Origin of the sequence: Psychrobacter sp. LFX-11D (assembly GCF_904846475.1) — a bacterium.
Lineage (GTDB): Bacteria > Pseudomonadota > Gammaproteobacteria > Pseudomonadales > Moraxellaceae > Psychrobacter > Psychrobacter cryohalolentis.
Window position 1 is genome coordinate 115343 of record NZ_CAJHAV010000007.1, and the last position, 57671, is coordinate 173013.

Below are 57671 nucleotides of genomic sequence, written 5' to 3' on the forward strand. Positions count from 1 at the left end.
CCCAAACTTTTCATTATTGCCCGCCTTCCGACTAGCATCGCCCATACCCAATACATAGACAATGGGAAACTCAAGCCCTTTGGACTTGTGGATGGTCATAAGCTGCACGCCAGACTCTGTCGGTAGCGGGTATTGCTTAGCCCAATCGCTATTGGGAGCAGCATCTATATTTTGTCTAAACCAAACCAATAGTTCGTGCTCACTCATGCCGATACCATACTGCGCCAAGACATCCATCATATGACGCAAATCCATAATGTGACGATCGCCTTCTGGATGAGTTGCCAGAGCTTGCCAAACGCCTTGCGGCTGCACGGGGTTTTTATCTAATAAGTAATGTAATGCTGACAAAACACCAAAGTGCTGCCAGTTTTGAGCCGCTTGTTTTAGGTAGGTAATAAAGTCTTGATAGCTTTTTTTATTGTTAACTGCTTTCGTACTAGCGCTACTTAAGTGACTACCCTCTGTTACTCCTGACTCATGGTCAGTCATCATGGCTTTGACTTCTTTGATACTCAGGCCATACAGATGGCTAGTCAGCACCCGATTGATCATGTCATGACGATACGGATATAGCATGGCACTCAGCAATGCTGCCACATCTTCTGCCATAATCGTCTCAAAGATACTGACGTCACTGGTGGTCAAGGTCGGCACATTAAGTTTTACCAGCTCATCCTCAACCCGTTTTAAGTCTTTTTTGGTACGTGCCAGCACACCGATATCACTAGGCTGAATCGGTTTGCCTTTTAAGGTCTGACCACTAATGAGCAAGGTCGCTATATGACGGGCGGTGATTTCAAACTCATCATACTCAAGCTCTTTATCTTTATCATAAGGTAGATGCAACAAGCTCACTGGTTGAGCAGAAAGCACTTCTGTCACTAAAGCACTGTTTTGAGTAGTTGGCTCATTAAACCAAGACAGTTGGTTTTCTGGTTTAGAAGCTTTGATATGCTGATAATAAATACTGCTACCTAGCTGTGCTAATTTATTCTCAGCAGTCGTTATCGTTGGCATGCCAAACCAGCAATTTAGTGCATCAATTACACCAGCATTTGAGCGGCGGTTAATATCGAGCGTCCAAAGGCTACTTTTCTCAAACTGGGCTTTCATATAGTTGTAGTTGGCCACATCACCGCCACGAAACCCGTAAATGGCCTGCTTTGGATCACCCACTAATAACAGAAACTCATGACTGGCTTTATCACTAACGGAGTGTTTAAGTTTTCTTTTCGGCAGATAGATACTTTCAATCATAATGGCTTGCTCGCCGTTGATATCTTGCGACTCATCAATCAGAGCAACCGGATAATGATGACGAATATAACGTGCTAGCTTCTCTCCTTGCCGACCCGTTAACGCTTGATTTAAGCGCACCATTTGTAAACTAAAGGTCGTCTCACCGCGCTCTTCTAAGATAACTGGTAGCCTGTCACGTACCGCAAGCACGATATAGCGATTAAGGTTGGCTAAGATAGCCGTGACATACTCATCTAGCTTTCTACTTTCTTCGATATACCGTTTAAAATCACGAACGACCTGCAACTCGTTAAATATTAAATTAACTCTTTCACCATCTTTTGGCTTATAGAACTGCTTGCCTATATCATCCGTTTTCTGAAAAGCCTCAATCAACTTTCCTGTATAAGTTTTGGAGTCTGATATAGACTTATAAGCAGTTGGGCCAGAATCTTCTAATGTTTGGATGATTTTTGGCCAAGAGTCTCTGTTGTTTAATAATTGACCTTTCGGAACTTCATAATACTCGCCATCAGGCTTAAAAAAAACATCAAGCTCATCGCTGCGCTCAATGATAGTATTTATAAGCCGCTCATAGCCCTCAAAAGAAAAACTCTTTACTACAACGTCATCAATCGGCGCTGAAATAAAGTTAAGCGAACGAGTCACATATTTTTTATGATCGCTAACTGCAGTCAGCTTACCTTGCTGATCCATTAGCGCATATAGTTTAGGCTCCTCGTGATACAGTCTGCTTTGGAACTGCCTCAGCTCATCATGAATAATACTGTCAGTAACCTGCTCAATACTACTGTCTTCAATAATAGCCATACCTTGCTGATGACCGGTCTCGCTACTGTATTCAATCAACCACTTTTGCGCCAAACTGTCGAGTGTGCCTACAAACAGCTTATCCAACGTGGTTAGTACTAGCGCAGTGCGTCGAATGGCCTCCGCCATTGGATAGCTGTGGACATGATCAAGTAAAAACCCAGTCAAATGCAGATTAATGGGATCGTCCATAATGGCGTCTAAGCGTGCATATTTAGCCTGATTAACTAGCCAGTTTTCACGATCTTTTCTTACTTGTTTACGTTTCTCAGCCGCCGCTTGCTTATCAGCAGCAATGTCTTGATTGAACTCATCCGTCCCTGTCCCACCATTTGAATCAACGCTTGAACCTTTACCTGCTTGTTTATCCTTATTACTTTCAGGTGTTACCTGTAGTACATCAGGATATAAAGCATCCTTGTTATTGGGTTCAGCACTTAAACTATTCACCCACTGTAATAATTGATAAAAATCTATCAAACGATCATGAATGCGCTGACGCATCTCAGCGGCAGCGGCTCGAGTAAAGGTAGTGGCAATGATCTGCTCTGGCGCACGGCGCGCTTCAATGAGCAGTCGTAGCATAATGCCTGTGAGTGTCCAAGTCTTGCCTGTACCAGCTGAGGCTTCAATAAGATGCCGACCCATCAATGCAACATCTACCGCCGGTATCACATCCACCTTCTGCTCATTTATAACTCCACTCATAGCGTCATTCTCAGGCGTATCGAATCGGTTACGTGACTCATCTAGGTACTCATTGGATAAGTAAGGCTGTATAGATATATCAGCTATATCGCTTATATCGGTAAAATTAGTCATAGGAGCCTATACTTTTTATTATTATCAATTAAACCAAAGGGCAAAAACCAACCATTCGGAATAGCTAGCCATCTAGACTATCTAGTGCAGCAAACATTGGCTCATATAGCGGCTTCGCTAAGGTAGTTAACGCTGCTGATAGCGCTTTAAACGCATCTTGGTCACGCAGTACGTACTGCCAAATGGCGTGCTGCGAGCAAGTATCATATATCGTATCTGTGTGATAGCTAGGTCTTAACCAATCCGAGAAGTCTGCTCGTTTTGGCCAATAGCTACCGTTCTCACTCTCTTCAGATTTTAGGCACTTATCAAGATAACTGAGTGCATGTTCTGGCAAGAGTGTAATAGGTACTTGACCTGATAGCTTGGCAAAAATTGCCCATTTTATCAGCTCGGCCGCCGCATCTTCATACACAATCGGGCTTAGTTTAAATGCCATTACTTTGTCATATTTTTTGACTTGCGAATTAGGCTTATTAAAGCGCCAAATGCTCACACCATCATCTAATACCACTTGTTCGGTAGTGGTGCGTCTGGCTACTTGCCAATACAAATGCGACAACCAAAATTTGAGTAAATGCCTAGGACTGGCAGAATTGGGCAATATATTTAACCACTGTTTGGGAGATTGCTCGGCGTAGGACTTACCTGTCTGTAGATAAGAGCGACTATTATGAGCACCTATCGGCACTGATATTGATGCTAATATTGGCACTAATATTGGTACTGAGCCTTTTATTTTAATAATTTTAGGTAGCAACTTAAGCAGTGACTCATTATCAGCGCAATTTAATACAGCTGCTAGCTCTATCTGAATGGGGTGCTCAGAGGTTTGAGTCAGTAACTCTAAACCACCTGCGCTATCCTCTCCAACCTCATCAAAGCCATTAGCAACTAACTGCTCTTTGAACTCTAGACATTGCTGTTGCAGTTTTTGTTGTTGATTGGGCAACGTGGTTTGACGAGCCACACCTGCTGGCATGATTTTTTGATACATCAAGATTTGACTGTCTTGTTTAGCCTTCCCATCACTATTCTTATTGGTGGCATTATTGGTCAATTCATTTATCAAATGATCTTTGATTTGATAGGTAGTCAGACTGTCCAAGAATAGCGGCTCTTGTTGCGACAGTGCTTCTTCACCTTGCACTACATGCACTTTTTGAGTACGCAAAAAAGCCTTGGCAGGATGACGCACTTGATAGACCAATATTCCCTCAACGTCTATCTCTCCAATGTTAAATATAGTATCAAATAGGGTCTTGATGAGTGCCTCATTCATATCACTACTATCACTGGCATCAGCAGTATTATCTAGCGCTAGCATCTCAATTAATGCAGAGAATGTTTGATTATCTACTTGTCCCATCTGACCCAAACCTTGACCGAGAATCTGAGCAATAGATTCATATTGCCCTTTTGTAGGTAATCCTACTAGCTGTGGATGCTCGCTAGATACTCGACCCTTCAAGGTATCAAACACAGCTTGCCAAAGCGGTGCAGGCGGAAACTGTTTTTTCTGAGCCAGTTTGGTTTTGCGCATGGCTGTATTTAATAAATTATCCAGCTCGTCAATCATATCGACAGGGCTGGTATCCTGAGCATTGATATTAACGTTGGCATTAGCATTGCCATCAATATCAGGAGATGCTTGCTCAAAAACATCAGTGCCTTCAATTTCTGTCTCAAACAGACTCTCATGAAAAGGTAGTGCAGGATGCTCAGTCACTAACCACTGCTTAATTAATTTAGGCAAATAGCGCTTGAGACTCTCGGTAGTGGGATCAATATTCTCAGGTAATGTCTCAAGCGAGTTTACCTGCCATTGCACCTCACCTTGCAAGAACTGCAATAGCTCACTCACTGGGTTGGCTGGCAAATGCTCATGAGTATCCGTCAAGCTTTGGCCATTGTAGAACATCCAACATGCACTGCGCGCGCACAGTAGCGCATCTAAAAATGCGCCGTTGTCATCATCTTCACTGACTCTGTCACCGCGGCGTGCATTGGTCGCTTTCATCAAATCATAGCGGTTGTCACGATCACGCCCAGGAAACTCAGAGAGATCCATATTGAGCATCACCACTAACTCAAACGGCACGTTTCTTAGTGCACCAAATCGACCAAAGGTAATTACCCCAGTTGGCTCCGCACTGACCTGCTGACTTTCAAGCTCATTTTCGATACTGTCTAGCATAAAGCTCAGCTTGAGCGGCAACTGCTCCACACCTGACAGCCTCTGCTCCACTTCTCTGTTGTCGATATCACCACTAGCGTACTGCCTATAGTGACGATTGGCTCGCAGGCTTGACTTAAAGCCATTCATTGCATTATAGATGGCGCGCATGGTACGTGTTTGATCGACATCGCCAAAGTAACGATGAATGACTTGTGTCTCAATCTGATCGAGCCAATCTTCCGCTTTCATCTTTTGTGTATGATCATCACGTCGTGCGACCAAACCTGCATAAATACGGCAAAGCGCTTCAACAATCAACGCATCATTTAGGCTCACTTGTGGTAACGGTAATGTCATTTCTGGCAACGCAGTACTTGGCCATTCATCGTCATTCAGAGTATATAAACAATTGCTTAGCTCAGCCTCTGGCATCACTAGACCTAAAGTTAATCTATCTAATGCCTGTGCAAAGCTAAAGCGATAGTCGTAATCGTTACTGTCCAAAGTTTGCTTAAGATGTTGCTCATCAAAACCACGGATAAAGCCCGCCTCTACCAACAAGTCACAACCACGGCTCATCTGCTCATGAGTCAGCCCAAAGCTTTCAAATAAAGGAGGCAACATGAGCCAATCTAAGACTTCAGCCGCTTCAAAACGGGCGCTATGGCTACCCAATAGTTTATAAAAACCAATAATGGCTTCCCATAACTGGCGAATGTCTGCATCGACAACACCAGTCACCTTAGCAGGCAGAGTCAAACCATCCTGACCTTTGCCATTAACAAAAATAGAGCTGATCAGCGCATGATGCCGCTCAACATCAGGTAGCAGCACAACAATGTCAGAGATATGGCGCTTTTTCTCACCAGTTTTGATGGGTTCATTCAGCCAGCGCCCAATCATGATACGTAGTACTTCAAGCTGGCGCTGTAAACTGTGGCACGAATGGATGCTTAGGCTATTATCTTGCGCAGACATTGCCCAAAAGCGGTCTTTTTCAAAGCGCTTATTCTCTAACGCCTCATCTTCATACCATGGTGTTTGATGCGGCTCTTGATCAAAGCCCAGCTCTATTTGCTTACTCATCTCCTGCGAAACTTTTGCAGCCGTCGCTTGCTGGGTCGATTGCTCATCAAGCATCAACACATCGTTTTGCAAACGTCTAAGTAAGCTTGGACTGTTTTGCGCAGTTTGAAAACTGCCGCTTACATCAGCATCATAGACGCTATCATCAAAGCCGAATTCATCATACAAGTCATCATCGCCGTTTTCGCCAATACTAAAGCTATCTTGCCATTCTACAAGCGCATCTTGGTATTGCTCATTACCTGACAAGTTGGCAAGCATGGCAAAGGTATCGCGCGATTGTTTACCCAAACGAGACAGCAGACTGTGTCCATAGTCACGCAAGAACACGCTTTCAGGATTAATAATCTGTTGGCGCTGTAACCACGACTTATCAACAATGTCCGCCCAAAAAAGCTTCGATGGATTGTAATGCAACAGTGTGATATCCATGTATTGCGATAAGCGCTGCAAAAAGTCCAGCTCAGTCTGTGGCAACTGCTGGATGGTAAAAATACGCAGCACTTTGGGTAACTGACTTTGCTCGCCAGCCTTATTTGACTTTAGTGCTTGCCAAAACACCTCTTCCAGTACAACACGGTGCTGATGCACATCGGCAAATAAATGCGACCATAAGAAGCGTTGAGCAATTTCTAACTCAACATAATGCTCGACCAACCACTCAGGCGTGCCACGCGCATATTTATCAAAGCGCAGGGATAAGGCATCTTTATCCGCTATCAACTCATTCACATTCAGCGGTTTATTATGCGACCATAATGCCAACCAATCCTCACGATGGGTCAAATAGCGATTAAACACCCTCGCCAGATCATTTGACAGCTGCCAAATACGCGCATCTTGCTGCGACTTATCTTGTCGTACATTGTCTTGCTCAACCCCTTCTTGTAGCTCATCAATCAAAGACGCCAGCAGCGGATTCACCGGATGTTTTTCATCTTTAATAATCGACTCTTGGTAGTAAGTCAGATACCCAAACAATCGCCATTGCATGACCGTTGGTGACAATACTGCCACTTCAGGAACATTCAAGGTTGCTGTATCAGGGTCCCGCTCTAACAGATATGCATTATGGCGGGTTAACACATCCTGCATAAGTGTCCACTGATATTGACCCCAAAACTTAGTACGCACCAAGGTACTAATACCAGCACGGCTAGCAATAGTTTTATCTAACCAATCACCCAATACCATTGAAGGCACAATGACAATAAAAGGCTCAAAAACAGGCTGATTTTTGGACTGATATTGTACAAGAAGCTGATCAACAAGATTTTCGGTACGATGGGATTGTATAATGGTAAACATAGAGGATAGTCTGATTGAGGTAACAGGAGAATAAAGGGATTGATAAAAAATACATGCTCGAGATAGCACGCAAACATTCATAGTAAAATTTTGAGTGTAATAACAACGCTGTAGGCGGCAATACTTGTCAATCCATGTTTAGCAGTCGTCAATGGATGACATTTCTGCTAGCATGACGCTGTTAAATCAAACTGCATTGGTAAACCCTCATGTATATCCGCTTACAGACTCTCTTGTAAGGCGAATAGTAATCTGGCTATTAGTTTGCCATTGTTCGTCAACGTTTACTAGCATATAAACCACTGATAAAAACACACTGCGACAATAGATGTCGCTGCGTTTTACCTCAATTCTTAGTGATGAGACAATTTAATACTATGCCCTTGCGTCCCATTGATGCCATTTTCATTCATCCTAAACGACGTTTATATGTCGTATACTACCGCGGTGAGCTTTGGCAATTGCCACGCATGAAAATAGATGATCAATCTTGGCAAAATAGACAGCCATATAAGGATGACAGTCGTGGACTCTATCTGAGTATTCATCAAGCCATAAGCGACCCTATTTTGGCACAAAAATTACGGACCCTAAATCTACCTATGGCAGTACGTGGAAGCACCTTATCACGCTTCGAGGCATGGTGGGAAACTCACGGCTTTGAATGGCTTAAAGACAAACTAAGTGCAGGACAATCACCATTGGCGGCGCATCAAACCTCCACAAAAATGATTGACAATCAACCCTCTTCCCCTTCAAACTACCTCTCTGCTCTGGCAAGTAGCAATAATACCACTGCTCATAAAAACCCAGAACAAACTGATATTTTTTCGGATATGCTGGCGGATTTAGCAGATGAAGTGCTGCATCAACCGCTCTAAACCACATTTAAACCAACAATAAGAAGATCGGTACCATATGAAAGACTACAAGCTGCTACTGGCTGGGCTCATTTTACTGCTGCTGATTATTTTTATCGCCATCTTTACTTGGTTATGGACCAGCAATCGTAAAAACATGGATCCATTGCCTATTATGTCAAATGAGAGTGGATCCACTGCTTCCGCGGAAGAAGATGGAGAGACGGTTGCCAAAAGCACTTTGCACATACAAGCAGAAGAAAAAATACAAGTGCCTTTAGACGCTGTGATTTCAAGTTTTCAATCTCGTTATCCCAATGTAGAAATCATGACAAGTTATGTCGCCTCTGTTGCACTTTTGACGCTATCGGATAATAAAGTAGCCGATAATGAGCCGTCTTTATTTATTGTTGATACCGATATCATTATTGCTGATGGCAATTTATCGGCAGCGCGCTTAGCACCATTACAAGAAAAATTAAAAATAGCACAAGATGAACAAAACCAGAGCAAGGCAAAAAATGGCATGGTAGAAGATACTATCGATGCAGATAGTAATGCTGATGAAATCGCTGCTAAAGGTGAAGCTGATAATACAAACACTCGAAGTCTTGTATCGTTTAGTTATGCCTTAAAAGACAAGAAAAAAGTAGACGGTGTCATCTTAACTCAAAATCCTATTGCACTTAACTTTCGAAACTTTTTACTCTCAAGTACAGGGCAAGATATATTAAGTAGACACGATTATGAAAATATCGATGGCTATCAAAACGATATGGCAAACCTTTTTAAGTCAAATACGCAAGGCAAAAAAGCAACAGGCGAGTTGACAGTAGATGTCGCTGACGCTATCAGTATTGCTAAATAAATACAAAACCCTCTACTTACTCGGTATTAATTGATTTTATAAGTGCTTTTTTCTACAATAGCATTCTATTATGCGCCTATAGCTCAACAGGATAGAGCAGTTGCCTCCTAAGCGATCGATCGGGGTTCAAGTCCCTGTAGGCGCACCAACAAACATAGCGATATAACACGATAAACCCTTGTAAGCCACTCGCTGCAAGGGTTTTTTATTGTTTAATATACGGTAGTCACCGATTAATAACGGTATCTACCACTTGTACACGGTGAAAATAACGGTATCATAGACGGTATTAACCGATACCGCCAAACACTCAATATCCAAAAAAGTTACACTCTATGGTGATGGCAAAAATCTATATCTTATATAACGTCTGAATGGATATTTATTTTAGCAGATGGCTTTTCGATAGGTCTTTTCTAAAATCTTGGTTTCGATACTAGTGTAATAGAATTGGCTGGGCATTCAGGCTCACACAAGCTGCAATCTATGCAATTATCAGGATCTATCGCTAAAAAGTTAGGACCTTCAAAAAATGCATCCACGGGACATACTGCAACACAGTCCGTGTATATGCATTTAATGCAGTTATCATCAACGATGAACGCCATAAAAATTATCATTTATAATTCAAGATGGCGGATCATTTTCAAACTACAATACAAATCCGTAAATTTACCCTGCGTAAGTAAAATATTTATTCGCTTATTTGTATCAGTACCAGTAAAATGCGAGACTGTTTTCTACACGAGTTTATGAGTAACCAATGATACGTTTAACTGAAATTAAATTGCCATTAAATCATGCACCTGAAGATTTAACGACTGCTATAACGACAAAACTTAAAATTTCTGCTGAGCAGATGGTGTCATTTGTGATGTTTAAACGTGGTTATGATGCTCGTAATAAAAGAAATATCCAATTAATTTATACGCTAGACATCACACTGACCGACTCGGATTTAACCAATGATTTACTGGTTCAATTTGAGTCAGATAACCACGTTAAAGCAACACCAGATACCAGCTACAAATATGTAGGTAAAGCGCCAGAAGATTTAACTGAGCGTCCTGTTGTTATTGGTTTTGGACCTTGTGGTTTATTAGCAGCACTTACTCTTGCCCAAATGGGCTTTAAACCTATTATCATTGAACGCGGTAATGAAGTCAGACAACGCACCAAAGACACCTTTGGCTTTTGGCGTCAGCGTAAATTAAACACTGAATCAAACGTACAATTCGGTGAAGGCGGAGCCGGTACCTTTTCCGATGGTAAATTATATAGCCAAGTGAAAGATCCAAATCATTATGGCCGTAAAGTCATGACTGAATTTGTAAAAGCTGGCGCACCAGATGAGATTTTATTTGTCAGTAAACCGCACATAGGTACTTATAAGTTAGTCACTATGGTAGAAAAAATGCGTGCCGAGATCATAGAACTTGGTGGTGAAGTCCGTTTTGCTACTCGCGTAGATGACTTGCATATAACTGACTCAAAAGTAACTGGCGTGACACTTAATAGTGGCGAAACCTTAAAAACTAACCATGTTGTTTTAGCTGTTGGTCATAGCGCCCGTGATACCTTCCAAATGATCTATGATAAAGGCGTGTATGTTGAAGCAAAACCTTTCTCGATTGGTTTTAGGATTGAACATAAACAGTCAACCATAGACCAAGCACGCTTTGGTGACAATGCTGGAAACGAAATACTTGGCGCTGCGGATTATAAACTGGTTCATCATTGTAAAAATGGTCGTTCTGTTTATAGCTTCTGTATGTGTCCAGGTGGAACTGTTGTTGCCGCAGCATCAGAAGAAGGCCGTGTTGTCACTAACGGCATGAGCCAATATTCAAGGAACGAGCGTAACGCCAACAGTGCTATTGTTGTCGGCATCGACCCAGAGCGAGATTACCCAAACCACCCTCTTGCTGGTATCGACTTACAAAGACAACTAGAAACCTTAGCGTTTGAATTAGGCGGTAAAGACTACAGTGCCCCAGCGCAAACCATTGGCGATTTCTTAAAAGGTAAGCCAGACTCAGAATTGGGCGATGTTAACCCGTCTTATACACCGGGCATTACCTTAACCGACTTAAGCAAAGCTTTACCTGACTTTGCCGTGGATGCCATACGCGAAGCCATTCCAGCGTTTAATAAAAAAATCCAAGGGTTTTCATCTGACGACGGTTTACTCACTGGCGTAGAAACCAGAACATCGTCACCAATCAGTATTAAACGCAATAAAGAATTCCAAAGCATTAATACCAAAGGCTTATTCCCTGCAGGCGAAGGCGCTGGCTACGCAGGTGGCATATTATCAGCAGGGATTGATGGCATTAAAGTGGCCGAAGCTGTGGCGAAATCGATGTTGAAGATAGATTAAGAGCGGCTTTAGGCAATTATTAAAGCAGGTTAAGTTTCAGTCAAACATTATACTAATTCTGATAAACAATATTGCTGATCGTTTATCAGAATTTTTAATGATCAATTTGTGTATGTGAAATAAGCAAGAACTATAGTTAACTACAACCTAAACGATTTGCACGCTCCTACATATAATCGTCAGGATACTATTCGACATCGATTTGTGAGGCTTCATTAGGTATTTTGGTCGGTGCTTTGTGTCTGGTTGTTTTAGGCTCTAAGTCCTGCTGCCAGCTGTAAATGTACTGGTGCTCAGCTGATAAAAGATAGCGGCGCAGGCATGCTATAAATACACACACATGGGTGAACCTGCTACAGGGTCTGTAATCACTTTGGCTTGCACGTCAAATATATCAGCAAGCATTCCCTCCGTCACCACCTCACAAGGGGTGCCCATTATTTGCAGTTCGCCCGACTTTAGCACCACCAATAAATCACAATATCTCGCTGCTTGGTTGAGGTCATGGAGCACAACTATAATGCTTTTGCCGTTGTCTTTTAATTCTCGTATGAGTCGCATCAGCTCTATTTGGTAAGAGATATCTAGATAGGTAGTTGGTTCATCCAGCATGATAATATCCGTATCCTGCGCTAAAACCATCGCGAGCCAAGCGCGCTGCTGTTGACCGCCAGATAAGGCTTCAAGTGATGTCTCAGCTAGAGATTGAATAGACATCTCATTTATAACGCTATCTACTATCTGGTTGTCTGTCGCGCTCAACTTACCCCAATGTGAGACATAGGGCGTTCTGCCATACTCAACCAACTGTCTGACAGTCAAGCCTTCAGGATTGGTCTGTACTTGTGGCAATACCGATATCTGACGAGCAATCTGCCGATTATTCAATTGCGCCATATCTTGTTGTCTAAGTAAGATTCTGCCCGATTGAGGTTGAATCAGCCGGCACAAGCCTTTTAATAGCGTAGATTTTCCGCAACCATTTGGACCAATGAGTCCAATGACTTTATTTTCTGGCAACTCAAGGGACAAGTTTTTGATAACTGTCTGTCCGCCATGATAGCCAAGCTGTAGTTCATTCACTGATAGCATCACCACCCCTTATAGCGCGATAGCAAAAAGATAAAATAAGGCGCACCGATCACTGAGGTTAAGACGCCAGCTGGTAGCTCAATTGGCGCAAATAGACTGCGTGCCAATACATCTGCGGTGACTAAAATGATCGCGCCTATCAGCGCTGACGCTGGCAACAAGATGCGGTGCTGATGCCCAAAGAGCAATCGTGCGATATGCGGCGCGAGTAAACCAATAAAACTGACTGTCCCTGCCACCGACACCGCCAAACTCGCAATCACCACTGCGATAAATAATGTAGTAAATTCTAATGGCTTGACTGACACACCAAGATGATATGCCGTTTCCTCGCCAAGTCCCAATACATCTAAACGCCATGCTAAATACATACTGATGACCATTAATACGGCAAATATTATCGTTAACATGGGAATATGTTGCCAGCTGCGACCCCACAAGCTACCAGTTAACCAAATCATTGCGGTGTTAATTTCAACTGGATAAATGACCAGTAAAAAATTAATCCCACTGGCTAAAAAGGCACTAATGGCGACGCCAATCAATGCCAAACGTGCTGGCGTTGGCTGAGATATCTGTGCCAACAGCATGATAAAACAAAAGGCCAATAATCCGCCAAGTAAAGCTGCGACAGATAGCCACCACGTTGGTGCCGCAGGAAGCATAACCAGCAACAAAGTCGCGCAAAACCCTGCGCCAGCACTGATACCCATCAAGTCAGGTGATGCTAACGGGTTACGAATGACCCCTTGAACCAATGAGCCTGATAAACCGAGACTTGCCCCGACTAAAATTGATAATATCGTGCGTGGCAATCGATGTTGCCAAACAATAAAGTCTTCGTCGCCGCCAAAACCTTGCTGTAAATGCTGCCAGATTTGCACTAGCGTTAATTCACTGGCACCAAAAAAGATGCTGCTAATACTGAGTATCAATAGCAGCACAATAATCAGTACCACCGCCCTACTTGCCGATTTACGAGCAAATAGTGAGTTTGAGCGCGATGAAGAAGCTTTAGTTTGTATCGTCATTCGTTGTTTACTTTTGTTGCTGGATAGGATTTTGAATCGCTTTTAGTTATAGTTAAAATATCTCAAAAACGCTAAAGTACTGCTGGTATAAATTTTTTGCAGCCTCTGTCTGCGTAGGTACAGCAAGCAAGAAAAATTAATATCAGCAGTACTTGATGTATCGATATTACTTTTCCCTGACTATATCGATCAGCTATCGAGTCGTCTTCTACATGCCAGCGCAATAAAAACGGGTGTCCCAATAAGTGCCGTTAGCAAGCCCACTGGTGTCTCTGCCGGATAAGCAACTGCTCGTGACAAGACATCCGCCCACACCATCAATATACTGCCAAGCAGCATAGACAATGGCAAAATCTGCTCATAAGCCATATTCGATACCTGCTTTAACAGGCGCTTGGCAACATGGGGGATAATCAAACCGACAAAGGCAACAGGACCGGTGACCGCCACACTGATAGCCGTCAATATCGTAATCAATGCCCCACATGACCACTGTAATGCCCGCAGGTTCACCCCAAGGCTACTTGCCACATCATCGCCCAGCACCAAGACATTTAATTTAGGTGATAGCCACCAGCCATAACCCAAGGTCAGCAGCGATATAGCCGCTAGCATGGGAATGGACTCCCAGCGCGTATTGGCAATAGAACCTGCCAGCCAATACAGTACCCCATAAGCTTGCTCATCCGTAGTAATCAGCGCCGCTCGTGTCATGCCGACCAGCAGCGCATTGATAGCAACGCCCGATAAGATTAGACGAACAGGATGCACCGGACGCCCAGAAAAATAACCCGCCAATCCTGCAACGAGGGCACAAGAGAGCACTGCCCCAACCATTGCTTGCAAAAAGGTAGAGGTTAAAAAGGTAAATCCTAAACCAATAGAGGATAAAGCAACCACGCACGCTGCCCCTGCATTGATACCCAATACCGCAGGAGATGCCAGTGAGTTACGGGTCATCACCTGCATTAGCAGTCCAGCCACCGCCAAATTGGCACCGACTATAATCGCCACGAGCACGCGCGGCAGGCGAATCTCTATTAATAATTGTGCAGTTAGCGACGCTTGACCATTTTGCTGCGTCAATAAGGAAAGTAAATCCGTCAGCGACAGGGCAAATTTTGAATATGCCGTTAACCCTTGCCAGCAGCCAATCAGTAAAATGACTAATAACCCACACCACAATAGCGCCCGTGTTATCGGGCGCTTTGCAATAGCGGGTTTTGGCAAGACGGAAGATGAGCGGCTAAGTTGCTTATCAACCATAAAAGTCGCCTTGCTTTAAAAAGACAGTAGTGCAAAGTCTCATTAATTTGACTCTTTTACAGAAGGACTTGGACTTTTTTTGCCTTTTTGCTTAGCAATCTCAAGCAGCTCAGCTGTCATATGTTCAGCGGATTGCATACTGCGATTGAGCGCCCAATAATTGGGATCGACTTCGATGACCTGATTCTTTTTGACCGCCGTTAGCTGATTAAATAGCGGTGAGGACTTCCATTCATCATAAATGGTGTGATCGTTATAACGCCCAATCAATAACCAATCTGGATTAGCTGCCAATAATTGCTCCAAACTGGTTGCGATATACGCCTCACCTGTTTGTTCCGGAATAGGGCTTTTGATATTTAGATGATTAAGTAAGCTACCGGCATACGAGCTTGGACCATGCAGCCACATGCCTTTATCACTAATAATAGCAAACTGAACGCTGTGGTTAGCAAGTGGGGTTGTTGCCAATTGCGACTTTAAATCTGCCATCTTTTTTAGATGCGTATTGATGACTTGCGACATTTTTTTATCTTGATGTACGATATGCCCGACCAATTGCGCCGTCTGGATATTCTCTACATAACTCTCGCCGCGACTTTTGAGTACAACCGACGGTGCAATGCGACCAAGCTCATCGGCGATGACGGTATGGCGCTCATCATCGGCAATGATAAGGTCGGGTTTTAAATCAGCGATGGCCTCAAGGCTTGGCTGATATCTTGAACCGACAGAGGTGTAATCCGAGAGTTGTTTGGTAAACTCGGCAATGATACTGTCAGGCTTATTGTCATCTGCAATACCAACTGGCTTCAGACCTAACGCTAACGCATCCCCTAAAAATGAGTATTCCAAAACTACAATACGCTTCGGGTCACTCGGATAGTCGCTTAGATTGGGCAGACGCGCTTTAATTTCTTCATCGGTTAGCAGAAGAACGTTATTTTTATCATTTGACTTAGTAACTGCTGCTGCCGACATGCCGTTATCAGCATTCAATGATGGAGTTGCCGTAGTATTATTTTTTTGATTCATAATAAAAACAATACCGCCAACCACAATCAATACGATGACCAGTAAGGGTAAAATAAGCGTGAGCTTTGGACGTTGATTCATAAATAACTTTTCTTAATATCATTCAATGGGTTGGGCGCTAGGGACATGAAATTTTGGCGTTAAGACGCACTCGTTAAAATTCGTAGTTATACGTCAACAACCATGTTCTAGGCGCACCAAGACCAATTTGGTTTTTGCCCGAGGTGCCATTGGTAGCCCCTAGCGCATATTCTTTATCCAGAGCGTTATTTAGATTCAATTGCAGATTATGTTTGCCCATGCTGTAGGCAGTCATTAAATCTACGGTCGTATAGCCAGCTAGCTCGACTGCCTCTGCGTCTCCAGCGTAGCGGTCACTGATATAATTCACCCCGCCACCAATTCGCCATTGATCAGCAGGTTGATAAGCGGTCCATAACGAGAACGTTTGATTCGGTACGTCGTTTGGCATCAGACCCGTTTTTTTATCTTCAGCATCAAGATAACTATAGCCTGCCGACACATCCCAATTATCACTTAGCTTACCTCGAGCTTCTAACTCTAGACCTTGATGACGAAACTCATCTTTATCCGTCACTTCGCGATTGTCATTGGTTTTTGGGTCTTCTTTATCAATGCGATAGAGAGAAGCATTAAGCATAATATCGTCATTATTTAAATACGTTTTCACCCCAATTTCTTTTAGGTCGGTCTGGTAAAGTGCGCCCAACTTTGGATTGATAAACGTTCCAGAATAAGGCAGCTGCCATGAACGCGCTACGGTGGCATAAGCGGAGGTGGCATCATTAAACTTATAGACGACGCCTGTTCGGTAACTGAATTTGTCGTCGTTAAGCTCACTGTCCTTACCATTAGCGTTTTGACTCAGGCGCATATTGTCATAGCGAACGTTGCCGACAAGTGACCAGTCGCCAATGTGATAGACATCTTGGGCAAAGACACCGATGCTTTGGGTGCTGTTTTTACGAAATGCGGGGAAACCTGGGTTAGGCGTTGGACCAGCGCTCGGGTTAGTTGCAGATGTAGGTGGTACATTTTTGTCAGTCGCAAGGGTCAAATCGATATCAATGTCATTATAATCGGCACCAAATAGCAGCTCATGATTGCCCTTATTCCAAGCAAGCTCAGACTGTAAGGTCTTTGTCGTGCGTGGATCATAACCAAAATTATTGACAGTACGTTCAACCTTATCATTGACCACATCAGCAGATGATTGACGGGTGCCTTTTTGCTCTAAAGTAATGTGGCTGTATGAAGCTCGATTGGTCCATTTAAGATCATCATTTATATCAAACTCATGATTGACATTGGCATGCCAAGTGTCTGAATCTTGGTAATCATTGGTGCCGCCATAAAAGGTATTAGGAGGTACATCAACAGGCTTACCATCTTTGGACGGAACACCGCGATAAGGCACTAGGTGCTGACGCATAAAATCGAGGGAGAAATCCAGCGTTTGCTGGTCAGTCGGCTGCCAACGTACCGTTGGTGCAATAAAGACATCATTTGAATCGACATGATCGATATAGGAGTCACTGCGGCGATACTCGGCATTGATACGGGCATTGACGGTATCTGATAATTTATGCGAGCTATCAATGCGCGCCACGGCTAAGCCATCGCTACCTACTTGTGCTTGCACCTTATCAAAGTCATCGCCTTCTGCTTTTTTACTGACGAGGTTGATAATACCACCTGCACTACCACGCCCATACAGCGCGCCCGCTGGACCTTTTACCACCTCTACGCGCTCTACATTGGCGAGGCTGCGATAGGACTGCAATTTGCCATCATCACGCATACCATCGCTATAGACATCGTTTAAACCATTGAATCCACGCAGCACAAACTCGTCTCGGCTACCTTCGCCAAGCGTGTTATTCAAACCGGCGACGCCTTTCATAGCATCCATCACGCGCACCGCGCCTCTATCCTCTAGCTCCGTTTTAGTTACTACCGATACTGACTGCGGCACATCTAACCACTCGGTCTGCGTCTTGGTCCCTGACGTTGGAGCATAAGCAGCATAGCCTTCATAGGTTTTAGCCATGACCACAATCGGCGCTAGCGTCGTTGATGGCAGTGTTGTTAATGGCTGTATAGCTGTCTCTTGAGCAGCAACCTGTTGACTCACCACCATGGTTAGACCAGTCGTCATCATGGCGAGGAATAATTGAGCACGAACCGCAGTCACTAAGGGTTTAGGTTGATGGTGAGACATAATTAGATCCATAGATGTGTTAAGGAATGAGCGAGGTTGTCAGTGGCTTAGTATCAATAATTATTGAACAGTATTTACTAATACTTAAGCATATAAATGATAATAATTTTGCAAATGATAACTATTACTGTTTATAATTGCAACGTTTTAGTAACACTATTCACCTTTGACTGACATAAACACCTGCTAAATAATTGGAATTGTTATGGTTATTATTTTTAAACGTTCTGCGCTTTGTCTTGCTATGTTTTGCATTTATCAACAAAGTAGCGCTGAGATGACGCCCATTAGTAAGAAAACGAGTGTTGAGGCTCGCTCAGACACTTCCATTACAACTAGCTCCATTAATAATAAAGCAGAAACAAAAGTACTTTCTTTTACTGCCGCGCCAATCATTGTCACTGCAGAGACGTTAGGTGATTCTAGTGCTAATCAGGTAAAAGCATTTGCCGGTAATCGTACGGTGATTGACAACGATTTTATTAAAAAAACCGTGAGTAACTCCATTGACGGGGCGCTACAGTTTATTCCAGGTGTCAAAATTGACGATGAAACAGGCACTGGCGTGTTACCGAATATCTCTGTTCGCGGGTTGAGTGCCAGCCGTAGTGGACAGGCGCAGTTTTTAATGGATGGCATTCCTTTAACCTTAGCACCTTATGGTCATACCGGTCAGTCCATCTTTCCAGCAACCCTTGATAATCTTGAGCGCATCGATGTCGTACGCGGCGGGGCTGCGACCCAATATGGTCCAAATAATGTCGGCGGTGTGATTAACCTCATCACCAAACCTATTACGAAAGAGACTCAAACTGAGATTGGTACCAATTTAACGGTCTTTGAGCAAAATGGTAAGCCATTGACCAGTTTATATGCTCGTCACAGCCGCTGGTTAAATGATGATTTCGGAATACAGCTAGAAGCCAACGGTATTAAGGGTGACAGCTTTAGAGATCACTCAGACACTGAAGTTACTAACCTACAAGCCAAAGCCCTTTGGTATATTGATGACAATCAAGAATTGGAAGGGTTCTTGCAATACTATGATGCTGATACAGAAATGCCGGGTGCGCTCTCGCCTGCTGCCTATGAGCAAGATGTCGAACAGAGTCAACGCCCACTTGAAGCTTATCAAGGTAAATCAACGCGCTGGCATGCTAAGTACAAAAACTACTTAGATATCGGTGATGAAGCAGTATTAGACCTCACTACTTTTGGTCATCATGCCACACGTAATTTTGAGTGGGGATTTAACTCACAAGCGAACAAACAAGGTGTACATTGGGCAGATCCTGCTATTGCAGCAGACAGCCTACGTACCTCACCTCGTGAGTTTACTGTTTATGGCGTAGAGCCGAAGTTTTCTATGAAGATTGGTGATAGCAAAAATATCAAGCACCACCTCATCAGTGGCGTGCGCTACGTCAATGAAGACATCGATTATAAACTGACGCAAACCAAACTTGCTGATGGTACGACGACCATGCCCCGTGATTGGAACCTACAAACGGATGCATGGGCCGCTTATGTTAGCGATGAGATGAGCTTTCTGGATGAGCGTCTAAAAGTTACCCCCGGTATTCGTTATGAAAATGCAAAAATGACGTTTAATGATGCTGGTAATAACACGCAAACAGATAACACCATTACGGAATGGCTGCCTGGGCTGACAACGTCTTATGCATTAACCAAATCTGATGACAAGCTTTGGCTGATTTATGCCAATGCGCAGAAATCTCTAAGAACGCCGCAAATTGCCAATATTCGCGGTAACGGTGAAGAAGGTAGTGAGCTTGCGTGGAATTATGAAATAGGTACACGCTATACCACCGATAGTCTGCAAGCTAATTTGGGATTGTATCGCATAGATTTTAAAGATCAGCTGCAATGGAACAGCGCAGAGCAAAGCTTTGATAATGTGGGTCGTACCCTGCATCAAGGTTTAGAAACTGCGATTACTTATACCCCAAAAACATTCAAAAACCTAGATGTAGGTCTTAGTTACAACTATCTTGATGCCACGCTAAAAGAAGGGGCAGATGAAGGCAATCAACTGCCGTACAGCTCGCCACATCAGTTGGGCTGGCACGCCAGTTATAAGCATCAAGATTACAACGCTACTTTATCTGGCGTTTACTATGACAAAGCTTATGCTGATAATGCCAACACGGTAGCAGAAAGCAAAGACGGCGGCATTGGTGAGACACCTGCTTATCAAGTTTGGAGCTTGAGCCTACAAAAAACATTGCAAGATACCAAAAACGAAAAACTATCTGTTCAATTTGGTATTAATAACTTATTTGATGAACAGTATTATTTCCGCGGTGTCGATACCAGTCCTGTTGGTCGCTATCCTGCACCCGGACGTTCATACAAACTGGGGCTTAACTATCAATTTTAAGGGTTAATAAATTCTAATTCTTGAATACTTCGCAACGATAAAAGCAAATCTGAAATGGATTTGCTTTTATTTCAAAAAAACATTGTAACCTCTTTGTCTCTCTTATCAAATTTCACTGCTTACCTTCGCACTTAAACCCCTCTCTTAAAAAATTTTAGTAGATTTCAGCCATTAATAGAACAATATTTTCATAATTTACTTGTAAATGATTATCATTATCATTATTATTGCGTTCAATAAAAGATTGTACTGCTTGTTTTTATTTATAGCTAATTATGAAAGGAAAACTCTATGACTTATTCTACGGTTCTCATCACTCATGTGGTCAACGATGCAGTTATTGAAGGTTTTATCCCCGCCTTATTGAAATCGAGGCACGTACCTGACAGTCAATTGATTATCATAACCGATGATAAAGAGGCACACATGGATGCGTTAATAACGACGCCTTTAGGGGCGCAAATCAGCATCCTTGAATGCGATGTATTTAACCCTCTAGCGATCATTGATACCTTAAATAATTATCATATCCTGCCCAATCTGGTCTTTAGTAATAGCGACCATCTACAAGCCGCAACCGCTGTGGTCGCTGAATTTTTCCATTTGCCTAGTAAAGACTGGTGTCACTGCTTGGTCTTTAAAGACAAGTACTTAATGAGAACACAGCTGCATTCTGCTCACTTATACCAAGCCGGCTATCAGCTGCTAACCGCCAAAGATTTACACCTTGAGAATCTCAGCATCAGCTTCCCTCTAGTCGCTAAACCCAAGCAAGGCGTCGCTAGCATGGACGTTCAGCTTTGTATGAATAAAAACGAGCTGCTAAGCTATTGCCAAAGTTTTTGGCAGTCAAAAACCCTGCCTATTTTGGTTGAGTCCTATGTGGCTGGGCGCTTAATTACGTTAGAGACACTCGGAGATGGTGAGCGTTTGGTGGCGGTAGGCGGCTTTGAGGTGACATTGACCGAACCGCCACATTTTGTAGAGCTTGATGCAGTTTGGAATACGCCTTTGTGTGTACAGTACCGTGAGCGTTGTTTGGCGATTCTACAAGATATCGGTGTTGGACTTGGCGTCTGTCACAGTGAGTTTATTATTACCCCAACGGGCGAGGTGCATTTGGTTGAAATCAACTATCGCAGCATCGGTGATGGCAGAGAGTTTTTATTACATGATATGGCGCACTACCCATGGTTTGACACCATTGTTAGATTGCATCAAGGGGTCAGCATTGCTGAGTTAGAGGCCGAGTTCGGGTCACTCGCCATCAGTACGCATGCACGCATTCATTACATTGTTGCACCTCAATCTGGCACGATTCGATCTGCTCCTGCCTCATTTAAAAAACAAACCCAACAAAGTGTCATTATCCATCAGCCCCTAAAAAAACAACATCAAACCATTCATATTACCCACTCTAATAAAGACTATCTGAGCCGACTACTGGCTTATTCCGATTGCACAAATACCATGAATGACGTGCTAAGCGATGCCATAGAAAATTTGCAATGGCAGTTTGAATCATAAAATTTTTAGACACACCTTTTACCGATTTAACTTTTAGTTTTTAACTTGTTATATTTTGAGAGCTTATAATGGACAAACAATATATTACCGAACGCTTTATCAACACCTGTATCCGCGAAGACGTCTATGGCTTGCTGTCAGATAGCACCATTATGGAAACAGAATTTGATCTTCCTCATCTGCCAGAGGTGTTAAAACAGCAGAAGTTGTGGCTAAAGATAACTTCGTCCAATCAAACCGACTGGTTGCCGATTGTAGCCAGTGATTATATGCAATATTGGCAACTTGCCAGCCCAATGTGGCTTCAAAAAAACTCAGGCGATTACCTCATCAAGCATGACTATCAGGATTTTGTAGCCATTCTCAAACAGTTGCCAGATGCCTGTGAGACTGCGCTCGACAGCTATCTGCTTGAGCTTGATTGTGCCACCGAACACCGAGCGTTAGCGCGCCAAGGGTTTGAGTCTCAACGCTGCCATCTTGAACGCAATATTACTGGATACCCAAGCTGGTCTGAGCGTTTGCTATACGCCGATCAAGTCGCCTCGTATTTGGATCACCCTTATTATCCGACTGCCCGAGCCAAGCTTGGTCTGGACGCGTCTGATATCGCAGCCTATAGTCCAGAGTTTGCACCAACCTTTAGCCTACATTGGGTTGCTATCTCTAAAGCTCTAAGCACCGTCAGCGCCAAGCTACCTGATGTTTGGCCAAGCTTTACAGACGTCGGTCTCAGTCCGGACCTCCAACAGACGCATCACCTATTTCCAGTACATCCGTTAACCTTGCCGCTGCTGCACCAGCATGTTCTCAAGGATACTTCGCTGCAAATTATATTGGCACCCAAGTCTGCGCTAAGCGTACAACCAACCTTATCTGTGCGCACGGTAGTGTGCTGTGCTGAGCCAAATATTCATATCAAAGTACCGCTCATCGTCCGCACCTTAGGCAATAAAAACGTGCGCTTAATTAAGCCTTCAACCATTTATGATGGTTACTGGTTTCAACGCACCTTACGATTGATTGAAAAAAATGATGCCGCGCTGCAAGGGTGTTACACCCATTGCGATGAAAGCCTAGGTGGTCATATGGGCGATGATAAAACTCTTGCCTTTATCGTCAGGCGCTATGATGATATTAATCTAACCAATAAAACTCCTGTACCGGTAGCGGCGTTTGGCAGCGTCATGCCTGATGGTCGCCCCTTTATCAGCCACTTAATTGCACAGTTTTATGACGGTGATAGTAAGCTTTGGTTAAAAGAGTACATCCACCTGTTATGCCATGTTCATTTAAATTTATGGATCAAATATGGCATTGCGCTAGAAGCCAATCAGCAAAATGCTGTCATTGTATTTGACCACCATAGCCGCACGATGAGTTTACTCATGAAAGACAATGATTCAGCATGCCTTTATCCACCACGATTTAACGCTGGCATGGCACAAGTTGGTTTAGGCGATGTGATAAATAGCAGTGCTATTAATGATATTAAGGACATCAAGGATATTAAAGACCAACGTATCGTCGTTGAAGATGAGTTGGCATTAGCACAGATGTTTTTGACCATCACGCTCCAGCTAGACATCGTTGCCATTATTGAGATGATGAGCGCCCATAACATCATCAACCGTCATGACGCCTATCAAACCTTAATAGACTGTATTGATACGACCTTACACAGCCTCTCTAAACAAGGTTACGACATCCATCTTGCCAAGCAAGTCTTATTAGAGAGCCAGCACTGGTATATCAAATACTTATTGTCTGCTGGTAGTCTGTTGTCAAAAGAGCAGTCTGGCGCGACTGATATCAATAAGTTCTATGGTAAATCAGCGCCCAATACCTTAAAACTTATGCAGCGACACAAACAGGATTCCTAATGAGCTATCGAATGATGGTGGCAATCGTCTTATGTTGTCACTACCTGTCCGCGTTTTCTGCGTTAGGTATGCCTTTGTTTTTACCAATCATGCTCCAAGAGCTAAATGCGCCATTGCAATCAGGCTGGGTTGGTTTGCTGTTTATATTACCGACCCTCATGACTGCCATCGCTGCCAGATACTGGGGAATTTTCGCCGATACATATGGTCGCAAAACATCCTTGTTGCGGGCGGAGTTGGGTTTGGCAGTGGGGTTTTTGATATGCGGATTTTCTCAGTCTTTATGGCAGCTCGTCATAGGGCTGAGCGTTCAGGGGCTGTTTGGTGGGACAATGGCTGCCTCAAACGCATATTTAGCCACCAGTATCACTGATAAAAACGCCTTAAAACAGGTGTTGAATTTCACTCAATTCTCAGCACGACTTGCCCTGATTACCGCCCCGATTGGGCTCGGGTTTTTAGTACACCATTACGAGGTGTTAAGTTTGTATCGCGTGCTTGCCATCCTGCCGCTCTTAGCATTACTACTCAGCTTTTTGTTAAAAAAAGACGTTATCGCAGCAGGCAATATCGGCACAACCGCAAATACTACCGAATTGCCAAAAGCATCTACAAAAACCAAAACCAAAACCAAAACCAACAACAGTAACAGCAACACAGCTAAAAGCGATAAAAAGGAGACTCAGCACTCAGCACAAAGTCTAACGAGCACAGCTTTTTTCGCCAATCCTTATCTGTTTATATCGGTGCTGCAGTTTTTCTTAGCCTTTTGTATGGTAGCGACTTTTCCCTATTTTTTGCCATTTGCCAAAACTTTTGGGCTTAGCACCTCTCAAATAGGACAATTATATGCCATGCCTCATGTCATGTATCTGATCTGTCAGCTGCTCTATGGGCGCATCAGCCAACGCCTGCCAGCAATGTCCTTAAGCCTTGGTTTTACGGTATTAGCGAGTGCGGTTTTGCTGCATTTGACGGATTATCTTCCCTTGATTTGGTTGGCTAGAATGCTATTTGGCGTGGGCATGTTTATGTGTTACCAAAGCCTGCATACGCAGATGGCGGATACTAACCAGTCTAAACATAGCGGCAAAATATTCTCTCGCTATGATGCGCTAGCAAAATGGGGCGGCGTGCTAGCAGGGTTGTCGGTCACTTTATTTGTACCGATGTTTGGTTTGCTCTCTCCTTTTGTTCTCTCAGCAATGATGGCAGTTATCGCGATAATAACCATCAAAATATATCAAGAAAAATACAGCAAGACTGTGTAGAGGGCACTACAGACAACAATCACTCTAAAAACATCTAAAAAAGACATCACTTATGAGACCAAACTATTCCCTATCAAACAACACGATACCAAATTTTCTACCACCGAGTAAAACAGTTGAAAATACCCCTGTGCCAAGCCTGCTTTCGCAGTACCATCAGTATAAGTCTGAGCAGCATGCACTGACGAATATCATCAATTGTTATCTTCGTGAGTTTGCTATCCCCAATCAAGACCTAAGCATTGATGAGTCTGAGGACGACTTACCACTGTGTCTACGTGATAACCGCGCCTGCCTAAGCACGCGCCTATTAACGATTCGATTTCCTGTCGCTAATGAGATCGCTTCTGCAAAAATCGTATTGCCAGTGGCGTATTTTAGTCACTTAGGCAAGTGCCAGCTAAGCGGAGCGCCTTGGCTAAAAGCTCGCGGTCAATCATGGGCGTGCCTCAACATTTATCAATTGGTCGATTATCTGCACAGTTATATTGCTACGCGTTATCAAATCGATATCAACCAAGAGCTAAAATACCAGATTGATAATAGCATCAGCGTGACAACCACTTTTTTGCAGGCCTCTAGCAACCACGCTACTAACTACCATCACGATTTACAGCAAGATAAATCTACCGTTAATGGCTATATAGATAGCGAGCAAGCATTGCTGTGGGGTCATGCGTATCATCCGTCGCCAAAAAGCCGGCAAGGGGTCGACATGACGTCTTTATTGGCGCACTCGCCCGAAACCCAAAGCCAGTTTGCTCTGTTTTGGTTTAAGGTTGATTCCTCCCTCGTCAGCTATATTGGCAAAGACACCAAAACCGTACTGTGCAATATCGCTCGCACGTTACTTGCAGACGCTGGCGACTTACTAGAGTCTATTAATTCAGATACTGATAGCGACACCGATTGGGTTTACTACCCTTGTCATCCGTGGGAAGCCGATGGCATCTTGGCAAATCCGACCATCAAGCGAGCAGTCACATCAGGATACATGATACCGCTTGGTCTGATAGGCAAGGCGGTGTCCCCAACCTCATCGGTGCGCACCTTATATCATCACCAGCTATCACATTTTATCAAATGCTCTATCCATGTTCGTCTGACCAATTGCATTCGCAAAAACGCTTGGTATGAGCTCCACAGTGCCGTGTACTTGAATGCTATTTTAGAAAAAATTGATCACAGCAAGCGTCTGACTGCGCCAGCTTTTAAGCTGATGTTAGAGCCGGGGGCTGCCACCCTTGATATGAGCGCCAAATTCCCCGATGATGATTCCAGCTCGACTCAGTTTATTACCGAGTCCTTTGGCATGTTATTTCGAGAGTCATTTACGACGGATGAAATTAAATATCTTAAGCCACAAGTTGCTGCTGCCTTATTTACAGAGGATAGGTTCGGAGACAGCGTCATCGAACGCCAGCTACAAAAACGCTGCGTACACACTGGTCAACGTGATAACGAGCGTTCATCTTATAACACTCTAGCCTGCTTATGGTTCAGCCGTTATGCCAATACTTTAATTGATGGCACGTTTGATTACTTTTTTAACCATGGCGTTGTGTTCGAGCCGCATTTACAAAATACGGTGATTGGCTTTCATCAAGGGCTACCTACATGCGTCTGGATTCGAGATTTGGAAGGCACCAAGCTGGTTGATAACCTGTGGTCACTTGCTGAAGCAACCAGTTTATCTGAGCGCTGTAAACAATCCATCCGCTACTCTAAAGCGGCAGGATGGTCACGTATTGCTTATTGCATTTTTGTGAACAATCTTAGTGAGACCATTTTTTATTTATGCCGAGGTGCGCAATCAGCGGAGACTTTAGAGGCGCGACTTTGGCAGCATGTCAAAGAGATATTGATGAATTGGCAACTGGTATATGGTACTCAGCCTGAAATTCAGGATTTGTTAGACGGCGGTAGCTTACCCAGCAAGACCAATTATAAAACTCGATTACTCACGCTTGCTGATAAACATTCTGCCTACGTGATGCTTCCTTGCCCGTGGCAGTCCTCTATGCTCAACGCCAATAAAGACAATAAATCTAATATAAAAACTCGTAAATTATCTGAATCAAAGGTTACCTAAAATGATGACAAACGCGACAACAACACACTTAATCGAAACCTCAGATAAGCATTCGCTTCCTCAAAAAATAATTGACTGTATCCATAATTATGGTGCGCAGCCGTCACCGCTTTGTGCTTACATTTATGACTTGGAAGCTCTAGAAGAGCGTATAACAGCTATGAAGCACTGTCTGCCTGATAACACGCAGCTGTTTTATGCCATAAAGGCTAATGCTGAGCCTCAAATACTATCAACCTTAGCAGAGCATGTAGATGGGTTTGAGGCCGCTTCTGCAGGCGAGCTCAATTGGCTACAAACCCACCAACCGAACCACCCTATTATTTTTGGTGGACCGGGCAAGCTGACCTCAGACTTACAGCAAGCCATACAACAGCAAATCGATACCATTCATGTGGAAAGCCTGGTCGAGCTGACTCGAATCCAGACATTAAGTCACTCCTTGCAGCTTCCCGTCCGTATATTTTTAAGGATGAATATTGATATTGGTGATATCGGCAGCAGTAAGCTGGTCATGGGCGGCAAGCCTACCCCCTTTGGGCTGGATGAAACCCATCTCAAGCAAGCGCTAGCTATCATCGACTCAAGCCCGTTTATTGAATTTTGTGGGTTTCACTTTCACTTGATGTCGCATCAATTATCAGTCGAGCGCCATCTGCTATTAATGCAGCGTTATATGGAGATGGTCAAGAAATGGCAACAGAATTATCCGTCGTTGCCCTCAAAACTGATTATCAATGTGGGCGGCGGCATTGGTATTCACTATGATCAGCAGCCGCAGCATTTTGAGTGGGAAGTATTCTGTCAACAGCTTGCCAGCATGTTAACGGCAAATCCGCAGTTTACGGTCAGGTTTGAGATTGGACGTTTTATCACTGCACCCTGTGGTTATTACGTCATGGAGGTACTGGATATCAAAAAAAATCTTGGCGAGACATTTGTGATTGGTCATGGCGGCACGCATCACTTTAGAACGCCCGCCGCGCAGCAGCACAATCATCCTTTTTTCATCGTGCCGCGCCGCATGAGCCACGCAATGGAAAACCAGTTGCTAGAAAATCTGATAGAGCAAGCCGCCATCACTGGCACCAAGGTAACCCTTGTCGGTCAGCTTTGTACGCCCAAAGACATACTGGCAAAAGATCAATGGATTGACGCGCTACATATCGGCGATTACCTTGTTTTTACCTTAGCAGGCGCTTACGCTTGGAACATATCTCATCAAAACTTTCTAATGCATCAGCCACCCAAAATGATTTTTTTATAAAAGGATAAGGCTAATTTAATATATAAAGAAAAATGTGCGTATTTGCTAGGCACCGTTAATAATTAGGAAAGAATGAAGCTGATTTCAGTGTGACAGTTCGGCAGGTAAGGTTGTGGCAAAAATAGAAACTCAAAGTCGTTGAATAAAAACTTATAAATACAAGGAAGCTGATGATGGGCATAAGGCCTATTAAACCTTAACTTTAACCCATCTGCGCTTAAACAATTCTAGACAGGCGATGTCACCTATATTCTTATCAAAGGCGGCTAGTGTTATCTAGCCGTGTTTGGGTTTGTATGCCTGTCGTGTGATGGGATTTGCCATGTCAGACTCGCCTGATAGTATGCTGACCACTATAGACTGACTGTTGATTTTCGTGTGCTCAGAACCTCCTAACCATGACACTCATTTGCATTGATTTATGATCGATGCGCTATACAGGTATCGAACTACTCATTTTAGATATGGATTGCATGATTACGAAATCGATAGCATAGGTTATTATTAAGCAGTATGCTTAAAATCTCCCAAGTTGGTTTCTACCTGGCTTACAGTGCAGGTCACATAGCTGCGTTATGTATAGAAAACCCACTAAGCATCTACTGAGGCGTTTTAGCGTGCTCTTATTAATTTTAGAAATATTAAGGTAGTTTGATTGATATTGAGGTTTGATAGAAGAATCTGAGCTTAGCCAAACTGAAAGGCTGATATCTGAGTCTTCATTACTTGCTGAGAATAGACCTTTTGCCCTCGATCTGTTCCTGCTGCGCCCGCGATAACCATCAGCGGTATCAAATGCTCTTCGCTTCCTAATAGATGAGACTCGATAGCATGGGGCGCTTTAGACCAATCACTAAGGGCTGCAAATCGCGCATCTGCATCGGCTGCAACCGTCTTAGTCAACCAATCATCAAATGCCACTGATGGAGCCGTGAATTTTTTATCGCCATAACCGCGCATATTATGAAAACTCATACCGCTGCCCACAATCAACACCCCTTCATCACGTAATGCCGCAATTGCTTTACCTGCCATTAAATGGGCTTCAGGATCGAGATCCTGACGTAGCGATAACTGCACTACTGGGATATCCGCATTAGGGAACATGAGTTTTAACGGGATGAATACTCCATGATCAAAGCCTCTTGTAGCATCTTGTTTATTGCTTAAACCTGCATCAGTGAGCATATTACCTATCCGTTCAGCCAATACTGGCGCGCCCGCTGCCGGATAAGTCAGCTGATAAGTATGCTCAGGGAACCCATAATAATCATAAATTAGATCAGGTTGTGTGCTAGTGGTGATGCTAAACTCGGGAGTTTGCCAATGTGCGCTGATGATCAAAACAGCTTTTGGGCGCTGTGGCAAGCGACTTGAGATACCTTTTAAAAATTCGGCCATTTGATCCCAAGTATCAGTTGGCTGCCACTCCATAAAAAAACAAGGACCTGCACCGTGAGGTATAAATAATACTGGCTGCGTGGCTGAAATAGACTCATTATTCATTAGCTTCACTCCATTATCTTTACTAAATACGGCTAGGATGAATAGGCACAATTCTACTGGAATTCAATGCTTTTAAATAATAATAAGCCACATGGAAGCATACTAAAGTCACAAGCCAGCGAACATAGCCTTCTTTATCTTATATATGTTGCCAGTTTTTAGTCCAATTGTTGCCATTATTTAAGATGGACACTTATTATTAGCGAGTAAATGTGGATTTATTACTGATGATTATTAAACATTATCTAATTTTTCTGATAAAGCATTATCCATACTGAGATAACCGCCACCTTGTATTACCAGAGCAATCGAAGCGACCATCAATACTAAGGCATACTCATAGCCACCATCAGCGACAAATAGACCATTATTTATATGAACAGAAAAAATAGCAACGAGCATAGTGAATGCAGCGACTAATGCAGCGGGTCGTGTCAATAATCCTAATACCAAGGCAAGACCACCAAAGAACTCAGCACCCCCTGCCAATATTGCCATTAGAAAACCAGGTTCCATACCCATACTGCTTAACCACTCAGCCGTGCCAGCCAGCCCATTGCCACCAAACCAGCCAAATAACTTTTGAGCACCATGCGCTGCCAAAATCAAACCTACGGGTACACGAAGGATTAAAGCGGCAGCGCCCGCTTTAGATAGCAAAATTCTATTCATTACTGACATTTTCATTGTTATTACTCCATTAGGTTTATTTTAGGAAGGGTATTTAATTCCTGGAATAACCATACTTTACTATCAACACAGTAAAAGAGTAAGATAGATAATATTGAATAATTAACAACATATCATTGATAATTGTTTTGGCGTTGAATTTTGATGATTAAATAGAAATAGGGCAAAATATGGATAGAATCGATGCAATGCGCGCCTTTGTGGCAGTGGTGACCGAAGGCAGCTTTAGTAATGCGGCAAATACCTTGCAGCTGTCACCGCAGTTGGTGAGCAAATATGTCTCTAAGTTGGAGGAGCAGCTAAATACACGCCTGCTTAATCGCACCACTCGTAAAGTCAGCCTTACCGAAGCTGGCAGTCATTACTTCGGACATGCACAACAGATTTTACTTAGCATTGATGATATGGAATCAAAATTAGGTGGTTTACAACAGAATCCCAAAGGCGTCTTAAGAATCAGTGCACCAGTATCGTTTGCCTTAAAACATATGGCTAAGTTAATCACTGACTTTCAGATCCATTATCCATTGGTCAAAGTCGACCTACAATTGACTGATCGCAAAGTCGATATTGTCGAGGAGGGTTTCGATGTGGCCTTGCGTATCGGGCAGCTAAAAAGCTCGTCACTGATTGCTAAGAAGGTCGCACCCATTCGTGTGATGTTATGCGCTGCACCTGGTTACCTGAACAAACATGGCACGCCTACTCAACCTGAAGACTTAGAGCGTCATCGATATTTGCATTACAGCTATATGAATATGGATGGTAAGGACGATATCTACCAATTATTAAAAGCAAAATACCTCAAGCAAGGTAGCGAGCTTCGTAGTAATAATGGTGATGTATTGGTGGACGCGGCTATTGCAGGCGCAGGAATAGTATTACAGCCGACTTTTATTATCAGCGAAGCGCTTAGTAGTGGCAAACTAGTCGTAGTGTTGCCAAAACTTGAGCCTGAGGCTTTGGGCTTATATGCAGTCTATGCCCATAGAAAATTGCTACCACATAAAGTGAGGTGTTTTATTGATTTTGTGGAAGGCTATTATGGCACGCCACCGTACTGGGACGAGTCCATACCTTAGATTTTATTGGGCTTAACGGCAATGACTCGTTTATTGAGCTAGCACTCGTAAATTCTCACGCATAGGTTTATATTCTATATTAACACTATGATGTATTCATATTTTCTCACGCTTATAATCAAACCCTTCTTCATCATAAATCTGATAAGTCACGTCTAACAATGTTTTTAACAATTCTGATTTGTCAAAATGCCTGACACTCATCACAATCGGTGAGGTTAAATGACCATCCTCAAATGGAATATAAGTCACTTCTTGACTACGCAGATGCTCAAGCGTCTTTGGCACAATAGTCAGGCCTTCACCTGCTGCTACTAACCCTAACGCAACATGTAACTCACGTACTTCAGTCAGATAATTGGCTTTTAAGTTACGAGCTTCAAACAATTCCAACACATAATCAATAAAGCTGGGACGCGGCGCTGTTGGATATAACAATAGATTTTCATTGGTTAAATCCATTAGATTGATGCTATTACGATTCTCCTTTACAAGCACGTGACTGACAGGAACTACAACAAGCTTAGTGGATACAACAGCCAGCTATTACTTTCACAGGCTAAGACTACTGATTTATGAAAATAGTTAGGAGCCTGACCTTCTAGAAGGCGAAATAGAAGTTGATGAGAGCTACTTTGACGGCAGACGCAAAGGCAAACGTGGTCGCGGTGCTGGTAACAAAGTTCCTGTTTTTGGACTACTGAAGCGCAATGGTAGCGTCTATGCTTGTATCATCCCTAATGCCAAAGCCGATACCTTAATCCCTATCATAAGAGAGAAAGTAAAGCCTGATGGTATCGTTTATACTGACTCATTCAGAAGTTACAACGCACTTGATGTCAGTGAGTTCGCTCATTACCGTATCAATCATTCAAAAGAGTTTGCACAAGACAGAAACCATATTAATGGAATAGAGAACTTTTGGAGCCAAGCCAAGCGACATATGCGTAAATATAATGGCATCCCAAAAGAGTATTTCCATCTGTTTTTAAAGGAATGTGAGTGGCGTTTTAACTATAGCGATCCAAAACGTCAATGACATTAGCTAAAACAATGGGTTAGACAGGAACTGAACTGGTTATCTAGGACAGCCCCTAGCTCTATATTCAATAGTAGCCATCATTCTGACTATGTGTTGCAAGCTGGGCTGCAAGTGGTACAGTAAAGAGGTATAGGCAATAGCTTTAAGGTAGTTTTTAGGATAGAAATTTTAATTCTATTCAAAGGGATTTTATTCAAAGGAGCTGAACACCAATGAGTATAACTAAACAGGCATCCATTCATATTCGTTGTGATGGTGAATCTACCACATTACCTTCTATTTTAAATAATGCCTATCCTATGCGTCCATACTCTTTTACTACACGCTTAGTAAACTGGATATTAGCATCTGTAGATTGGAATGATTAATTAACTTGAGTGATTGCTCAAATATATCTTGAACATTTATTTTAGTCCAGTTAAGATGATCATTGCTATATAAATTACTCCTACTTCTAAACACTTCTAAAGGATAAATCATGCCATCAAATTACGCACAAAAAATTCAAGCTGGTGTCAAATTCCCCGATATAAACGTACAAATGCTAAATGGTGATATAAAGTCACTAGGTACACCTGATAATGGTCATGACTGGAAATTGGTCGTGGTGTATCGAGGTCAACATTGTCCGATATGTACTAAATACCTCAACCAGTTAGAAACCGTAAAATCGTCATTTGCTGATGCGGGTGTCGATATCATTGCAGTATCAGGTGATAGTAAAGAGCAATTAGAGAGTCATTTAGAAAAATTAGATATCGACTTCCCTATTGCCTATGGTTTGACTGTTGAGCAGATGAATACGCTAGGACTTTATATCTCAGAGCCACGTTCAGAGAAAGAGACCGATCATCCCTTTGCAGAGCCTGGTATATTTGTGGTTAACGCTGATGGAGAAATTCAAATCGTTGATATCTCCAACGCACCTTTTGCTAGACCTGAACTTGAAGCCCTTGCGAATGGTTTAGCCTTTATTCGAAAAAATGACTACCCTATTCGCGGTACGCATCGTTAGGCTCACTGTAAAAAATAATCCTTAATGACTGCATGAGTCTTTAAGGATTATTTGTATTTTTCATTGCTTTTATGATTGTCAAACTAAGACCTCAACAGGATAGGATCAGGTTATGCTCAAATTTTATTTTCATCAAACCCCAAACCCGATGAAAGTAGCTGTCTATCTCGAAGAGACTGGCTTGCCGTATGAGTTGATCGCTATAGATACCTTAAAAGGCGAACAACATAGCCCTGAGTATCGTGCTATTAACCCCAATAGTAAAACCCCGGCAATCGAAGATGATGGCAAACGCGTGTTTGACTCTACTGCTATCTTGATGTATCTCTCCGAAAAAACAGGGAAATTAGCCGGCAAGTCAGAAGATCGTGGCGAGATGCTGTCATGGTTGATGTTTATAGCGACAGGTTTAGGACCGTTTTCTGGTCAATCCGTGCATTTTAGACATAAGGCACCAGAGAAAACGCCTTATGCTATCAATCGTTATCTTCGTGAAGCCGAACGTCATTACGAAGTGTTAGAGACCCACATGGAAGGTCGCGAGTATCTGGTTGGCGATGAGTATTCCATTGCTGATATTTCAGCTTGGGGGTGGATTGATAAAGCAACCGTAGTCTTAGGTGAGGAAGGTTTAGACAACTATCCTAATCTAAAGCGCTGGTTTGCAAGTATAAGTGCTCGTCCTGCGGTCCAAAAAGCCCGAAATATTCCTAAAGGCATCGAGTTTAAGACCGAGTTTGATGATGTGGCAGCACGCGCGCTATATCCTCAAAACTTTGCTAAACCCGATAAGAATACCTAACAGCCAAAGAATAACGATCAAGTTAGAGTAATAATTGGCATAGGGTAAGAGTACGAAATATGATACTCACATCATTAAGATTGGTGACGGCGATCCATTCTCATCGGGTTTTGTGGCGATCCACCCTAACTCTAAGATTCCATCAGCTGTGTAAGAATACGCGCTCATTTACCCAACTCAAGGACGAGACATGAAAATCCTCAGAACTCCCGATTCGCGTTTTGCAAACCTACCAGATTACAACTTTGACCCGCACTATCTAATGGTCGACGACAGCGAAGACAATGAGCTGCGTGTGCATTATTTAGACGAAGGACCAAGAGACGCTGATCCAGTGTTACTGCTGCATGGGGAGCCTTCATGGTGTTATCTATATCGTAAAATGATTCCGATACTGACTGCAGCGGGACACCGCGTTATTGCGCCAGACCTCCCCGGTTTTGGGCGCTCAGACAAACCCACGTCTCGTACTGACTATACCTACCAACGTCATGTCAACTGGATGCAATCCGTACTCGACCAATTAGATCTGAATAACATCACTCTGTTTTGTCAGGATTGGGGTGGACTGATTGGTTTGCGTTTGGTTGCAGAAAATCCAGACCGATTTGCTCGGGTAGCAGCTGGCAACACCATGCTCCCCACCGGCGACCACGATCTAGGTGAAGGTTTTCGTAAATGGCAACAATTCTCGCAGGAAACACCTCAATTTCATGTCGGAAGGACCATCAAGAGCGGTACCGTTACCAAGCTGTCACAGGCGGTGATCGACGCCTATAATGCGCCATTTCCTGATGAATCCTATAAGGAGGGCGCTAGACAGTTTCCACTGCTTGTACCCTCGACGCCGGATGATCCTGCTTCAGAAAATAATCGCGCCGCATGGATTGAGCTGAGTAAATGGACAAAGCCCTTTATCACACTATTCAGCGATTCTGACCCAGTGACTGCTGGTGGCGATCGCATTATGCAAAAAATCATTCCCGGAACCAAAGGTCAAGCACATACGACTATTGCCAACGGCGGACATTTTCTTCAAGAAGACCAAGGTGAAAAAGTGGCTAAGCTTTTGGTCCAATTTATTCATGATAACCCGAGATAATTCATCATCACCCTAAGTGACTTAAAGTAAAAAATATAAAGAACTTTGCGCTATTTTCTATAATTTTTTGACAGCTTTTGCTTTTTGTTAGTCATGCTAAATGCTTCATTAAATCACTAGTTTATCTCTGCATCTTCTTTAACATAGATCCTATTCGATCATGATACTGAAAGCGACTACACTAATACGCTAGGATAGTGCTATATTTCAAAACAATAAATATCCACGCCCCTACTATTAAGGACTGACCAATGAGCAGAGAATTTACCCCACAAGAAGGCTCTTGCTCCTGTTATAGCAATACTTATACGATCAACAATCAGCCCATTGGACGCTTTATCTGCCACTGCACTATTTGCCAAGAATTCACTGGCCAAGCTTATAATGATGTGACGATTTTACTTAAACCCGATGTGAGTTCATTAAACCTTATCAGAACCAAATTTCGCCGTTGGAAACTCCCGCCAAATATTAGCCGCGGACTTTGTACCCGATGCAATAAACCCAGTATAGAAATGGCGTTGGGCGGCAATCTAATATTAATACCCACAACAAATTATCCTGATGTGGCGGCACTACCCAAGCCAACTATGCATCTATTTTATAATCGCCGCACCAGCGATATAGAGGATGATTTGCCCAAGTACAACGGCTTTGTGCAAAGTCAGGCGATGATCTTGAAGGCGCTTGCTCAAGGTATGTATAAGAAGAGAGTCAGTAAACGCTAGTAGTATTAACTTTGATAGACTCTACCAATTATCATTTGGAACCCAATATGACTTCAACCGCAGTAGAAATTACGGTAAAAAACGCTGCCGATATCGCTATTATCGGCGGTAGCGGTCTGTATCAAATGCAAGCTTTGACCAATAAGCGCAGCGTTAAAATTGAGACACCCTATGGTGAGCCATCTGATGACATCGTGCTCGGTGAACTTAATGGCGTCACAGTTGCATTCTTAACGCGGCATGGTCAAGGACACAGGTTAACCCCCTCTGAGGTGCCTTATCGTGCCAACATCTATGCCTTAAAGACTTTAGGTGTACGCTATATCGTCTCAGTATCAGCGGTTGGCTCATTGCAAGAGAAGCTGAGACCATTAGATATGGTCATTCCCGATCAAATGATTGATATGACCAAGCAGAGAGTAAGCACGTTCTTTGGAGATGGTGCGGTCGCCCATGTGTCAATGGCTGACCCTTTATCGAATCTTTAATTGCTCTGTCCATCGCATTCGCTGCGTTAAACAATCTGGTACCAATGTTACGAGTGCGAGCCGTCTATCTAGCCTTTGTTTTTGGTCTGATTCACGGGTTTGGCTTTGCCAATGTGCTCGTAGATCTGCCACTAGCAACAAGTGAGCGCGTATTGGCATTATTAAGCTTCAATGTAGGGATTGAGCTAGGACAACTAGTATTCATTGCCATAGTATTTCCGATCGCGCTGTTATTACGTCATACGCGTTTTTATAAATCAGTTATATTTTATGCTGGCTCTTTTGTTAGTATCGCCATTGCATTGTGGTGGTTTTTTGAACGAATAACGTGATTAAAACGTTAAAATACATATAGGTTGTTCAACATAACATCGATACGTTATTGAATAATTTCGACTAGTTTTACAATGATTCCACTATGTTTGCTTTTATCATAAACACGGTTTAAGACATTAAAGAAGGGGCTAAGATTAATAATCTTAACCCCTTCTTTAATATTTGCAGCAGGAAATTTTATATTCTATAAATGGCTATTTATTCAGTGACAAAAGCAACCTTAGTCAAACCCGCAGTACTGGCGGCAGCCAGCACTTGCGCCACCATATCATAACGGGTGTCTTGATCTGCCCGCAGATGAATATTCGGATTAGCACCGTCTTTTGACGCTTCTTCAAGCCGCAATCGCAATTGCGCTAACGTCAGCGCTTCCTCATCCAAAAATAGACCATTGTCTTTATCAATGCTTATTTGCAATATCTCATCAGGCAAGCCGCTTACTGTGGCATTGGTATCGGGCAGATCTAGTGGTACGGTTGGATTCATCACTGTGGCTGTGACCAAAAAGATAATCATCAGCACCAGCATAATATCAATGAGCGGAATGAGATTCATCTCGCTCATACCTTGGGTCTCTTCATCACCTAGATGGAATGCCATACCTGCCTCCTTATTTTTCTTTATTCGTTAATTTATCGAATGAATAGCCACTGTCTATACTTTGCCATCAGCAACTTGACTATCAGTCACTTTGGCACCAGTTGCTTCGGCACCAGTTGCTTCAACGAGAGTTGCTTTGCTATTTGCTAGCATACTCGGTCGCATTGACTCGCCTAATAGACCATGCGCAATGTCATTGGCTCTATACAAGATCCGGCGATTCATACGCGTAATGACGTTATAGAAAATCACCGCAGGAATCGCGACCGCAAGACCTAGACCAGTCATAATAAGCGCTTCACCTACTGGGCCCGCTACTTGGGCAAGTCCTGCCTGCCCACTATCACCAATACTACGTAGCGCATGGAATATGCCCCACACTGTCCCAAATAGCCCAATAAAGGGTGCAATAGCAGCAGTCGTACCGAGCAGTGGTAACCCTTGCTCGCTTTGATAACGATATCGACCAATCTGCTGTAATAGCATCTGTTCGGTGAGAAGCCTGCGCTCTTCTGGACTAGCTTGCAAAGTGGGCGGTATCTGATTGTGTATTTGCTGAGCTAAGTCAACGACGACGGTTTTAGCCAACTGATGGCTATAGTACAATCGTAAAATCCCTGTCACCCAAGACACAATCGACAAAGCAAATAATGCGAAAAATAAACTCTTAGTAATGATATCCGTATATTGCCAATAATCTGTAAAATCCATATAGACTCCTAAAAGCAGTTAAGTAGCTAGTGAGGCTGACAATACATTTTTTATGAACACATTCTTCATATAGTCGGTTTAATCAAAAAAGGAAAACGAGCTATTACTTAGATTAAGGTCGCTCATATATTAATGACATCGGTACAATGCCATTAACAGGTCGCTCATTTTGTTGGAACGGTTTAAGTTGTCCTGCTCTGACTTGGGTCATCGCTGCAATATCAACAATCTTATTACCCGATGATTCGAGCAATTGCACATCCGTAATGTAGCCGCTTTTATCAACATGAAGCTCCAATAATACAGTGAAGATATCGCCTGATTGACTAGTCACTTCACGCCAAATCGCCGACGGTAGGTCTGTTTCAGGTTTCTTCTGATCAAGCCAGCTGGCTTGCTCCTCCAAAAAGTCAACTGCCTCATCATTGAGATTAAGCTGTTTTCGTTTCTCATTACTCTTGCCAGCCTGCGTTTGCAGCAGCTCTTGCCCTGCGCGTTTTCTACCTTCTTGCCACTGACGTGCTTGATCACGATTGAATTGTGCTGTCACCGATCGGATTAACGACGCTATATCTATTTCTTCTTCAGCCTTAATCTTAACTGTTTTTCTCGTCTCTTTTATGACCAGCCCTTGCGTTGACATATCTGTTGATTCAGGGCTGACCTGTTCTGTCATCGCTTGAACCAAGGCTACAATATCCTGTTCTTCTTCCGCTATTTCTTTGGCAATTTCTTCCGATTCTTTGGTCGTATTTTTCTGTACCAAGACTGGCAGTTGAGTTTCTTTTGTTATCTTAGTCTTTTCTGGATTTGACTGATTTTTTATTGGATCAGGTGTTTGTTTTTTTGGTTCAGAACTTAAAGGTTTAATAGAATTTAGCGGTTTACTAAAGGTTGGCTCTGACACAGCATTTACTGACTTAGCTTCTACCTGTTTAGTACCTGATAGTTCAGCGGATTTTTTCTCTGATTGCGGCAGTCGTTGAGGAGCAGGATTAGAGTTTGTAAGGATATTTTCGGCACGACGTTCTTCAGTAGCCGCTGCGGATGATTTTGGCAATGTCACTAGCTCTAATTGGATTGCCTGAGGCTTAGCTGCTTTAGCCTTTAAAATTTCAGGGCTATCCATAGATATCACAGCCCATACAGTAAGACCGTGTAATATAATCACAAAAATAGTTATCCAAGCACTGATAGAGCCGCTGAGACGGGTAAATGGATGTAGTATCATGATGATTTATTAGGCAGCCTATTAGAAATAGCAGTTGAATAATTGTCCATCAACGATAGCAAATATTTGCCTATAAGCGTCAGATTATATAGTAATTTTTATGGAGTGCTGAAGTAGCTTATTGTGCTTACAGTGATGAATGTATCTATTGCAAGAGCAGGACTGATATTACAGCCGGCTTTCATTATTAGCGAAGCGCTTATGAGTGGTAAACTGGTCGTAGTGTTGCTAAAAATTGAACTGAGGCTTTGGGCTTATATGTAGTTTATGCCCACATTCAACTGCTACCACAGAAGGTGAGACGCTTTATTGATTTTATGGACTGGTATTATGGTACACCACTGTACTGGGACAAGCCTATGACTAAAAACTAGCCATTATTATTAATGTTAAATATGAATGATAATATTTTTTTGGCATTAATACCTTGAATTTACTTAGATTAACAATGGCAACTGATAAAATTCAGCATATATCGAGGTGCCGATCAGTACACATACAATATTGAGCCAGACCAGACGAACCTGAGTAACTGACCAACTTATCTGCCAATCAATTTTGTCACGCGTCCTTAGCCACTCTGTCACACTAATCGCTACCGTTAACCACAATGCGCCTACCAAATAACCTCCCAGTACATCGCTCAAATAATGCTCATTCAGCAAAATCCTGCTTAATCCTACCAATAGTGAGAAAAAAACAGTAATCACAGCTATCCGAACTTGCGTGGCAAAGTTACGACTAAAACGAATGGCCATGTAAGCCAGAAAACCATATAACGCAACCGTAACCGTCGCATGTCCACTAGGAAAAGAATCTGTCTGCTCAAACAATAAAATATCTACTGGTCGCGTGCGATGAAATAATAGTTTACTAAGGAAAGTAAATATCGTACTTCCTAAAGTGGCTATTAAGAACCCTACCAATATATAGGGTTGGCGAATCACCCAGCATAGGATACAGACTAGTAATACGATTAAACAGGTCGTTGCAGTAGAGGCAAAGCTAGTAATAAAAATAAAAAACGTCACTACAGGCGACTCACTCAGCATACTCATCTGCTGTGACACAAAAAAATCCGTTGCCACAATAGCATCTGACGTAACCACATCTTCAACCAAACCAAAAAACAAAGCTAAGATATAACCCATGACTAAAAATAAAACCGTCAGAGGCAATCCATAAAAGTGCTGTACAGTGAGCCTTTGCAACGAAGCATGATACAGTTTTGGATAGTTATTTTGTAAGCGAGTGAGTCGTTTGCTTTTTCCAAAATATTGTTCGAGCACCGTCCAATATGTCGGCACCTGATTCAGTACCTTCTGACCATAGCGAATTATCACATACTGTAAAACCCATAAAACAACCACCACTAATAGAATAAAGACTCCTAAAAGGAACAACTGCTGATTTTTTTGGATGAGCGTAATCATGAATGAGAAGTCTCTTTTACAGCCGTTTTTGTGAGTATTTTATGAGTTTTTAGAGTATCAGATACAATCTGACCTTCGTTATCTATTATGCATCTAATATAGGCTTCTTAACATCTTCTTAACAGGGTAATTGTTACCTTAGAGAATAACATTTATCTCACTCTATTAAGAAGTCTGTGTATGTCAAAACACTTAATTACCGATCTAGCCATTGCAGAAACCCATAATATAAGTCTTGCTAAAAATAATAATGAAACCTTCGATAAAAATAAATTTTATCATCGTGAAGTCAATCTTACTTATCTGATTATAGTGGTTACGCTCTATCTCGTTGCTACTGCAAATATTGGCTTCTTTAAACAAGTATTAACGATCTATCCGTTTGCTGATAACATTGGTTTTATCGTTTCTCTGACTGGTTTACTGTTTGGGCTGATGTGGTTGTTGTTTCAGCTATTATGTTATCGACCGACGGCAAAAGTAGTGCTCATTGCTATGGTACTGATTGCGACAATATGTGGTTACTTCACCGATGCTTATGGAACGATATTTGACACTGGCATGTTGGTTAACAGCTTGCAGACAGACCAAGCAGAAGCGATGGGTTTGATAGCACCAAGCTTTATTTTTCGACTACTACTATTGGGTCTGCTACCTGCTTTTTTGATTAGTAAGATTCGTATAAAGCGTTTGTCTATAGTTCGCTCAATCGTGCAAAAGGCAATCACCTTGATAACGTCTATTGCGATAATAGCAGTTTGCCTATTACCATTTGGAGATCAATACGCCAGCTTTTTCCGCCAGCATAAAATAGTGCGTAGTTATACCAATCCCATTACCCCTGTTTATTCTGTTATCAAACTCGGTACCGATTACGTCGATGAGCTACGCCGCCCTGATACCTTGATACTGCATGCGCCAGATGCAAAGCGTACCGCAGCCGTCAGTAGCACAACGAAACCTAAGCTGATGGTTTTCGTAGTCGGTGAAACGGTTCGCGCTGACCATATTGGCTTGAATGGCTATAAACGCGATACGATGCCGTTACTTGCCAGCCAGCCGGATACCTATAGCTACAAGCATGCGACCTCTTGTGGTACGTCAACTGCTTATTCAGTACCTTGCATGTTCAGTTATGCAAACCGAAGCGATTACGACGTTGACACTGCTGAATATAATGAAAACGTGCTTGATACCCTCAACAAACAAGGCGTTAATGTTATCTGGCGGGACAATAACTCTAGCTCTAAAGGCGTGGCAGATCGAGTCACCGTTGAGGACTATAAAACGCCTAAGCTAAATCCTAATTGTGATATTGAATGTCGTGATATTGGCATGTTGGACGGTTTTGATACTTTAGTTAAGTCGGACATAGGGGTCAAGACTGCTGCGAAGCCACAAGATACACTGATTTTATTACATCAAATGGGCAATCACGGTCCTGCTTATTACCAACGTTATCCCAAGGAATTTGAAGAATACAAGCCAGTCTGTATGACCAACGAGTTATCTAAGTGTGATGCTCAATCCGTTATAAATGGTTATGACAATGCGATTCGCTATACCGATTACTTTTTAAATGCCGTTATAGATACGCTAAAACCCTATGAGCAAGACTATGATGTGGTGATGGTATATATTAGTGATCATGGGGAAAGTCTGGGTGAAAACAATGTATATTTACATGGTCTGCCGTACGGTATTGCGCCGAATGCGCAAAAACAGGTGCCAGTCATTATTTGGTCACCTAAAAACAATGGCATCAATCCTAAGAGTCTGTCTAATATGACCAATCAGCCAGTGTCACATGATTTTATTACGCCAACCTTATTGCATTTTTTTGGTATCACTACTCAAGAAGTAGCGTCAGAACCAACCTTTTTTAAGACTACCCATTAAACTTTTTTTTATTCAATTCACGCTTTTTGTAGATAGTAGCCATTATGTATAAGATACTTATTATTGAAGACAATCCTGATATCGTAGCCAATATCTATGCTTTTTTTGAGCCAAAAGGTTTCGAGTTGGACAATGCCCATAATGGTCTGAGTGGCTTAGCACTGGCTTCAAGCAATCGCTACGATGTTATATTGCTCGATGTGATGCTTCCCGGTATGGATGGTACTAAGCTGTGCAAAACGCTTAGAGAAGAGCTGCATGATAAGACGCCCGTATTGATGCTGACCGCGCGTGATACTGTTTTGGATAAGGTTGCAGGGTTTGATAGTGGTGCGGATGATTATTTGGTGAAACCTTTCTCATTGGTTGAATTAGAAGCTCGCATCAAAGCATTAATACGCCGCCATCAAGATGAACATTTTCAGCACAATATAGAAGTTGGCAAGCTGTCTCTAAATACTGAGGAACACAGTATCAAACGAGAAGACAAACCATTAAAACTAACCCCAACGGGATTCAAAATCTTACACACTCTGATGATTGCCTCGCCTCGGGTAGTCAGTAAAACTGAGCTTGAGGAAAAAGTATGGGGACAAGATGTGCCAAGTAGTGATGCGCTTCGCACCCATTTGCATAGTGTGCGTGCGCAAGTTGATAAACCGTTTGATAAAGTCATGATAGTAACAATGGCTGGTGTTGGTTACCAAATTATTGACCCAGACAAAGTTTGAAAATTCATAATACAATTTAAAGATTGAAGTTTACTATAAGTAGTTACGCCTGTACTTCCCTATATATTACCTGACTCTAAATAAGCACCTGCCATGTTCACTATAGAATCCATCGCTAATAAGTTTCGAATCTCCTATTTGTTATTTGCCTTACTGCTTTGCACAACGTTCGTCAGTATTTTTATGTATGCTGAGATGCGAATCGAACAGGACTTAGTGAAAGGGCGTCTTTTACAACAGCTGCAACTTAGTCAAGAAAAAGAAGGTGAACAGGCGGCTTATACAGCAAATCCTGGTATCAAAATTTATCGTTATGACAGTGCGCCTGAAAATTTAAAAGCGATAGCAAACGGAACTGTTCAAGAGATGCAGGTAACCGTGAACAATCAAACGGGCAACACTGAAACGAATCTTCATTTTTTTGCCCATCAACAAAATGAGCAAAAATATATTTTGACTTACTTAGAAGGGTCTGAGATGGTGATGGAAAACTATCCTGTTTTAGCCATCTTCGAAGAGTTAGAAGATATATTTGCAGATGCACTAAAAATTGCGGTTGTTTTGAGTTTGCTCATTGCAGCGCTATTCTCTTACTTATCCTCTAAGCAAATCATTAAGCCTTTACTAGATTTAAAGCAAGCCGTAGAAACCGATCATCAAAACCTCACTGACTTAACCCATCTACCCTCAGAAGTTGGAGTATTAGCACGCGCTATCGATAAAAAAAATCATAAACTAGAGCAATATCTAAAACGTGAGCAGCTATTTACCGGCGATGTCAGTCATGAATTGCGCACACCGTTGACCATTATCATGGGTGCATCGGAGGTACTAGCCTCACAACTTGAAGAGCACAGTCGCCTAAGCGAATTCGCCAACCGTATTAGTACGACCGCCAAAGAAACCTCTGAAATCATCAGCGCTTTATTACTATTATCTCGCGCGCCTGAACAGCTGGACACACCGCAAACCTCTATCAACACCATCGCCCTTAATGAAGTGACACGCTTACAATATTTGCTACGCCATAAACCGGTAACTTGTAAAGTAGTCGCTGAGCAAGATTACATAGCAAATGTCCGCCCTGAGCTGCTAAAAATGGCATTGGGTAATTTAATAAAAAATGCGTTTCAATACACAGATGATGGTGAAGTCATTGTCACTATCGATGCTGAAAAAATTACAGTCTCTGATACTGGTCTTGGTATTCCCGAAATTATGATGCCTTTACTCTATGAGAGATTTGAGCGTCTGAATAATATAAATACCAGCGATCAGGTAGAAGGTAGCGGTTTGGGTCTTAGCATTGTGCAACGTATCATGATTCATATGGACTGGGAGCTTATGCACCAAGACAATGCTACAGGTGGTAGTACGTTTAGCATTTATTATAATAAATGCCGTATATAAGTCTTCACTGTATTTCATGAATCAACCAATCAATATTGTCTTAACGTTTTCTTAATATCCCCTGTTTTATACTGTTTCCATAAGAACAGTATGCTAATTTTTTGTTTGATTATTTTTTTAATTACTCAAAACATCTAGCGTAACTCAATATTAATGCGTATTAAGAATTCAATATGAATACAATCAACTCCGAATCAAAAAACCAAACGACGGCCACTCAACTGCTTGCACCTAATAGTTATGCCAGTCTTGCCAAAGGCAACAAAGGTCTTTCTCGTATTGTTAAAGCCGCCGGTTATTCTTTAGATGGTTTTAAAGCCGCTTATAAATATGAGGCGGCTTTTAGACAAGTATTCTGGCTTAATAGCGTCTTGTTAATAGCAATCATACTTATCCCTTTTGGTATCAGCATAAAAATGATGCTGACAATCACCTCTTTTTTATCCCTTATCGTTGAGCTGTTTAATACTGGTATTGAAGCCAGTGTTGATCATACCTCAACGAACCAACATCCACTCGCTAAAATAGCTAAAGATGTAGGTTCTGCGGCGCAATTTTTGGCATTATTGCTTTTGTTTGTCTTATGGGTAATGGCGTTCTGGAACCTCTTATATTAAGTAAGATTCAAAAATTTTCGACTTAATATAGTTTAAAAGGAGGCTCAATGACGCTAGTAAAAAACACAACTGATTGGACGTGGCTCAAGCTGCTGTGCTTAACGATTATTGCGACATTGACGTTTGAGCACAGCCAATTTGACGTTCGTATTAGCGAGCTTTTCTATATTAATGGACATTGGCTTCTTGAAAAAGGCGCGCAGCCTTATAGATTTATCTTTTATGATTTTCCAAAATTATTATTAATATTATTTGGCGGCTATTTAATAATGATATTAATTTGGCACTATTGGCAACGTCGATACGTTAATACTGTGAATGCTAAAGTGTTTTTTATTAGACCAATCGCAGCATTGTCTAGCCGAGAGGTAGGTTATTTATTAATCACTATCATCATAGTACCTACGGTTATCGCAACCCTTAAGAGCTTTACCCATGTTAGCTGCCCAAATAGTTTATTTCTTTTCAATGGTGATTTACCATATCTCAATCTTTGGCAAAACATACTCGCTAAAACGCCTGCGAAGTGCTTTCCAGCGGCGCATGCCAGCGCAGGATTTTCTTTATATGGATTGGCATTTTTACCGACAGTACAGAAATATCGCTATAAAATCTTTGTACTCGTCACAGCTTTAGGATGGACGATGGGGCTATATAAAATGGCATTTGGCGATCACTTTTTTAGCCATACTTTAGTCTCGATGTTGTTATCATTGACGCTTGCCTGCGCGCTTGCCAGCCTATTTTTCAGAAGGTCTTTAAAATAATAAACTTAGACAGTTTATGAATTGCATGGTGATAATGCCATTGGAAGTTTGTTTTGGGGCTGGCTTGTAATATCTTAGATATAAATATAAAAAAAGGTTGTTATCGCTATATTAAAAATAGCGATCGCAACCTTTTTATGATGGTTTTTCTTATGTGGTGTTATAAAATTAGGATTAGAGAATCTGTTAACTAACGTAAATCATCAACGACCGCTAACATGGCAACTAACGACGCTTCTCCCAATTTAATAGAACGCTCTGGTGACCAACCCGTATCTGCATCAGGCACATTATTGTTATCTATGAATGGCATCTCCAAAGTATTGGCTAGGCAGTCAAAACGTTCGGCCACCCAGTGAGTGGCGAGCGTCATATTCGCTGTACCCGGTGCATCAACGTCATAGCCTTCTTCAGTCTGAAAGTCAGCACTGGCCAGCTTTAACACTTCTGAAAATCTATCACGGAGTCGCGCGAGCCGGTCATTATAATTAGGCGTCCCTTGAGAGCCGGCAAGGAACACAAAAGGTATCTCTTCGTCACCATGTACATCATAAAATAGATCAACGCCAGTCGCTTCCATTTTCTTAATAACATGAAACACTTCAGGGCTTTTTTCTAAACTCGGATTTGACCAGGCGCGGTTTAGGTTCGTTCCGACTGCTTTGACCAAGCGCGGTTTAGGTTCGTTCCGACTGCATTGGTACGTAGGTGACCACGTACACTGCCATCGGGGTTCATATTCGGCACAATATAAAAGTTTGCTTTATCTAATAATAATTTGCCAGTCGCATTATCACCGTCTAATAAGCTATACATGAGACCTTCGACCAGCCATTCAGCCATAGTCTCACCAGGATGCTGACGCGCTGTGATCCAAATGTTACGCTTACTCTCGTCACTACTGCTATCGCCATCACTAATTTTAACTAAGGTTAAGTCGCGCTTATCAAGCGTTTCACCTAAATGCTCTAACGTCACAAATGGGTGCATTTGTACAGCGGCTAATAAATCTTGATGACGCTCATAGCTGTAAGGGGCAAAAAAAGCAATTTGAATGGTTTCACATTCCATGTCTACGTTTATTGTCAGCTTGCCGTCTTTATAAGAGGTGGGCAGGCGGAACCAATACTCACGATCATAGGAAGCAACTGCTTGATAACTCTCCCACCCTCCAGGAAACGCGGCTTCCCCTGCATTTAGGATATTGAGCACATATTGCTCGCCAATCTGACCGGTTATACGAAAGTTAAACCATTGAAAAAATTCGCCACCGACGTCCGGACGAATAGCCAATTGGATATCTTTTTTATCTTCTAAACTAATAACCTCAATATTGCCCGCATCAAAATTTGCCGTGATATGCATAACCTGTCCTTAATCAGTTTTTATGGTAGTGCTTTAAAGAATATGTCGGAATGCCAGATAGTGTAATAGTGTAGCAGTCAACGCAAAAATGAGCTATGCCGAAGAACGCTAAAGCTTAAATTTGGCATAGCCGTATATAAAAATCCCATTGCACCTGCTTGCAGTCACGCTAACAACCTTTTATCCTTTCGCTCTTTACTACCATAAGTAACAAGCTTTATGCACCTTTTCTGCAACCTGTTATATAAGTACTAACTATATAATCATGATTTAGATGATGGCATATAACTTTAAACGACATACTATTCAGCTATTCGGCTTAGAAATTATTTAGCTTAGAAGCTATATTTGGCCATGATTTCGACTTGCTGACCTTTTTTTACTTGCGATAATGTCTTATCGCTTCGATCTCGCCACTCAATACCAAAATCGAGATCTGGTAAATAATTATAGACAAGGTTTATACTTTTTACATTGACGGAAGTATCAGCCGCATCATCTACATTAATCTCACCATAACGCATATTACTCAGAAGCTTCTCTGTAAATTTATGTCTATATCCTACCGTAAAGCCTGTTTGCGACACAAGTTCGCCGTTTTCAGCATCACAATCTATAGCTCCAGTTGCCCCAAGCATTTTTCCGACACATACTGTCGAATAGACGCCCATCCCTTTACCATTGAATACGCTCGCATGTAATGAGTCATTACCCAGTTTGAGTTTACCGGCCAAAGAAGCACCGACACCGACATCTGAATCGTTTCCATTTTTAGCCTCACGTGCAGTGACCGCTAAGTTATAGCTAAGATCAGATATGTTATTTTTATAGCTGACCACCATATCGGGCAGATTAGCGTCCTCATAAACAGGTTGTTGAGCGGTAAAACGAAGCCCTTTATGGGTATAATGCACCGTCAAATCTGGACGGATATCAGCGCCCCCACCTGAGATAGTTCCTAATCCCGTACCTCGAAAATCGAGCTGTTCAGTCAAAAGCGGGTAGACCGCCAAGAACTGCCCGTTCCATGTCTTTCCTACGGTCAAATCGTTGACCTGAACATAAGCATGGCGAAGTCGCAAGTCTGAACCGTCATTTGCGGCATTGCCATAAAAATCCCCTTCGATAAAACCCGTTAATTTTTTATCCTCTACCTTCTTAGTGGTTTTCAGATTAATCCGAGATTGCCGTGCATTGCCTTTAAACTCTGACTCGCCTTCATCTGGAGAATAAAATATACCTTCGGCTTTAACATAACCACCGATACTTAGAGTAGTATCTGCATTTGTGACGAGATCTATGGCTTGTGCTTGTGCACATACCCCAAGAACCGCCAAACCAAAAGACAACTTTTTGATATAAAGCATGATCTATACATTCCTTGTATTGTTTGAAAATTCCTTTAAATGCCTATCGCTACTGTATTTTTTTACCTCATAAATACCAGTACTATCTCCTTGTACAAAAACACTTGTCTCCTATTTTATTGAACCCTTTCAAAATCACTAATAGCGGCTTTTTTTGTCTCGTCGATATTTTTCTTTTGTCCAGTGGCTTTATCAAGATATACCAGTACTGACTCACCGCTAGCAACGATAGTATTCATAGCGGTACTATAATAGGTATATTCATGAATCAAGCTGGCATTGCCAATTTTCTTAATTCGAACCCCAATCCATAAGGTATCGGGATAGATTACTGGTTTGAAATATTGGCAGGATGATGCTGCCATGACTGAAAAAGTCTTTTCATTGAATAGATTTAATTGACTGTTATAGTGGATACGAGCATTTTGGGCATAAGTGTAATAGACCACATTATTGACATGTCCAAAAGAATCCATATCGCCCCACTCTACTTGTTGAGAGTAAATAACCGCAAAACCATGCATAGGATGGTTATTGTCTTTATTAAGCGTCTCTTGTATTTCTGGTAATTTTGCTAAATCTTTCATAGTTATCTCGTCTAGTCGCGCCAATGAACATACCTATTCAAATTATCAGTAAGCTGCATTAACTGTTTTTTTGCAGTCACTGATATAGTTGTTTGGGCTAAATCAATTTTTCTACGTACATCATCCGCATTCTTTTCTTATCAAGCTTACCCACACTGGTCTTCGGCATTTCTCTTAAGAACTTTATTTCACTTGGGACGCCATACTTTGGTAAATAGCCTTTTTCAACTGCTTGATGACCCAATGCTAAAATCTCCTCCGCTTTAATATCGGTATGATCAGGTTTCAGGACCACTAACGCTAGAGGACGTTCGCCCCATTTTTCATCCGCTACTCCAATGACGGCCACTTCAGCAACGCAAGGATGGAATGATAAAATATTTTCGACTTCAAGCGAGGATACCCATTCGCCACCTGACTTGATGACATCTTTGAGCCTATCGGTAATTTTGAGAGTACCATCAGCGGTAATACAGGCAATATCTTGGGTATGCATCCAGCCACCGCGCCATAACTCATCGCCAGCATCTGGATTCTTAAAATAGCTTTGGGTCAGCCAAGGCGCTCGAACGACGAGTTCGCCGGTCGACTCACCATCCATCGGTAAAGATTTGCCGTTCGCATCCCAAAGCTCCATCGATACCAGCATAATTGGTGAGCCAGAAAGACAACGATAATTAATCTCTTCTGTCGTCGTCATAGCACTTGTCTGATCGCCGAATGCCATTCTGGCGAGTACAGGACATGACTCTGACATTCCAAACCCCGAGATAAACTCTATGCCACTTTCAATAGCGGCTTCAGCTAGAGCTTCGTTTAATTTGGAGCCACCTACTGACAATTTAAGACCGTTAAACTTGCGTCCTCGGGTGGCCATTTCTTTGATTAACATTTGTAAAATGGTTGGGACACCATGTGATAGCGTTACCTTATACTGTTCAATCAAGTCAACCAATACTTCGGATACATAGCGCCCTGGATACACTTGTTTGAGCCCTATCATGGTTGCCCCATACGGCCAGCACCATGCATGTACATGAAATAATGGCGTCATCGGCATATAAACATCATTGTAGCGAGCACCTTGACCTTCGGCGCTGAGTGCAGAGGCCAGCGTACTCGATAGCGTCTGCAATACGATCTGTCGATGGGTAAAGAAAACCCCTTTTGGATCGCCCGTCGTACCACTGGTATAAAATGTGGTAGCGATAGTATTTTCATCAAAATCGGGAAAATCAAACTCATCACTGGCCGCGGCTAGCATTGCCTCATACTCACCTTCAACATAATCTGGCATATTGGCTTGCTCAGTTTTTGTATAGTTTTTTGTATCGTCTTCACCATACTGAGCGTCATCCAGCCAAATAATTTTCTCAATAGAAGGGGCTTCATGACGATAGTTTTTAGCCATTGGCTCAAACTCAGCATTAAGTAACAAGGCTTTTGGTTTGGAATGGTTGATGGTATACAGCACTTTATCTTCAGCCAAACGTACATTGACCGTTTGCAAAATCATTCCAGACATAGGCACAGCAAAGTACGCTTCAAGGTAACGATGACTGTCCCAATCCATAACAGCAACCACATCACCTGCTTGCAAACCCATGTTTTTAAGTACGTTTGCCAAGCGATTAACACGCTTAAAAAATTCAGAATACGTATAAGTAACCTTATCCGCATAACTAATGGTTTGATCTTTAGAGGCGATTTTTGCACGGTTTAGTAGCTGTTTGATAATCAAAGGAAAACCATAGGCTTCTTGAGCTTGCTGGTAATCCTCATGTTGGTTAAGTATCGTAGTCATTATGGTCATCCTTGAAATTAAAAATATATGGCAAAAGTATTGAAAGGGTTAGACTCGTTCAATCACCATGGCAAGCCCTTGCCCAATGCCAATGCATAAACTGACCACCGCGTATTTTTCGCCCGTACGCTGTAGCTCACGCGCCGTACTTAACGCAAGTCTTGCGCCTGATGCACCCAGCGGATGACCAACGGCAATCGCACCGCCATTGGGGTTGACGCGTTTGTCATCAAAGTCAATTTCTAAACCTTTTAAGCAGCCAAGTACTTGCGAGGCAAACGCTTCATTAATCTCAATAATGGACATATCATCAAGGGTCAGATCAGCACGTTTCAACGCCAGTTTAATGGCCTCAACAGGTCCTACGCCCATAATACTCGGCTCAACACCCATAGCACCGGATGAAAGAATCTTGGCAATAGGCTTAAAGCCCAACTTTTCCTCCGCCTGCTTTGAGCCAATAATTAAAGCCGCTGCGCCATCATTGATACCTGAGGCATTACCTGCTGTGACGACACCTTCATTGTTTAAAGGCTTAAGTTTTTGTAACGCTTCAACAGTAGAGCTGGCACGAGGATGCTCATCTTCCGCTATCGCTTTTTCGGGTAATTTTTTACCTTGCGATACCATAATTGGTGTTATTTCATCATTGAAGAACCCAGCTTGTTTTGCCGCTTGGTATTTGGCTTGCGAGGCCGCTGCGAATTTGTCTGCTTCTTCGCGAGTGATACCGTATTTGAGGGCGACATTATCACCCGTTTGCGGCATGCTATCGCTGCCAAACTGTTTTTCGATGATAGGATTGGGGAACCGGCTGCCAATAGTCGTATCAAATACTTTAAACTCACGACTGAAAGGCTGCTCAGTCTTAGCAAAGACAAAAGGTGCGCGGGTCATGGACTCAACGCCCCCTGCTAAAAATATATCCCCTTCATGACAAGTAATACTACGAGCGGCATCAATGACAGTAGATAGTCCTGAAGCGCATAAGCGATTGACGGTTTGACCGGGTGTTTTGACATCTAACCCTGCTAATAACGCAGCATTGCGGGCGATATTGCGTGAGTCCTCACCAGCTTGATTGGTATTACCGATCAGCACTTCATCAAAGATATCATTAGGTAATTGATGCTTTTCGACCAAAGCTTTCATTACTGTCGCAATCATGTCATCAGGACGAACGGTGGCTAATGCGCCTCCATGGCGACCAAAAGGGCTTCTTAATCCGTCATAAATATAGGCATCTAACATAACTTTTCCTTGTTGTGTTTTGAGAGTTTGTCTTATTAAGATATATGGTTTAGCAAGATTGCTAGGTTGTTGCTATTAATATTAATAATTAGTTTGCTGAGTAAATAGCGAAATACCTAGCGTGGCGCGGCGTTGTAACCATGGACTAGGACGATAACGCGGATCACCCGTTAACCCATAAATACGCTCTAAGATAAGTAAGATTCTCTGAGCCCCAAGCTCGTCCCCCCATGAAATAGGACCATATGGATACCCTAATCCAAGCTTGACGGCATTATCGATGTCTTCAGGAGACGCAATACCTTGCATCGCAATATCACAGCCTAAATTAATCACCATAGCCACGACTCGCTGCGCCACAAACCCAGTGCTTTCAGTAATTAGCGTGGCATCGACAGCAACCTGTGTAATGGCTTTGTCCTCAACTAAACGGTTATCTGTTTTTCTACCAAATAAAGCATAAGCTTGTGCAATAAAGTTATCTTGGGTGACAATACTTGGCATCAAGGTACGATGCTTAGATAAGTCAGTCAGCATATCAATGGCGACTGCTTGGTTAGGATTGACTTGATAGCGAATAGCAGCATTGGTGGTATCCTCGCCATAGATTGCCAGCAATACTAAACTATCAGGGTTTGGCTTATCATTATCGTCGATAGTAATACCATTAGCGTTTAGATGATCAATCAGCTGTTGTCTATCTTCTGCTAAATCTGCGCCAATCCAAACTGAGATATTTGAGGTATCAGACCCTGTTTTAAGAACTAATGATTCAAACAATGATTGTTCAGACGTATCTGCTGGCACTTTTTGACCGTCTTGTTTTTTATTTTCTGTGTAGTGATAAAAGCCTTCACCAACTTTACGCCCAAGCTTGTTACCCGTTAGCATTTGACGGGTCAAGGGATGCGGACGATAGCGAGGCTCAAAGTAATATTGATTATAGATTGACTCCATAACCGGATGAGAGACATCGATACCCGTAAGATCAAGCAGCTCGAATGGCCCCATTCGAAAGCCAGCGCCGTCACGTAAAATACGGTCGATACCCTCAAAACTTGCAACTCCCTCGCCTAATATTTTCAACGCTTCTGTACCGTAAGCTCTACCGCCATGATTGACGATAAATCCTGGGGTATCTTTTGCCACTACCCCTAAATGTCCCATGCGTTTGGCTAAAGACGTCAGCGTCTCAACCACTGAAGGTTTGGTAGAGATACCGGGAATCACTTCAACGATTTTCATTAAGGGTACTGGATTAAAAAAGTGAAATCCTGCCACACGCTCTGGGTGCTCGCAATTAGAAGCAATCGCGGTCACCGCTAGCGAGGAGGTATTGGTTGCCAAAATCGTCTCGGCAGGAACAATGCTTTCTAATTGTTTAAAAAGATGTTGTTTTATTTCTAAATTTTCAATAATTGCTTCAATAACGACATCAGCCTCGGCAATTTTGGCTATATCTTCAATTACGATCAGATTTTTCAAAGTAGATTGCAGCTGCTCATCGGTGAATTTACCTTTGGCGGCTAGTTTTTCGAGGGTAGCTTGAAGGGATTGGCGTCCTTGCTCAGCAGCGCCTGCCTTGGCATCAAATAAAAGTACCTGAATGCCTACTTGGGCGGCGATTTGCGCAATACCCATACCCATAATACCGGTGCCGATAATGGCCAATGATTTAACAGTCATAATAATCCCTTATATGGTCTTGTTACTTTATGCGCTCTTGTTAAATAGTCTCGTTTTCAGGGTTGCTTAGCTATGTCTTTCTATGATTCAACAAGCTACTGCCCTTTGTATTCAGCACTACGCTTTTCTAAGAAGGCTTTTGCCCCTTCTTTTTGATCTTCGGTATCAAACAAGATTTGAAAGGCTTTACGCTCTAAAGCCAACGCGGCTTGTAATGGCATGTCCACCCCGAGATTGGCAACTTCTTTGATTTGGGTTAAGGCAATAGGCGAATAACTCGCTAGTTTCTCCGCAATTTCGATAGCACGTTTGATAGTCGTTTCATCTTCGACTACTTCAGAGACTAGCCCCATTTGATCTGCTTCATCAGCGCTTATCATGTCGCCCGTTAATATCAGCTTCATGGCTTTATGTTTGCCAATTACTCGAAATAGCCGCTGCGTACCCCCTGCTCCTGGCATCAGCCCTATTTTTATTTCTGGTTGGCCAAACTTAGCAGACTTGCCAGCGACAATGATGTCGGCATGCATAGCAAGCTCACAGCCGCCGCCAAGGGCATAGCCATTGACTGCTGCAATAATCGGCTTGCGACAATTGGTGATGGCATCCCAGTAGCGTTCGCTATGACGCAAATACACATCGACTGTTTTCGCGGTTAAAAAATCATTGATATCAGCACCGGCTGCGAACACCTTATCGCCACCTGTCAGCACAATAGCCTTGGTATTCACATCGTCGTTTAATTTGATGAAAATCTCTGCCATTTGTTCGCGTAGTTCAGTGTTTAAAGCATTGCGAACTTTAGGACGATTAAGTCTTATCACACTAACGCCATTTTCTAATGTTTCACAAATAATGATTGGCTCTTCCATGATGCTATCCCTTAAACAGTGTCCTTAGGTAAAGTACATCAACCCTTAAAAAACACCAGTAATTATGATAATTAATACCGCATAGCGATATTTAAGACCAATATATACTGTTTATTTTCCTTTGTGAAGGGTAAATCTTAGTTAAATTGAGAAATAAACCAATCATTTAAACTTTAATTTTTTAATAAATACCGCATTGCGGTTATTTAAACCAAAACTATTGTAATTTCATAAACTATCAATTATGCTGTTTGTTCAAGGCAATTATGAAGCCGCTCTCAATTTGAATATCAATTAAACAAGGAAGAATCACATGATCAGAGATAAGGACGTTCTTAACCAAATCACCGACACTATCCGCCAATTTGTGAATAACCAATTAATACCGATGGAACACTGGGTAGCTGAAAACGACCGTCTTCCAGACGATATCATCAATCAAATGCGCGAGTTAGGGCTGTTTGGACTGACTATTCCCGAAGAGTATGGCGGGCTTGGCGTTACGATGGAAGAAGAGGTCACACTGGCATTTGAATTAGGGCGCACCTCTCCTGCTTTTCGCTCATTGATAGGAACAAATAACGGTATCGGCTCATCTGGACTAGTCATCGATGGTACTGAAGCGCAAAAACAGAAATATCTACCAAGACTTGCCAGCGGTGAAATCATTGGCTCATTTTGTTTGACCGAGCCGGATTCTGGCTCAGATGCCGCTTCATTAAAGACCACTGCTATCAAGGACGGTGATACCTACATTATCAACGGTACTAAGCGCTATATTACAAATGCCCCTGAAGCTGGCGTGTTTACCGTGATGGCACGTACTGATCCGCAAAATAAAAGATCGGGTGGTATTTCAGCCTTTATCGTTGAGAGTGATACCCCTGGTATTACTTTGGGTAAAATTGACAAAAAAATGGGGCAAAAAGGTGCTCATACCTGTGACGTCATCTTTGATAATTGTGTCGTGCCTGCTGATGCTTTGATTGGTGGTGTCGAAGGTGTAGGTTTCAAAACCGCGATGAAAGTACTTGATAAAGGACGCCTACATATTGCTGCAGCGAGTACCGGAGCCGCTACTCGCATGTTGGATGATGCATTACATTATGCCGTTGAGCGTAAGCAGTTTGGGCAGCCCATTGCCAATTTTCAACTTATTCAAGCGATGCTCGCTGATTCAAAAGCAGAAATTTATGCGGCTAAATCTATGGTATTAGACGCCTCACGCCTGCGCGATGAAGGTAAAGATGTCGTCACTGAGTCCTCCTGTGCCAAGATGTTTGCCACTGAAATGTGTGGCCGCGTTGCTGATAGAGCCGTGCAAATTCATGGCGGTGCGGGTTATATTGCCGATTATGGCATTGAGCGTTTTTATCGTGATGTGCGCTTATATCGTTTATATGAAGGTACGACTCAGATTCAGCAGATTATCATCGCCCGTAATATGATTAAAGAAGTAAGTGAATAGTAGTTTGTTTGATGAGCTAGGCGATACCGGTATTTGCTAGGACGTGAATACCGTCATAAAGACACTATCAAAATAGTTTTTTATTCTCACAACGATAAGGATATGTATTGTGAAAAGTGCGGCTATAACTTCGAATCCAAGCTTAAATTCTGCTAAGAAGCAACCTTGGAAACTGGCCTTTGTATTTTGTTTTTTAGTCTTGTTATGTGATGGGGCTGATATCGGTATTCTTGCCTTTACGCTTTCAAGTTTAAAACAAGAATTTGGATTGAGCAATGTACAAGCAGGTGCTTTGGGCAGTTGGTCATTATTTGGCATGGCAATCGGCGGGTTCTTTGGCGGCTGGGCCTGTGATCGTTTTGGACGGGTACGGGTTATCGTGATTGCGACCGCACTCT

At 42.5% G+C, this 57671-nt stretch carries 45 protein-coding genes, 1 tRNA gene and 2 pseudogenes (2 of these 48 running past the window's edge); 25 read left to right on the plus strand and 23 right to left on the minus strand.

All coding sequences use genetic code 11. The annotated features are described in order from the left end of the window. Both JMX75_RS07075 and JMX75_RS07080 read right to left on the minus strand, forming a co-directional pair. Window positions 1-2895: the 5' portion of a UvrD-helicase domain-containing protein gene (locus JMX75_RS07075; RefSeq protein ID WP_201531756.1), read on the minus strand. 1563 nt of this gene lie to the left of the window's left edge; only the first 2895 of its 4458 coding nucleotides appear in the window; the start codon lies at window positions 2893-2895; its stop codon lies off the left edge, out of view. A 64-nt stretch (window positions 2896-2959) separates the two neighbouring features. After that, a complete protein-coding gene (locus JMX75_RS07080; RefSeq protein ID WP_201531758.1) occupies window positions 2960-7468 on the minus strand; it encodes an exodeoxyribonuclease V subunit gamma in 4509 nt (1502 codons plus the stop codon). Between the two features lie 377 nt (window positions 7469-7845). Between JMX75_RS07080 and JMX75_RS07085 the strand changes: the two genes are divergently transcribed. The 3 genes from JMX75_RS07085 to JMX75_RS07095 all read left to right on the plus strand — a co-directional run bounded on the left by JMX75_RS07085 (window position 7846) and on the right by JMX75_RS07095 (window position 9344). Beyond that, window positions 7846-8349 carry a hypothetical protein gene (locus JMX75_RS07085; protein WP_201531760.1) on the plus strand — a complete coding sequence of 168 codons (504 nt, stop codon included), beginning with the start codon at window positions 7846-7848 and terminating at the stop codon, window positions 8347-8349. Window positions 8350-8386: 37 nt separating this feature from the next. Further along, the gene (locus tag JMX75_RS07090) at window positions 8387-9196 is read left to right on the plus strand and encodes a hypothetical protein (protein WP_201531762.1); all 810 of its coding nucleotides are present in this window, start codon (window positions 8387-8389) and stop codon (window positions 9194-9196) included. Between the two features lie 72 nt (window positions 9197-9268). After that, window positions 9269-9344: transfer RNA gene (locus JMX75_RS07095), tRNA-Arg, on the plus strand. 295 nt (window positions 9345-9639) lie between these two features. Here JMX75_RS07095 and JMX75_RS07100 read toward each other — a convergent pair. Then, window positions 9640-9804 (minus strand): annotated as a pseudogene (locus JMX75_RS07100) (indolepyruvate ferredoxin oxidoreductase subunit alpha); the annotation flags it as partial. Between the two features lie 155 nt (window positions 9805-9959). Here JMX75_RS07100 and JMX75_RS07105 point away from each other — a divergent pair. Further along, complete coding sequence (locus JMX75_RS07105) at window positions 9960-11576, plus strand: NAD(P)/FAD-dependent oxidoreductase (RefSeq protein ID WP_020443490.1); 1617 nt, start codon at window positions 9960-9962, stop codon at window positions 11574-11576. A 324-nt stretch (window positions 11577-11900) separates the two neighbouring features. On the opposite strand, the gene fecE is transcribed toward JMX75_RS07105, so the two are convergent. From fecE to JMX75_RS07130, 5 genes are all read right to left on the minus strand, one after another. Further along, window positions 11901-12668, minus strand: coding sequence for a Fe(3+) dicitrate ABC transporter ATP-binding protein FecE (fecE, locus tag JMX75_RS07110; protein WP_011513618.1), 768 nt, complete (start codon window positions 12666-12668; stop codon window positions 11901-11903). Beyond that, entirely contained in the window at window positions 12668-13699 is a 1032-nt protein-coding gene (locus JMX75_RS07115; protein ID WP_201531764.1) for a FecCD family ABC transporter permease, read from the minus strand. Before JMX75_RS07115 ends, fecE begins: the two co-directional genes overlap by 1 nt. Window positions 13700-13888: 189 nt before the next feature. Further along, a complete protein-coding gene (locus JMX75_RS07120) occupies window positions 13889-14965 on the minus strand; it encodes a FecCD family ABC transporter permease (protein ID WP_201531766.1) in 1077 nt (358 codons plus the stop codon). Window positions 14966-15007: 42 nt separating this feature from the next. Then, on the minus strand, window positions 15008-16081 hold the full coding sequence (locus JMX75_RS07125; RefSeq protein ID WP_201531768.1) for an ABC transporter substrate-binding protein: 1074 nt from the start codon (window positions 16079-16081) through the stop codon (window positions 15008-15010). A gap of 73 nt (window positions 16082-16154) precedes the next feature. Next, on the minus strand, window positions 16155-18242 hold the full coding sequence (locus JMX75_RS07130) for a TonB-dependent receptor (RefSeq protein WP_227673046.1): 2088 nt from the start codon (window positions 18240-18242) through the stop codon (window positions 16155-16157). Between the two features lie 205 nt (window positions 18243-18447). Between JMX75_RS07130 and JMX75_RS07135 the strand changes: the two genes are divergently transcribed. The 6 genes from JMX75_RS07135 to JMX75_RS07160 all read left to right on the plus strand — a co-directional run bounded on the left by JMX75_RS07135 (window position 18448) and on the right by JMX75_RS07160 (window position 28683). After that, entirely contained in the window at window positions 18448-20643 is a 2196-nt protein-coding gene (locus JMX75_RS07135) for a TonB-dependent receptor family protein (RefSeq protein ID WP_320157702.1), read from the plus strand. A gap of 291 nt (window positions 20644-20934) precedes the next feature. Next, on the plus strand, window positions 20935-22170 hold the full coding sequence (locus JMX75_RS07140; protein WP_201531772.1) for an ATP-grasp domain-containing protein: 1236 nt from the start codon (window positions 20935-20937) through the stop codon (window positions 22168-22170). A gap of 68 nt (window positions 22171-22238) precedes the next feature. After that, window positions 22239-24053 (plus strand): IucA/IucC family protein, encoded by a 1815-nt coding sequence (locus JMX75_RS07145; protein WP_201531774.1) that lies wholly within the window; start codon window positions 22239-22241, stop codon window positions 24051-24053. Continuing rightward, window positions 24053-25324 (plus strand): MFS transporter, encoded by a 1272-nt coding sequence (locus JMX75_RS07150; RefSeq protein WP_201531776.1) that lies wholly within the window; start codon window positions 24053-24055, stop codon window positions 25322-25324. The genes JMX75_RS07145 and JMX75_RS07150 overlap by 1 nt, the downstream gene beginning before the upstream one ends. 52 nt (window positions 25325-25376) lie before the next feature. After that, window positions 25377-27416: an IucA/IucC family protein gene (locus JMX75_RS07155; protein WP_201531778.1), complete on the plus strand. Its 2040-nt coding sequence runs from the start codon at window positions 25377-25379 to the stop codon at window positions 27414-27416. A 1-nt stretch (window position 27417) separates the two neighbouring features. Then, complete coding sequence (locus JMX75_RS07160) at window positions 27418-28683, plus strand: type III PLP-dependent enzyme (RefSeq protein WP_201531780.1); 1266 nt, start codon at window positions 27418-27420, stop codon at window positions 28681-28683. Window positions 28684-29370: 687 nt separating this feature from the next. On the opposite strand, the gene JMX75_RS07165 is transcribed toward JMX75_RS07160, so the two are convergent. After that, complete coding sequence (locus tag JMX75_RS07165; RefSeq protein WP_201531782.1) at window positions 29371-30189, minus strand: DODA-type extradiol aromatic ring-opening family dioxygenase; 819 nt, start codon at window positions 30187-30189, stop codon at window positions 29371-29373. A gap of 234 nt (window positions 30190-30423) precedes the next feature. Further along, entirely contained in the window at window positions 30424-30876 is a 453-nt protein-coding gene (locus JMX75_RS07170) for a DoxX family protein (RefSeq protein ID WP_201531784.1), read from the minus strand. Window positions 30877-31049: 173 nt separating this feature from the next. On the opposite strand from JMX75_RS07170, the gene JMX75_RS07175 reads away from it, so the two are divergent. Further along, a complete protein-coding gene (locus tag JMX75_RS07175; RefSeq protein ID WP_201531786.1) occupies window positions 31050-31961 on the plus strand; it encodes a LysR family transcriptional regulator in 912 nt (303 codons plus the stop codon). Window positions 31962-32057: 96 nt separating this feature from the next. Here the strand turns inward: JMX75_RS07175 and JMX75_RS07180 are convergent, their stop codons facing one another. Next, complete coding sequence (locus JMX75_RS07180) at window positions 32058-32423, minus strand: LysR substrate-binding domain-containing protein (protein WP_181210457.1); 366 nt, start codon at window positions 32421-32423, stop codon at window positions 32058-32060. A 70-nt stretch (window positions 32424-32493) separates the two neighbouring features. On the opposite strand from JMX75_RS07180, the pseudogene JMX75_RS07185 reads away from it, so the two are divergent. The 7 genes and pseudogenes from JMX75_RS07185 to JMX75_RS07215 form a co-directional block, all read left to right on the plus strand. Next, window positions 32494-33000 (plus strand): annotated as a pseudogene (locus JMX75_RS07185) (IS1595 family transposase); the annotation flags it as partial. Between the two features lie 481 nt (window positions 33001-33481). Then, complete coding sequence (locus tag JMX75_RS07190) at window positions 33482-34018, plus strand: peroxiredoxin-like family protein (RefSeq protein WP_201531788.1); 537 nt, start codon at window positions 33482-33484, stop codon at window positions 34016-34018. Between the two features lie 112 nt (window positions 34019-34130). After that, window positions 34131-34820, plus strand: coding sequence for a glutathione S-transferase family protein (locus JMX75_RS07195; protein ID WP_201531790.1), 690 nt, complete (start codon window positions 34131-34133; stop codon window positions 34818-34820). 190 nt (window positions 34821-35010) lie between these two features. After that, entirely contained in the window at window positions 35011-35922 is a 912-nt protein-coding gene (locus tag JMX75_RS07200) for a haloalkane dehalogenase (RefSeq protein WP_201531792.1), read from the plus strand. Window positions 35923-36173: 251 nt separating this feature from the next. Further along, window positions 36174-36650 carry a GFA family protein gene (locus tag JMX75_RS07205; RefSeq protein ID WP_011513585.1) on the plus strand — a complete coding sequence of 159 codons (477 nt, stop codon included), beginning with the start codon at window positions 36174-36176 and terminating at the stop codon, window positions 36648-36650. A 47-nt stretch (window positions 36651-36697) separates the two neighbouring features. Continuing rightward, window positions 36698-37138, plus strand: a complete 441-nt coding sequence (locus tag JMX75_RS07210; RefSeq protein WP_011513584.1) for a purine phosphorylase family 2 — start codon at window positions 36698-36700, stop codon at window positions 37136-37138. Window positions 37139-37182: 44 nt separating this feature from the next. Next, on the plus strand, window positions 37183-37470 hold the full coding sequence (locus JMX75_RS07215) for a HupE/UreJ family protein (RefSeq protein ID WP_011513583.1): 288 nt from the start codon (window positions 37183-37185) through the stop codon (window positions 37468-37470). A gap of 202 nt (window positions 37471-37672) precedes the next feature. Here the strand turns inward: JMX75_RS07215 and JMX75_RS07220 are convergent, their stop codons facing one another. The 4 genes from JMX75_RS07220 to JMX75_RS07235 form a co-directional block, all read right to left on the minus strand. Further along, window positions 37673-38074: an ExbD/TolR family protein gene (locus JMX75_RS07220; protein WP_011513582.1), complete on the minus strand. Its 402-nt coding sequence runs from the start codon at window positions 38072-38074 to the stop codon at window positions 37673-37675. A 54-nt stretch (window positions 38075-38128) separates the two neighbouring features. After that, window positions 38129-38785: a MotA/TolQ/ExbB proton channel family protein gene (locus JMX75_RS07225; protein WP_133104299.1), complete on the minus strand. Its 657-nt coding sequence runs from the start codon at window positions 38783-38785 to the stop codon at window positions 38129-38131. A gap of 112 nt (window positions 38786-38897) precedes the next feature. Further along, complete coding sequence (locus tag JMX75_RS07230) at window positions 38898-40016, minus strand: TonB family protein (protein WP_041753092.1); 1119 nt, start codon at window positions 40014-40016, stop codon at window positions 38898-38900. 437 nt (window positions 40017-40453) lie between these two features. Continuing rightward, on the minus strand, window positions 40454-41449 hold the full coding sequence (locus JMX75_RS07235; protein WP_201531794.1) for a phosphatase PAP2 family protein: 996 nt from the start codon (window positions 41447-41449) through the stop codon (window positions 40454-40456). A gap of 180 nt (window positions 41450-41629) precedes the next feature. On the opposite strand from JMX75_RS07235, the gene JMX75_RS07240 reads away from it, so the two are divergent. The 5 genes from JMX75_RS07240 (at window position 41630) to JMX75_RS07260 (ending at window position 46873) form a co-directional block, all read left to right on the plus strand. Next, entirely contained in the window at window positions 41630-43348 is a 1719-nt protein-coding gene (locus tag JMX75_RS07240) for a phosphoethanolamine transferase (RefSeq protein WP_201531796.1), read from the plus strand. A 44-nt stretch (window positions 43349-43392) separates the two neighbouring features. After that, entirely contained in the window at window positions 43393-44079 is a 687-nt protein-coding gene (locus JMX75_RS07245; RefSeq protein WP_133104297.1) for a response regulator transcription factor, read from the plus strand. A gap of 93 nt (window positions 44080-44172) precedes the next feature. After that, entirely contained in the window at window positions 44173-45489 is a 1317-nt protein-coding gene (locus tag JMX75_RS07250) for a sensor histidine kinase (RefSeq protein WP_201531798.1), read from the plus strand. Window positions 45490-45662: 173 nt separating this feature from the next. Beyond that, window positions 45663-46106 (plus strand): diacylglycerol kinase, encoded by a 444-nt coding sequence (locus JMX75_RS07255; protein ID WP_201531800.1) that lies wholly within the window; start codon window positions 45663-45665, stop codon window positions 46104-46106. Between the two features lie 47 nt (window positions 46107-46153). Continuing rightward, entirely contained in the window at window positions 46154-46873 is a 720-nt protein-coding gene (locus JMX75_RS07260; RefSeq protein ID WP_201531802.1) for a PAP2 family lipid A phosphatase, read from the plus strand. Between the two features lie 190 nt (window positions 46874-47063). Here JMX75_RS07260 and JMX75_RS13025 read toward each other — a convergent pair whose 3' ends face one another. The 8 genes from JMX75_RS13025 to JMX75_RS07295 form a co-directional block, all read right to left on the minus strand. Further along, a complete protein-coding gene (locus tag JMX75_RS13025) occupies window positions 47064-47474 on the minus strand; it encodes a hypothetical protein (RefSeq protein ID WP_265089558.1) in 411 nt (136 codons plus the stop codon). A 41-nt stretch (window positions 47475-47515) separates the two neighbouring features. Continuing rightward, on the minus strand, window positions 47516-48238 hold the full coding sequence (locus tag JMX75_RS13030) for a M14-type cytosolic carboxypeptidase (protein ID WP_265088682.1): 723 nt from the start codon (window positions 48236-48238) through the stop codon (window positions 47516-47518). 335 nt (window positions 48239-48573) lie between these two features. After that, a complete protein-coding gene (locus JMX75_RS07270) occupies window positions 48574-49605 on the minus strand; it encodes a hypothetical protein (RefSeq protein ID WP_201531804.1) in 1032 nt (343 codons plus the stop codon). Window positions 49606-49721: 116 nt separating this feature from the next. Beyond that, the gene (locus JMX75_RS07275; protein WP_201531806.1) at window positions 49722-50192 is read right to left on the minus strand and encodes an acyl-CoA thioesterase; all 471 of its coding nucleotides are present in this window, start codon (window positions 50190-50192) and stop codon (window positions 49722-49724) included. 97 nt (window positions 50193-50289) lie between these two features. Next, window positions 50290-51996: a fatty acid--CoA ligase gene (locus tag JMX75_RS07280; protein ID WP_201531808.1), complete on the minus strand. Its 1707-nt coding sequence runs from the start codon at window positions 51994-51996 to the stop codon at window positions 50290-50292. A gap of 48 nt (window positions 51997-52044) precedes the next feature. Further along, a complete protein-coding gene (locus tag JMX75_RS07285) occupies window positions 52045-53247 on the minus strand; it encodes a 3-oxoadipyl-CoA thiolase (RefSeq protein ID WP_201531810.1) in 1203 nt (400 codons plus the stop codon). 81 nt (window positions 53248-53328) lie between these two features. Further along, window positions 53329-54939 (minus strand): 3-hydroxyacyl-CoA dehydrogenase, encoded by a 1611-nt coding sequence (locus JMX75_RS07290; protein WP_201531832.1) that lies wholly within the window; start codon window positions 54937-54939, stop codon window positions 53329-53331. Window positions 54940-55028: 89 nt separating this feature from the next. After that, window positions 55029-55805, minus strand: coding sequence for an enoyl-CoA hydratase (locus tag JMX75_RS07295; protein ID WP_201531812.1), 777 nt, complete (start codon window positions 55803-55805; stop codon window positions 55029-55031). 313 nt (window positions 55806-56118) lie between these two features. Here JMX75_RS07295 and JMX75_RS07300 point away from each other — a divergent pair, with 313 nt between their 5' ends. Then, window positions 56119-57273, plus strand: coding sequence for an acyl-CoA dehydrogenase family protein (locus JMX75_RS07300; protein WP_133104286.1), 1155 nt, complete (start codon window positions 56119-56121; stop codon window positions 57271-57273). Between the two features lie 109 nt (window positions 57274-57382). Further along, a protein-coding gene (locus tag JMX75_RS07305) for an MFS transporter (RefSeq protein WP_201531814.1) crosses the window boundary here: on the plus strand, window positions 57383-57671 show its start. 977 nt of this gene lie beyond the right edge of the window; only the first 289 of its 1266 coding nucleotides appear in the window; its start codon is at window positions 57383-57385; the stop codon falls past the right edge of the window.

Bases quoted from the DNA above. Each gene is read 5' to 3' on its own strand.
- JMX75_RS07080 (WP_201531758.1), bottom strand. From the start codon at position 7,468: ATGTTTACCATTATACAATCCCATCGTACCGAAAATCTTGTTGATCAG.
- JMX75_RS07085 (WP_201531760.1), top strand. From the start codon at position 7,846: ATGCCCTTGCGTCCCATTGATGCCATTTTCATTCATCCTAAACGACGT.
- JMX75_RS07090 (WP_201531762.1), top strand. From the start codon at position 8,387: ATGAAAGACTACAAGCTGCTACTGGCTGGGCTCATTTTACTGCTGCTG.
- JMX75_RS07105 (WP_020443490.1), top strand. From the start codon at position 9,960: ATGATACGTTTAACTGAAATTAAATTGCCATTAAATCATGCACCTGAA.
- fecE (WP_011513618.1), bottom strand. From the start codon at position 12,668: ATGCTATCAGTGAATGAACTACAGCTTGGCTATCATGGCGGACAGACA.
- JMX75_RS07115 (WP_201531764.1), bottom strand. From the start codon at position 13,699: ATGACGATACAAACTAAAGCTTCTTCATCGCGCTCAAACTCACTATTT.
- JMX75_RS07120 (WP_201531766.1), bottom strand. From the start codon at position 14,965: ATGGTTGATAAGCAACTTAGCCGCTCATCTTCCGTCTTGCCAAAACCC.
- JMX75_RS07125 (WP_201531768.1), bottom strand. From the start codon at position 16,081: ATGAATCAACGTCCAAAGCTCACGCTTATTTTACCCTTACTGGTCATC.
- JMX75_RS07130 (WP_227673046.1), bottom strand. From the start codon at position 18,242: ATGTCTCACCATCAACCTAAACCCTTAGTGACTGCGGTTCGTGCTCAA.
- JMX75_RS07135 (WP_320157702.1), top strand. From the start codon at position 18,448: ATGGTTATTATTTTTAAACGTTCTGCGCTTTGTCTTGCTATGTTTTGC.
- JMX75_RS07140 (WP_201531772.1), top strand. From the start codon at position 20,935: ATGACTTATTCTACGGTTCTCATCACTCATGTGGTCAACGATGCAGTT.
- JMX75_RS07145 (WP_201531774.1), top strand. From the start codon at position 22,239: ATGGACAAACAATATATTACCGAACGCTTTATCAACACCTGTATCCGC.
- JMX75_RS07150 (WP_201531776.1), top strand. From the start codon at position 24,053: ATGAGCTATCGAATGATGGTGGCAATCGTCTTATGTTGTCACTACCTG.
- JMX75_RS07155 (WP_201531778.1), top strand. From the start codon at position 25,377: ATGAGACCAAACTATTCCCTATCAAACAACACGATACCAAATTTTCTA.
- JMX75_RS07160 (WP_201531780.1), top strand. From the start codon at position 27,418: ATGATGACAAACGCGACAACAACACACTTAATCGAAACCTCAGATAAG.
- JMX75_RS07165 (WP_201531782.1), bottom strand. From the start codon at position 30,189: ATGAATAATGAGTCTATTTCAGCCACGCAGCCAGTATTATTTATACCT.
- JMX75_RS07170 (WP_201531784.1), bottom strand. From the start codon at position 30,876: ATGAAAATGTCAGTAATGAATAGAATTTTGCTATCTAAAGCGGGCGCT.
- JMX75_RS07175 (WP_201531786.1), top strand. From the start codon at position 31,050: ATGGATAGAATCGATGCAATGCGCGCCTTTGTGGCAGTGGTGACCGAA.
- JMX75_RS07180 (WP_181210457.1), bottom strand. From the start codon at position 32,423: ATGGATTTAACCAATGAAAATCTATTGTTATATCCAACAGCGCCGCGT.
- JMX75_RS07190 (WP_201531788.1), top strand. From the start codon at position 33,482: ATGCCATCAAATTACGCACAAAAAATTCAAGCTGGTGTCAAATTCCCC.
- JMX75_RS07195 (WP_201531790.1), top strand. From the start codon at position 34,131: ATGCTCAAATTTTATTTTCATCAAACCCCAAACCCGATGAAAGTAGCT.
- JMX75_RS07200 (WP_201531792.1), top strand. From the start codon at position 35,011: ATGAAAATCCTCAGAACTCCCGATTCGCGTTTTGCAAACCTACCAGAT.
- JMX75_RS07205 (WP_011513585.1), top strand. From the start codon at position 36,174: ATGAGCAGAGAATTTACCCCACAAGAAGGCTCTTGCTCCTGTTATAGC.
- JMX75_RS07210 (WP_011513584.1), top strand. From the start codon at position 36,698: ATGACTTCAACCGCAGTAGAAATTACGGTAAAAAACGCTGCCGATATC.
- JMX75_RS07215 (WP_011513583.1), top strand. From the start codon at position 37,183: ATGTTACGAGTGCGAGCCGTCTATCTAGCCTTTGTTTTTGGTCTGATT.
- JMX75_RS07220 (WP_011513582.1), bottom strand. From the start codon at position 38,074: ATGGCATTCCATCTAGGTGATGAAGAGACCCAAGGTATGAGCGAGATG.
- JMX75_RS07225 (WP_133104299.1), bottom strand. From the start codon at position 38,785: ATGGATTTTACAGATTATTGGCAATATACGGATATCATTACTAAGAGT.
- JMX75_RS07230 (WP_041753092.1), bottom strand. From the start codon at position 40,016: ATGATACTACATCCATTTACCCGTCTCAGCGGCTCTATCAGTGCTTGG.
- JMX75_RS07235 (WP_201531794.1), bottom strand. From the start codon at position 41,449: ATGATTACGCTCATCCAAAAAAATCAGCAGTTGTTCCTTTTAGGAGTC.
- JMX75_RS07240 (WP_201531796.1), top strand. From the start codon at position 41,630: ATGTCAAAACACTTAATTACCGATCTAGCCATTGCAGAAACCCATAAT.
- JMX75_RS07245 (WP_133104297.1), top strand. From the start codon at position 43,393: ATGTATAAGATACTTATTATTGAAGACAATCCTGATATCGTAGCCAAT.
- JMX75_RS07250 (WP_201531798.1), top strand. From the start codon at position 44,173: ATGTTCACTATAGAATCCATCGCTAATAAGTTTCGAATCTCCTATTTG.
- JMX75_RS07255 (WP_201531800.1), top strand. From the start codon at position 45,663: ATGAATACAATCAACTCCGAATCAAAAAACCAAACGACGGCCACTCAA.
- JMX75_RS07260 (WP_201531802.1), top strand. From the start codon at position 46,154: ATGACGCTAGTAAAAAACACAACTGATTGGACGTGGCTCAAGCTGCTG.
- JMX75_RS13030 (WP_265088682.1), bottom strand. From the start codon at position 48,238: ATGCATATCACGGCAAATTTTGATGCGGGCAATATTGAGGTTATTAGT.
- JMX75_RS07270 (WP_201531804.1), bottom strand. From the start codon at position 49,605: ATGCTTTATATCAAAAAGTTGTCTTTTGGTTTGGCGGTTCTTGGGGTA.
- JMX75_RS07275 (WP_201531806.1), bottom strand. From the start codon at position 50,192: ATGAAAGATTTAGCAAAATTACCAGAAATACAAGAGACGCTTAATAAA.
- JMX75_RS07280 (WP_201531808.1), bottom strand. From the start codon at position 51,996: ATGACTACGATACTTAACCAACATGAGGATTACCAGCAAGCTCAAGAA.
- JMX75_RS07285 (WP_201531810.1), bottom strand. From the start codon at position 53,247: ATGTTAGATGCCTATATTTATGACGGATTAAGAAGCCCTTTTGGTCGC.
- JMX75_RS07295 (WP_201531812.1), bottom strand. From the start codon at position 55,805: ATGGAAGAGCCAATCATTATTTGTGAAACATTAGAAAATGGCGTTAGT.
- JMX75_RS07300 (WP_133104286.1), top strand. From the start codon at position 56,119: ATGATCAGAGATAAGGACGTTCTTAACCAAATCACCGACACTATCCGC.